We start from the raw sequence: 57,671 nt of genomic DNA on the forward strand, positions 1-57,671 counted from the left end.
CTCCCGGATTGAACCGGCAGCCTGCTATTGTCGCACTTGCGCACTATCTTCGCCGCTGTGATGCTTAACTTCTGTGTTCGGTATGGGTACAGGTGTCTCCATCACCCTATCGCCACCGGATCTCTTTCCTTCTCCTGAATGCACGAGCACTCAAAACTGAACAGCTCTCTAGCTTCTTTCTCCTTGAACCCTTCTTCTAGGCTAAGCCCTCGACCGATTAGTATCATTCAGCTCAGCATATCGCTATGCTTGCACCTATGACCTATCTACCTCTTCGTCTTAGAGGGGTCTTACTTCGCTTTGAATGGGAAGTCTCATCTTGGAGGGGGCTTCACACTTAGATGCCTTCAGCGTTTATCCCTTCCAGACTTAGCTACCCAGCTGTGCCACTGGCGTGACAACTGGTGCACCATTGGTCTGTCCACCCCGGTCCTCTCGTACTGAGGGCAGCTCTCCTCAAACTTCCTACGCCCACGACAGATAGGGACCGAACTGTCTCACGACGTTCTGAACCCAGCTCGCGTACCGCTTTAATGGGCGAACAGCCCAACCCTTGGAACCGACTTCAGCTCCAGGATGCGATGAGCCGACATCGAGGTGCCAAACCTCCCCGTCGATGTGAACTCTTGGGGGAGATCAGCCTGTTATCCCCAGGGTAGCTTTTATCCGTTGAGCGACGGCCCTTCCATTCGGCACCGCCGGATCACTAAGCCCGACTTTCGTCCCTGCTCGACTTGTTGGTCTCGCAGTCAAACACCCTTTTGCCTTTGCACTCTGCGCATGGTTTCCATCCATGCTGAGGGTATCTTTGGGCGCCTCCGTTACTCTTTGGGAGGCGACCGCCCCAGTCAAACTGCCCACCTGACACTGTCCCGTCATCGGCTTCACGATGTCCGGTTAGAACCTCAATGCATCAAGGGTAGTATCCCAACGGCGACTCCTCGAATACTGGCGTATCCGTCTCTCAGTCTCCTACCTATCCTGTACATCATGCATCAAGATCCAATATCAAGCTACAGTAAAGCTCCATGGGGTCTTTCCGTCTAGTCGCGGGTAACCTGCATCTTCACAGGTACTAAGACTTCACCGAGTCTACAGCTGAGACAGCGCCCAAATCGTTACGCCTTTCGTGCGGGTCAGAACTTACCTGACAAGGAATTTCGCTACCTTAGGACCGTTATAGTTACGGCCGCCGTTTACTGGGGCTTCAATTCATTGCTTCTCCTTGCGGATGACAACTCCTCTTAACCTTCCAGCACCGGGCAGGCGTCACCCCCTATACTTCGACTTGCGTCTTGGCAGAGAGCTGTGTTTTTGGTAAACAGTCGCTTGGGCCGTTTTACTGCGGCTCAGCTTTCACTGAGCACTCCTTATCCCGAAGTTACGGAGTCATTTTGCAGAGTTCCTTAGCTATAGTTCTCTCGCTCACCTTAGGATTCTCTCCTCACCCATGTGTGTCCATTTTCGGTACGGGCTGACAAAGAGTTTATTGCTAGAAGCTTTTCTTGGAAGCTTGCTTTGGCGACTTCTGTACTTATCGTAATGTTCCATACGCTTCACGCCTTCGGGTTTCAACATCCGGATTTGCCTGGATGTCCCCTACCTCGCTTGCACCAGCTATTCCAGCAGCTGGATCGCCTAGCCTTCTCCGTCACTCCATTGCCTCTTCGCCAGGTACGGGAATCTCCACCCGTTATCCATCGACTACGCCTCTCGGCCTCGCCTTAGGCCCCGACTTACCCAGAGCGGACGAACCTTCCTCTGGAAACCTTGGGTTTTCGGTGCGTGGGATTCTCACCCACGTTCCGCTACTCACACCGGCATTCTCTCTTCCTGACGCTCCACATGTCCTTGCGATCATGCTTCCTCGCTGTCAGGAACGCTCCCCTACCACTTATACTTCGTATAAATCCATAGCTTCGGTATTATGCTTAGCCCCGGTAAATTTTCGGCGCAGAGTCATTCGACTAGTGAGCTGTTACGCACTCTTTAAAGGATGGCTGCTTCTGAGCCAACCTCCTAGTTGTCTGGACATCTCCACATCCTTTTCCACTTAGCATATATTTTGGGACCTTAGCTGATGGTCTGGGCTGTTTCCCTCTTGACTACGGACCTTATCACCCGCAGTCTGACTGCCGCATATGTCTTCATGACATTCGGAGTTTGATTATGCTCAGTACCTCGGGATGAGGCCATCACATATTCAGTGCTCTACCTTCATGACACTTCCTGCGACGCTAGCCCTAAAGCTATTTCGGGGAGAACCAGCTATCTCCGAGTTCGTTTGGAATTTCACCCCTAGCCACAATTCATCCGCCAACGTTTCAACGGGGGTCGGTTCGGTCCTCCATCGGGTTTTACCCCAACTTCAACCTGATCATGGCTAGATCACTCGGTTTCGGGTCTATGACATGCAACTTCCGCCCTTTTCAGACTCGCTTTCGCTTCGGCTCCGCATCTCCTGCTTAACCTCGCTCCATATCATAACTCGCCGGCTCATTCTACAAAAGGCACGCCATCACCCTTTAACGGGCTCTGACTTCTTGTAAGCATATGGTTTCAGGTTCTCTTTCACTCCCCTCCCGGGGTTCTTTTCACCTTTCCCTCACGGTACTGGTTCACTATCGGTCACTAGGGAGTATTTAGCCTTTCGAGATGGTCCTCGATAATTCCGTCAGGATTCCACGTGCCCCGACGTACTCAGGGTCTGTCTCGTCTCACTCCCACAATTTCGGATACGGGAGTTTCACCCTCTTCGCTGCGCCTTCCCCTGCGCTTCTCCTATCATGCTCGCTCAACTTTGCTGACACCCCTATAACCCCATCGCTATGATGGTTTGGGCTCCTCCGCTTTCGCTCGCCGCTACTTACGGAATCGTTCTTACTTTCTTCTCCTGCAGGTACTGAGATGTTTCAGTTCCCTGCGTCTTGCCTCATGCATCTATATATTCAATGCATGATGACACACCTCTCGATGTGCCGGGTTCCCCCATTCGGACATCAGCGGGTCTTAGCCTGCTTACTGCTCGCCGCCGCGTTTCGCCGTTTGCTGCGTCCTTCTTCGCCTCCTAGTGCCTAGGCATCCGCCATACGCTCTTTCTTGCTTAACCTAAAGTGTTCAAGTTCTTTTTCTTGTTTTCTCTTTTGTTTATCTTAGTTTTTTGCAACTAGATGAATCGACCTTCAATCTCTTTCCTGATCTCGTTTCTTCTTCATCTATCTTCTTTTCTGTTGTAAAAAGTTTTTGCTAGTTTGCTATTCAGTTTTCAATGTTCCTGCCTTGAATGCACGCAACGCACATTCAAAACTAAACAGATCTCCACGTCTTCTCTTCTCCCTAGAAAGGAGGTGATCCATCCCCACGTTCCCGTAGGGATACCTTGTTACGACTTCACCCCAATCATCAGTCCCACCTTAGACAGCTCCTTCCTTGCGGTTAGGCCACCGGCTTCGGGTGTTACCAACTCTCATGGTGTGACGGGCGGTGTGTACAAGGCCCGAGAACGTATTCACCGCGACATTCTGATTCGCGATTACTAGCGATTCCAGCTTCGTGCAGTCGAGTTGCAGACTGCAGTCCGAACTGAGAACGGGTTTATGGGTTTCGCTCCACCTCGCGGTCTCGCTTCCCTCTGATCCGTCCATTGTAGCACGTGTGTAGCCCAGGTCATAAGGGGCATGATGATTTGACGTCATCCCCGCCTTCCTCCTCCTTGCAGAGGCAGTCTCGCCAGAGTCCCCAACTTAATGATGGTAACTGGCAACAGGGGTTGCGCTCGTTGCGGGACTTAACCCAACATCTCACGACACGAGCTGACGACAACCATGCACCACCTGTATCCGATATAGCTATTTCCTCATCTCTGAGGCTTTTATCGGTATGTCAAGACCTGGTAAGGTTCTTCGCGTTGCTTCGAATTAAACCACATGCTCCACCGCTTGTGCGGGCCCCCGTCAATTCCTTTGAGTTTCATTCTTGCGAACGTACTACTCAGGCGGAGTACTTATTGCGTTAACTGCAGCACTGAGGTCTGACCCCCAACACTTAGTACTCATCGTTTACGGCGTGGACTACTAGGGTATCTAATCCTATTTGCTCCCCACGCTTTCGGGACTGAGCGTCAGTTGCAGCCCAGATCGTCGCCTTCGCCACTGGTGTTCCTCCATATATCTACGCATTTCACCGCTACACATGGAATTCCACGATCCTCTGCTGCTCTCTAGCTATTTGGTTTCCACGGCTTACCGAAGTTTAGCTTCGGGCTTTCACCGCAGACCTCTATTGCCGCCTGCTCCCTCTTTACGCCCAATGATTCCGGATAACGCTCGCCACCTACGTATTACCGCGGCTGCTGGCACGTAGTTAGCCGTGGCTTCCTCATAAAGTACCGTCACTCATATGTCATTCCCTACATATGCCGTTCTTCCTTTATAACAGAGGTTTACATACCGAAGTACTTCCTCCCTCACGCGGCGTTGCTCGGTCAGGCTTTCGCCCATTGCCGAAAATTCCCTACTGCTGCCTCCCGTAGGAGTCTGGGCCGTGTCTCAGTCCCAGTGTGGCCGTCCACCCTCTCAGGTCGGCTACGCATCGTCGCCTTGGTGAGCCTCTACCTCACCAACTAGCTAATGCGCCATAAGTCCATCCTTCTGCTATCCCGTGGGATATTTAACAGTGAGGTCATGCGACCCCTCTGCCTATGCGGTCTTAGCTGCCGTTTCCAGCAGTTATCCCCCTCACAAGGCCAGGTTACTTATGTATTACTCACCCGTTCGCCACTCACTGATTAATCAGTGCGTTCGACTTGCATGTATTAGGCACGCCGCCAGCGTTCATCCTGAGCCAGGATCAAACTCTCCATTGTCTATCTCCTAAACAATTTCTTGTTCTCTTGACTCTCTTTGTTTCTTCTTTCTCTTTTTGACGTGTTTCTGTTTAGTTTTCAATGTCCCTTGCCCTCTCTCTCGAGTGCTCATCTATAATATCATCTCCTTTACCCTTTTGCAAGTCTTTTTTTCATCTTTTTTTATTTTTTATTTTAACCTTTCTTTTCGATTTTTTTCGCAGTCGTTTTTTGTCTGTATTTATCAATAAAAAATGAAAAAGCTCATTCACTACGAATAAGCTTATCCAACAAATAATCAATAAATAATATCATAATAACCAACCATATCGTCCATGAAAAGACACCGATCATATCAAATTGTATCCTTGCAAAATTAATTGCTCTCCCTACACCATATGGAAGTCCTGCCAATATTTCTGCCATTACAGCAACTTTTACCCCTAAGCTCAACGAGCTTTTTATCCCCGATAAAAAATTCGGCATAATAAGTGGTAAGTAGACATGAATCATTTTATCAAAAAATGGTGGATGATATAAAAGAATAACATCTTCTAAATCACTTCCAATATTTTCAAACCCTGAGATGAAATGATTATATAATAATGGAAAGACAACCAGAAACAAAACAACATATACTGTTTGTAAAGATGATGCCCACAATAACACCAATATAATAAACGATATATTAGGTACTGCTTGTAAAATAGATAAAACAGGCGAAACATATATCTCTATAATAGAGAAACGATAAGCCACATATGCCAATCCAAATGCCATTATCACACTCACTAATACAACAATAATAACATGCGACAATGTCATAAGAAGCGTTTGATAAAAATCTGGCATCAATAACATTTCAAACATTCTTTTTAAAGTGACTAAAGGATAAGGAATAATAATATCATTATGAATAGCAACTGCTAATAATTGCCAAATCAACAATAAATAAATCGTTAAATGAATCTTATGTTTCATTAGTTTGCTAACATATCATCACTATAATCAATTTGAAAAGCCTTTAAAATTGATTGCACATCTTCTTTTACTGAACTTGCATCTTGATAATGGATATTTTGATTATTCCATGTTTTTGACGCAATTGCTGCACTTGGCACTCCAAATGTTTCAGCTCCGATTTTCTCAACCAGTTCTTCAATTTGATTATTTTCTTTAACAGCATCCGTATTTGTAAATGTATCAATTTGAGATAACAACTCTTTTACATCTGCTTTATTCTTAACAAACAAAGCTGCTTGTGGATAACCCGTTTGTTTTGATCCTGATTGTTTTTGATACAAATCCTGTAAAGATGCAACAATCTTTAATGTCTTTCCATTCTGTTTTGCTTTCGCAATTGTAGCCGTTGCTGCTGGTTCAGCCATGAGAGCATATTCACATTTACCTGCCAGCACTTGCGCCTGAACATCGCTAACCGCATTATAATAAGTTGTTTTTGCATTTTTCATGATATCATTTGAATCTTTTACAAGATTGAAAATCTTCCCAGGTACAGCTTGTTCTCCAAACGCTGCCAATTCATTATTATTAACTGCTTCGTTTTGAATCAAATAAAGATTTCCCCAAGTTAAAACACCAGCCAATTTATACTCCGTTTTTCCCTTTGCCAGCAATTGGCAGCCTAAATTAATAGGTGCAACAATAACATCATACTCACTATCACTTTTTATCAATTCGCTACTTAACAAATCACTGCCTTCAACAATACGAATCGAACCTTTTTTCATTACTTCTTCATAAACCCCCAAAAGAGACAAAGCCGGAGCCCCATTAGGGGTTAGTATTTTTACCTCTTCTGTTTTCTTTGATGATGTTGAACATCCTACCAAAAACATACTCATCATCACTATTATTGATAATATTTTCTTCATAACTTTCCTCCTCATGCATGTTATTATTATAATCCATTTTGATTAACATTGCCACGAATATACAAACTTTAAATAACATAGGAGATATTTTATCTATAATTGAAAAAACTTTACGATTTAAAAAACGTAAAGTTTATTGATTTTTCTTTTCTAATGGATAAAGACTTGGGCCTTCTAACAATTGTCCATAAGCATCATAAATAGATTGATGACACGGGCATCTCCAAGTTTGATCCTTTTTTTGAAATTCCACAATACATTTTAAATGCGGACAATAAGGAGACAAATAGTGTAATTGTCCTTTCTTATCCTTGTACACTGCAGTTAAATGTCCATTTATCCTTGTAACCATTCCATCTTGACAATCCAAAACAGCAATTGATTTGTTTTGAAAACGATTTGTAATCATTCCCCGTTTTGATTCCTGCCACATTTTATACTGATATTTTTTTGAAAACGACATTGAAAAATAATGACAAGAAAAGAGTTCTTCATAAGGATTGTCTCTTTCTAAAATTAAATCACAAATTAATTTTGCAGCTACCTGCGATAATGTCATGCCCCACTTTTGAAAACCATAAATAACAAATTCATTTGTATACTTATTCAAACGCCCTATATAAGGAATACCTCTTAATGGAATGCTATCTTGAGCATACCAATCCTTAGAATCACGATGAATAACTAAGCTATCATTATGAGGCAAAGGTCGATAACTCTTTGTTTCATCCACACATAAATAACTCTCATTTCCCTTTTGCTCATCCACATAATCCACATATTCTTTTTCTTGAAACAATTTAAGAAAATAAAAACCTTTTTTTATAAACGGATATCTCGTCGCATGAATAAGATATCGACATTGAATACGATGGTTATTAACATCCAACAAAAAAGAATCATCTTTTCTTTCAATTCGTGTCACTTCACTATGTTCATAAAAGGAGACACCCTTTTTTTCACAAATTTGAATAAGACTATATAGATACTTAAGCGGATGAAAAATTGCTTGATGTTCTAGGCCAATTGAAGCGAGGTGTTTTTCATCTTTCACTGTTTTCACACGTAATGAACGAAATATTTTATCCATATCATCAATAAGTGATACATACCCAGGATCATCTGTATAAATAAATGATGTATTTTCCTTAAAATCACATGCAATTTTTTCTTTCTGAATAATACTTTTTATTTCATTTAGAGCGTTTTGATTGGCTTGATAATATAAATAAGCCTGATGGATATCATAATGCTTTACAATATCACGATATAAAGTATCATGCAAAGTCGTTATTTTGGCTGTTGTATGACCACTTGTATGACTTCCCATTTCATCCTTATCTAATACAATGACTTGAAATGGGCTATCTTTTAATTGATATGCCAAAGCAACACCACTTAATCCACCACCAATAATAACAATATCAGTTGATATATCTGTTTGAATTGTTTGACTTATTCTTTTTTTCGATGTTTTTTGCCAATATGACTGATTCATGTTTATCACCACTTACATTCTTAACAGAAAAAGGAAGTTTTAAACTTTATTTGTTTAATACCTGTTGTGGTAAAATAATTTCTATCGTTGTACCATGTTCTAGCTCACTGCTTAAATGAATCGTCCCTTTATAATGAGAAACGATGTGCTTGACAATAGCCAACCCTAGTCCAGTTCCTCCTCTTTGCTTACTTCTTCCTTTATCAACGCGATAAAATCTTTCAAAAACACGTGCTTGATCAGCCAAAGGAATACCAATTCCTGTATCTTTCACAACAATCTTCATCGCTTCATCTAATGGTTCAATAACCACCTCTACATATCCGTGATCCTTATTATATTTAATAGCATTTCCTATCAGATTATTTAAAAGTGTATAAATTTGCTGATGATTTCCAATATAAGTCATATCTGCAAAATCAGTACAAACTGTAATATCATGCTTTGAAATTTCTACATCATAACTTTCTAAAACTTCATCAACTACACTTTTCATTTTCATCGGCATCATTTCAACTTCAATATCCATATTTTCAATTCTTGATAACATCAATATATCATTAATTAAAGTGGACATATTCGTTACCTCATTTTGAATCTTTTCAAGCATCATCTGTTTTTGATGTTCATCCACAACTAAACCTTGAGTTAATAAATCACTATATCCTCGAATAGATGTCATTGGCGTTTTTAATTCATGTGAAACATTAGAGAAAAACTCACTACGCATCTTTTCCGCTTTTTTAGCAACTGTAATATCAACAAAAAGAAGTGTCGTCCCTAAATCAATTCTTGAAATATAACAAGCATAAATACTATGATTGATTTTGATTTGAATTTCTTGTTTAGGTACATTATTTTCTAAAGCATTTATGATATCAGGATAATAAAGATAATCCATAAATTGATCATATGGTTTCATATTTCCTAATATAGAAATAGCTTTTGCATTAATACTTAAAACTTTATAATTTTCATCTAATAAAACAAAGCCCTCATTCATCTGTTTTAAAATTTCATCCATTTTAATACGTTCAAGTTTCACTTCACGCATAGATTTACGTAAACGATGAGAAAGATTATGAATTGTATCAACAATAATATTAAATTCTTGATAATCATACTGTTTTAAATCAAAACGAAAATCATCACTCATTTGATCTAAACTTTCACTAATTTCAATGATTGGTTTAGATATAGTAAAAGCAAGTTTTCTTGATAGAACATAAGCAATTCCAAAAGAAACAACCGCACTCATTGACAAAGCAGGAATCAATGCTGGAATATGATCAATTAATCCATTATAGGGTATTGACAAACGAACAATATAGTCCTGATGAGAAATAGCAGCATAAAGCATATTTTCATTCGTTGTTTCAGAACGCCTTTGGGCATAACCTTCCTTATATTTGATAGCTTCTTGAACTTCCTGTCTTGCCAAATGATTTTCTGAAATAGATTCTGAGACTGTATCAGCAACAACATTTCCTTGAATATCAATCACACTTATACGTGTTTGATCAGAATAAGCCAAAGGATTTAATTTTTCAATTTGTTCTTCTAATGGTTTTTGATAATCTATAGCATAATCAATTAACTTTAATGAATACAACATATCTTGCTTTGTTGTTGCAAGAAGACTATTTGATATTAAGGTTGCTGAAATAAAACAACTGCTCAACAATGCCACAATAACAATGACAATAAAATAATGGAGGATAGACTTAGTCATATTTATCCTCCTTTTCTATAAAGCGATATCCAACTGAACGAATTGTTTTTATATATTTTTCACCATCGTCATTAAACTTTTTACGAAGTGAACGTATATGCACATCAAGTGCTCTTGATTCCCCAATAAAATCATAACCCCAAATATTATTTAATAATTCATCTCTTTCAACAACACGTTCCTTATTTTCTATTAAATACAATAGCAACTGATACTCTTTATGTGTCAAATCAATAACCACATCATTTTGTTTAACTGTATGTGTTGATTTATCAATTGTTAATGTTGGTGTTTTCATAATCTTTGACTTAGGTTGAGCTCTTCTCAACAATGTACGAACACGAGCACATAATTCAAGCACTCCAAATGGCTTTGTCATATAATCATCACTGCCACTATCTAATCCATGAATTTTATCGATTTCACTATCTTTTGCACTCAATATTAAAATTGGCATATAATGATTTGTTTCCCTGATTTTCTTAACTGCTGTTATACCATCCATTTGTGGCAACATCACATCAAAAATAGCCAAATCTGGTGTTTCATCATGGATTGCAACAATAGCATCAATGGCATTATCAAACAAAGTGACTTGATAGCCATTTGATTCTAATGACAATTTCACAATTTCCTGAATATTTTCATCATCCTCTATAACAAATATGCGCTCGTTCATTTCCATCCTCCTAAATCAGTCTTTGATCATTGACTGCCCCTGTTTGATTAAATTCTAACCATTCACATATATTCACAGCATGATCCCCAACTCTTTCCAAATATTTGGCAATCATCAAAAAATCTATACAATAATCGATTCTTTCACTATTTTCTTTAAGAATGTCTGTGACTTCCTGTTTCACTTCTTGAAATAAAGCATCAATTTCATCATCCATTTTCATAACCATCTGAGCTGTTGATAAATCTTTTTTAATAAAAGCATCAATCGCTTCATGAACCATTAGTTTGGCTTTTTTAGCCATCATTGGAATATGTTCTACAGTTCGATAAGCATGTTCACCTTCAAAATTCAATAAAATCTCAGCTATATCTGCCGCCTGATCACCAATTCTCTCTAAATCAGTCACAATCTTTAATGCTGATGTAACATTTCTTAAATCACTAGCAATTGGTTGTTGTCTTAAAATCAGATTAAATGCTCTGGATTCAATTGATCTTTCCATATCATTAATTAAGCGATCATTATTCATAATCTCTTTTGCCAAAACTTTATCCTGATGTTTAAAAGCATCAATCATATTTTCAATAGACACTTCAACCAAATGTCCCATCTTTGTTAAATCCACATTTAATTTACTTAGTTCTGAATCAAATAAAGTTCTCATCATCTTTCTATACCTCCATTATATTTGTTTTTACACCAAAACACAATATTAACCAAAACGTCCAGTAATATAATCTTCGGTACGTTTATCTTGTGGTAATGAGAAAATATCCTTTGTTTTCCCATATTCAACCATTTCCCCAACGAGGAAGAAAGCTGTGTAATCGGCAATACGTGATGCTTGTTGCATATTGTGTGTTACAATCGCAATTGTGTATTTATTTTTTAATTCCATTAATAACTCTTCAATCTTTAATGTTGAAATTGGGTCTAATGCACTTGTTGGTTCATCTAATAAGATAACTTCTGGTTCTACCGCTAAACATCTAGCAATACATAAACGTTGTTGTTGCCCTCCTGATAACCCTAAAGCTGATGAATGCAAACGGTCTGACACTTCTTCATATAATGCTGCTGCTTTTAAACTTTTTTCGACAATTTCATCTAATTGTTTTTTATTTTTAATGCCATGAATTCTTGGTCCATAAGCGACATTATCATAAATACTCATTGGAAATGGATTGGGCTGCTGAAAAACCATTCCTACTTTTTTTCTTAATACAGTTGTATCGACACGTGCATCATAAATATTTTCATCATCCAAAGTCACTTCACCAGTAATCTTAACATTCTTAACATAATCATTCATTCTATTCAGTGTCTTTAAGAAAGTTGACTTCCCACATCCTGACGGTCCAATAAAAGCTGTTATCTTATTTTTTTCAATATTTAAATTCACATCTTTTAAAGCATGCTTCTCACCATAGAAAAGATTTAAATTCTTAGCTTCAATTTTTGTATTCATCTTTTAATCCACCTTATTTACATCAAATTTTTTAGAAATCCATTTTGCTGTCATATTCAATATCAACACAATAACAATTAAAATCAATGCAATTACAAATGCTGATTCATAATTTGCTTTTGCCATTTCCAAATACAACTGAATTGTTAATGTTCCCCCACTAGAAAACAAATGAGAAAAAACATTTGTTGGTAACTGACTAAAACTTCCAGCTGTAAACAATAATGCTGCTGATTCAGCAACAATTCTTCCCATCGCAAGAATAATTCCAGTTAAAATACCAGGTATTGCACTTGGTAATAAGACTGTACGAATCATATACCATTTTGTAGCCCCAATTCCTAACGCTGCTTCACGATAACTTTTAGGAACTGCCTGTAAAGCAATTTGAGTATTACGGGCAATAATTGGTAAAATCATAATTGCTAGTGTGAGAGCACCCGTTAGTATTGAATAACCTAATTTTAGAAAACCACCAAAGAATAACATACCAAATAAGCCATAAATAATTGATGGTATTCCTGCTAAAACTTCAGTTGTAAATGAGACTAATTCAACAAATTTTTTATTTGTTGCATATTCATTTAGATAAATTGCACCACCGATACTAATTGGACCAGCAATCAGTAATGTCACAACAATCATATAAATTGTATTGATAATATTAGGTAAAATACCTACCGTATTTTCCAGAACACTCGTTTTATTAATTAAATAATCAAATGAGAAATGAGGAATTCCCTGAAAACAGATATATCCAATAATAACCACTAATAATAATACTGATAAAAAAGTGCACAGTTGAATAAGTATATAAAGAATGTTATCACTTAAACGACTCTTTTTATTATAAATACTATTCTCCATCTTGTTTTCCACCTTTCAGGACAAATGTTAAAATCAGGTTAATCCCAATAATAAATATAAAGAGGACGAGTCCAATTGTGAACAATACCTCACGATGTACTCCTGCTGCATATCCCATTTCAGAAACAATCCCTGTCGTTAAAAATCGGACTGAATTAAATGGTAATGGAAAATTTACAGAATTTCCTGCAACCAGCAAGATTGCCATCGCTTCACCGATTGCACGACCAACACCTAAAACAATGGCTGACATAATTCCATTCTTAGCCGCTGGTAATACAACTTTAAAAATTGTTTGCATTTGACTTGCACCTAGGGCTAATGAACTTTTACGATAATCATCTGGAACACTTCTTAAAGATGTTTCTGTGATATTAATTAGCGTAGGTAAAATCATAATGGCTAAAACAAGAATTGCTGAAATTAAGTTCGATCCACCTGTAAACTGATGTGTTGAAGATGATGCAAAGATAAATAATTCTAATTTATACATTAATGGTGTAATAATGAGAATACCTATCAGTCCATAAACAACTGAAGGAATACCAGCCAAAAGTTCAACTGCTGATTTGACAATATTTCTCACTCTTGGATTAGCAATTTCAGAAAGATTCACTGCTGTTAAAATACCAATTGGCACACCTATACAAATAGCCAGGAAAACACCGACTATAGATGTTAAGATAATATTAAGAATCCCATATTGAGGTATCTGGGCTGTTGGTGTCCAAACATTGCTAAATAATATTTCTGTTAATCCAACTTTAAATATAGCTGGAGTCCCTGATATAAACATATAGATTGTAATAGATGCCACAGCAACAATTGAAACAATTGCACAAACTGTAAAAATATAACTTGCTATTTTTTCAACCATTGATTTTGTTTTTCTATTACTTAAGATAGATACAATCCCTTTTTCCATAGTAAACTCCTTTTGAATGTTTCATTCCTTAAATTCTCTCTCAGTTTATATCTTTTCATTCCATCTAAATATCAACATTTTGTATAAAGTATGTTAAGATTACGTTAAAAATATACATAATACAAAAATTAAAAAGCTGAACAAATAACCTTTTAAAGAATTATTTCATTACAGCTTCTTTTTGTTTTATTCTTTTTTTCTTTTAAAACAAGTCATTACAGCTAATCCTGCTAATATCATTCCACTATACAATATTATAGAGCTATTATCTCCTGTTTTAACATCCGTTGTTTCTTGTGGTTTTATTTCCGGTATTGTTGGTTTAGAATTATTTGGTGTTGTTTTGTCTGGTTTTATTATTGGATCACTAGGTTTCTCTTTAATTGTAAACTCTAATGTTAAACCTTTTGCTCCTAAATATATGTTTCCTTCAGCCACATCAAATGTCATTTTATATGTACCTGCATCTTTAACTTTACTCACTTCAACACCATTCTTTTCTATTTTTTTGACTTGTGGTGTACCAACGCCTTCAAGTAAAGATGTTATTGTATAGGTGATTTCATTTCCTGTATAAGTTTCACTTGATAACTTCACATTAAAGTTATTTGCTTGTAATTCTGCTTTCTTAATCCATTTGGCATAAACAGTTTTATCTTCTAATGTATATTTCTCTATCTTCGTCATTTTCTTATCAAAAGCTTCACTGTCATACCATCCATCAAAGATATATCCATTTTTAGTAGGTACAGGTAATTCATACCCTTCTAGGATTTCAAATTTATCTTGTTTACTTTCTAAAGTTCCACCATCTAATTCATACGTAATATTATGAGTAATAGCAGGTGTTAATGTATAAGTCTTATATTCATCCGATACCGGAATAATTGCATTATTACCATCAAGTGTTAATGGATTCCCATTTTCATCAATCCATAAATGATCGGCATCAACAGGAACATCCAATTCTTTTGCTGTCTTGACTTGAATTTGAGATAAGTTAGGGGTATTACCAAAAATATAAGGAGTCGCAGAATTAACATTTGAAAAGACTAACCCTTTTATTCTAACAAGTGATTGGCAATCCTCAAACATGGCTGAAAATTCTTTATTTTTACTTTTATCAAAACTGAATAAATCAATTTCTTTTAATAAATAGCACGATTCAAACATACCACTCATATTTTCAACTTTCTCTACATTAAAAGATGATACATCTAATTCAATTATTTTTTTACAAAAAGCAAACATAGCCTTCATATCAGTCACTTGACTTGTATCAAATTGAGATATATCTAATCTGGTTAATGATTGACAATTAGAAAACATACTATTCATATTAGTGACTTTGCTTGTATCAAAATGTGATACATCTAATTCCTCTAAAGTCTGACAATTATCAAACATACTACTCATATTAGTGACTTGTCCTGTATTAAATGTAGAAACATCTAATTCTTCTAAAGTTTGACAACTATTAAACATACGACTCATATCAGTCACTTGACTTGTGTCAAATGTGGATACATTTAATTCTTTTAAAGCTAGACAATTATCGAACATATAACTCACATCAGTGACTTTACTTGTATCAAAACAAGATAGATCTAATGCAGTTAATAACTGACAATCATAAAACATCATACTCATATTAGTCACTTGACTTGTATCAAATGTGGATACATCCAATTCTTTTAAAGCCCGACAACTATCAAACATACTACTCATATCAGTCACTCGACTTGTATCAAATGTGGATACATCTAATGCTTCTAAAGCCTGACACCCTTTAAACATACTATTCATATCAGTCACTTGACTTGTGCTTAACTTATCTAATCCTTTGATTGCTGTGAGTTTTGTTAAATTAAAGAACATTCTATGTAAACTCGTTGCTGTTACATTGTCTTTTATTTCAACCCTTGTTATAGAGTTGTAATGTTTATACCACGGTACTTTCCCATTACTATAAATTTCTTTCATCGTTCCTGTTCCACTAATTGTTAGTGTTGTCGTAGCATAATCATAATCAGCAACAACAGAATCCTCTTCACCTGTTACTCCTATTTTCCAATGTGTTTCATCTACAGCATAAGCATTCTTAAGCATATATGATGAACCAGTAATGACTAACAATACACTACACCATATCTTAAACTGCATAACTATAAATGAATTGGCTTTTAATCTGTACTTCCTTTTTAAATGATATTTCATTTATTCCTTCCTCTCTTTCTGTTCGTAAAGGTACACATTAAATAACGAACTGATAATTAGAATAATCATAAGGAAATAGACTATATATTTAGATATTTCCTTTTTTTATGTTCTTATATATACGTCTATTAATGTGTACATTGTTGTACTATTTTAAGTATAAAACATTTTCAATGATTTTTGTGGCTTGAATTAAAAAAGGAATTTCAGCGGATATTTTTACACTTTCTAACAACCGCAAAATAATAAATGTTTTTTTGTTCACATGCCTCCTATGCACAACTGACCAAAGTTTATTTATTCAGGTAAATAGAAAAAGGAAGCCATCAATTGACTTCCTTAACATTCAACTATTTTTGTGGAACAACAAGTCCAACTTTTTTAATAACAGCTTGCCCTTTATCACTTGCAATGAAATCAAATACTGCTTTTACTTCTGCTTTTTGAGCACTGATTTCACCTTTTGTAGCCATCACAAATGGTCTTTGTAATGCATAAGTTTTATCTAAGATAGTTGCTTCACTTGGTGCAACACCTTCTAAAGAAAGAACTTTTACTGTATCTTTACCTTCTACAGTATCTAAAGATGCATATCCAATAGCTCCAGCAGTTTCTTGAACTTTTGCCACAACTGCTCCTGTTTCATTTAAAGTATTGGCATATTTACATTTCCCTTTGATCTCTAAGATATCTTCAAAACCATCTCTTGTTCCTGAACCGTCTTCACGACCAACAACTACGATTTTTTGATCAGCTCCACCAACTTCTTTCCAGTTTGTCACTTCACCAGTATAGATTTTTGCTAATTGTTCTTTTGTTAAATTTGTGACTGTATTGTTTTTATCAACAATCACAGCAATACCATCAATCGCAACAATATTTTCTACTAAACCATCTGATTTTTCTTCATCTTTCAAAGCTCTTGATGAATTTCCAATATCAGCTGTTCCAGCGATAGCTGACTTAATTCCTGTTCCTGACCCTGTAAATTGTGCTTCTAATGTTAAATTTGGATAATCTTCTTTAATTGCTTCAGACAAAGCAGTTACCAATTTTTCCATTGATGTTGAACCATCTAAACTGACTTTTCCACTAATGTTTGTGTTAGCATTGTCTCCCCCAGTTGTGTCTGCATCATTATTTCCACAACCAACTAAGCTCATACTTAACACACATGCTAATAATAAAGCTCCTAATTTTTTCATTTTTTTATATCCTTCTTTCATATATCATCTGTCCTTTGAGACATCTACAGTTTATCTCTTTTTAATCTTATGAAATAGCAAAGTTTTGTATAAAACTTGTTAAGATTATGTAAAACCATCTTTTCTCTATAAGTATTGTTCATATCAAAAAAAATATACGGTTATAAAATGATAAATCATTTTTTAACCATTATTGATAATAAAAGCGTATAATAATATTAAGAAAGAAGGAATGATTATGTCATTATTTATAAAGTTATTTTCATTTTTTATTCCTGGTATTATGATTATTTTTGGTTTGTTAATGTGGTTTGCTCCACCTCAAACAATAAACAATGTATATGGTTATCGCAGTAAAAGAAGTATGGCTAATCAAGATGCATGGACTTATGCACAAGTCTGCTTAGGAAAAACATGGTTACTTGTTGGTATTGTATTGGTTTTAGTTACAATCTTTTTACTTCCTCGTATCACAATTGATGAAGGCAGTTTGTTGATTACTATTTTAAGCATTCAAGTTGTATTTTTGTTTATTCCTATTGGTTGGGTAGAATTTTGCTTAAAAAGATTAGATCATTAATATCCTTTAAATAACTATATTATCTTTCACTCATGATAGAAGCTATCATGAGTTTTATTTTGTCTAAAAGAAAAGAAACTGAATTTTCTTCAGTTTCTTATAATGTTTGTTCAGTTCTTTCAATAATATCATCCTGTGTGGCTTTTGAGAGTACATTGAAGAATGCTGAATAACCTGCTACACGGACAATCAGGTCTCTATGCTTTTCTGGATTCTTCTGTGCATCTATCAGTGTATCTCTAGATACTACGTTGTATTGAACATGATATCCATGCAATCTATTGAAGAATGTCCTGATCATCATTTCTAGTTTTTGCTTGTTCTCTTCTGTTGATAGCATTTGTGGTGTCACTTTCTGATTCAATAAGACGCCACCTGTAATTTCATGAGTCGGTAATTTCGATACTGTCTTGAAGACTGCTGTTGGCCCGCTTTTATCCATCGCATGGGCTGGTGAGCATCCTTCAGCAAGTGGTGTCTTCGCCTTACGTCCATCTGGTGTTGCCATGGTTCCTAATCCCTGTCCTACATTTGCTGAGATTGAAGATGTTCCAGCATAACGGATTCCTCCAATAGGTCCTCTGTTATAACGTGTACTTGGATATTTCTTGATCTCATCAATATATGAATCATATGCATCAACAACCAGCTGATCAACATAGTCATCATCATTGCCATACTTAGGAGATTCATTGATTAACATTCTTTGAATTCTCTGATTCTCTTCGCTTGTAAAGTCATCCTGCAAGGCATTCCATAACTGCTCTGGTGTGATTTTTTTCTCTTCAAAGACAAGTTTCTTAATGGCTGCAAGACTATCTGCCATATTTGCTATTCCAATCTGTAAACCTGAGATAAAGTCATAGACCGCTCCACCTTCTTTGATTGTCTTTCCTCTGCCGATACAATCCTGAGTTAAAGCTGAACATAATATATCCGGTACATCTCTTTCTGATGCCAGGTCTATGGCATTTTCGGTAATGACAGATAGACGTGTGATTTCACGAATTGATTTATCCCATGCCTCCTGCAGTTCCTCAAATGACTTCATATCCTTAAAGTATCCGTATCCCTTGACAAAGCGTTTTCCCGAAGTCAAGTCGACACCATCATTCATAACTGCCAGCAGTATTCTTGGGAAGTTCTGATATGACATTCCTGTACATCTGTATCCCCATTTTCCTGGTACCGCTGTTTCAACACAGCCAATTGCTGAATAGTTGTATGCATCTTCCTCTTTGACACCTAAATCAATAAAAGATGGAATGATGATTTCATCATTATTGAACGCTGGCATTCCTGTTCCTAGTTTCATAACCTCAATACATTCATCAAAGAATGCCTTATCCAATCCATCATAATATCTGACAGTCAAGTTAGGCTGTGGCAGTCTTGTCTGAGCAACTGATCTTAATACTAAGAATGAAAGCTGATTAACAGCAGACTGCTTATCAGGTGTCTGTCCTCCGATTGTAACATTCTGATACATTGGGCTTCCTGCACTGCTGTAGGTATGAGCCTGACTTCTGACCTTATTGATAGTGAGTGTCTTAATCCATAAGTTTGTAAGGAGTTCAACTGCTTCATCTTCAGTTATCTGTTGATTATCTAAATCTGCCTTTAAATAAGGATACATATACTGGTCAAAGCGTCCATATGATAATGAATGTCCATTAGATTCAATCTGTAATATTAATTGAATAAACCATACTGACTGAATTGCTTCTTTAAAACTATGTGCTGGTTCATAAGGAACCTTGGCACAAATTTGACTGATTTCTAATAATTCATCTTTTCTTTTTCCAGTAGCACTCTCTGATAATTCCTTGGCCAAATCACTAAATCTCTCTGCATAGGTCTTGACTGCTTCAATGACAATCAATACTGCTTTATAGAAAACATACTTATCGATATTTTCAGCAACACATAAATCCAGTTCTTCTTTTAACCTGCGTGTTCTTTCTTCATATCCTCGTAAGCCTATTTCCAGTAATGTCTGATAGTCAACTGCCAGATGAGCATCACCAGAATTGAGTTTCCCTTCCATTCCAAAGAAACCAGTTTCCATGAACACGCTCACTTCATCAGGCAATAGTGCTTCACCTTTGGCTCTTAGATTATTATTTTCCCAAAATGGAGCAATAGAACGTAAGTCTTCCTTTGTTTTTTCAGTAATATAGAAAACATCGCCATCTCTTTTTTCAAACAGATCCAATTCATTCATAACAAACTCTAATGTATACTCTGGAAAGATCGGTGCATCTTTATTAGACTCAGCCTGATTTCCAACAATTAAGGTTTCATCTTCAATATAGATAGACATTTTCTCTAAAATATTTTTCAGCATCAATGCACGTTTCATAACGGCTGGCTGATTCTGATGAAGCTGGTATGCTTCTGTTGCAAGCAAAGCCCTTTGAGCACTGATATAAGGTTTCTTTTCTAAAACTGCTTCTCTAAATTCATTCATTCTTGGTGTTAATTTTCCAAAGTGTTCACTATTTTCCATATTTCTATCCTCCGTTATTTCATTTGAAAGTTTTATTTCTTTCATTTTCATATATATGATAACATATTATTTGTTCGTGTCAATAAATAATACATACAAAATATTAAAAAGTTTCATTTGAAACATTTTGTTTACTTTCTAAGATGAACATGCTATGATAAATATATATTGAAAAGGAGCGATAATTATGTCACAAGGAATGATTTTTAATATTCAGAAATTCAGTATTCATGACGGACCTGGTATTCGTACAACAGTTTTCTTAAAAGGTTGTCCCCTTCGCTGTCTTTGGTGTTCTAATCCCGAATCACAGTTAGATTATATTCAGATACTTTATGACCAAGACAAATGCTGTCACTGCCAGCATTGTGTACAAATTTGTCCTCAGCATGCCATTCAACATCTTGACAATAAAATTATCATTAATCACGAAAAATGTGTTGGCTGTCTACAATGTATCCATGAATGTCCTAATATTGCATTAAGTCATGAAGGTGAGTATCAGGATATTGATAATGTTGTTAAAATATGTTTACAGGACATAGATTTTTATGAAGAATCTCATGGTGGTGTAACCATTTCTGGTGGTGAGGGAATGAGTCAACCTCGATTTGTTAAGGAACTGCTTCATAAATTAAAAAAAGAAAACATTCATGTTGCTATTGAAACAACTGGATATATTGAACCTACCTTATTTCAAGAATTAGCCCCTTTGTTTGATCTCCTCTTATTTGATGTTAAACATTATAATTCATCTCAGCATTTTCAAGGAACCGCAGTTCATAATGAACTGATTATTCAAAATCTAAAATGGGCTATTGATCAAGGTATTGAAGTTTTACCAAGAATACCTGTTATTCCTGATTTTAATGATTCAATTGATGATGCGAAAGGCCTAGCTGAATTATTAGTATCTGTTGGTGCAAAACAAGTTCAGTTATTACCTTTTCATCAATTTGGTGAAAAAAAATACGAAATGTTAAACCGAGAATATACACTTAAAAATAAAAAAGCCCTCCATCCAGAGGACCTAAAAGATTATCAACAAATTTTTATTGATCACCATATTCATTGTTTTTTCTAGGAGCCTTGCTCCTTTTTAATAATGCATTTTTTCTGGTATAACACCTCTAACACCACCTTTAGGATCATCACAATCATGCAAATAGCGAGGAATCAAATGAATATGTAAATGCATAATAGATTGTCCTGCAACTTCACCACAATTCATACCTATGTTATATCCATTTGGATGATACATATTATCTAAATAAGCTTTCGCTTCATCAAGCAATGATAATAGTAAAATACGGGTTTGTTCATCAGCAACAAAGAAATGTTCAATATGCTTTTTAGGAATAATCAACATATGTCCCTGACTAACAGGATTATCATCAAAAATCGCATATCCAACTTCATTTTCTAATATGTATTCTTTTTTCTCACAAAACAGACATTCCATTAATTCACCTTCTTTACAATCACATTTTGATTAAAAAGATATTCTTCACAATCTTTAGGAATGCCATCATCCGTTATGACACTATGAATATTTTGAATCGGCAATAGACTAACTGTTCCTACTTGATTAAATTTAGATGATTCCGTTAAGACAACCACTTTATTTGCTTGTCTCGTTAAATCTCGTACTGTTTCACTTCTCATATAATCATTTCCTGTAAAGCCAGATATTTCAGAAAAACCATCTGTTCCAATAAAAAATTTATCAACAAAAAATGTTTCAGCACATTTTCTAACCATTGGTCCAACCATAACTTGTGATTCTTTCTGATATTCTCCACCTAAAAGTACAATTCGAATTTTCCCAACTTTACGCACATAATCAGCAATAAATGCTGAATTCGTTATCAATGTAACATCTTGTTTTGTTTGTGCCAATTCCAAGGCTAACAAAGCACAACAAGATCCTGATTCAATCATGACAGTTTCACCATCTGCCACTTCAAGAGAAGCTAACTTAGCTATTTTTTGTTTAATATCATAATGAAAAGCCAAACGATTATTTATATCATCACTAGAGTTTAAGGTTGCAAAGCCATGTGCTCTAACAATTAATCCTTTATTTTCTAATTGATCTAAATCTTTACGAATCGTCACTTGTGATACATTGAGAAGACTTGATAAATCTGTAACTGCAACTTTTTTTGTTTCTGTTAATAATTCTAAAATTTTTGTATGCCTTTCTGACATTTTTACCATTTCTATCACCCATTTCTTGTTTTAGATTAACATATCAATGTTTCAAATGCAACTTTTTATTATTTCATTTTATAATCTTTTAAATAAAGAAAAAAAGCAATCCGAAGATTACTCTCTTTTAACCTATAATAGATAATCTCTATAATCATAATGTATGTCTTTATTTTATTTGGCTATAAAATTTTAACGACGATGAATAGGAGTATGAGGATAATTATAGTGATTGACTATTATAATCTTATAAGTTGCAAACGGAAGTTAGTCAATGCTAACTTACATATTTATAATACTCTTATATTCTAGAATTGTCAATGTTTTTTATACTTATTATACACAGAAATTCTATATTTGAATGATGATTAGCTTTTCATATCATCATTATTTTTTTAAAAAAAATAAGAGCTAACGATGTAGCTCTTTCTTATATTCTTCAAATATCGATTGAGAGTGGTGACATAATGATTGACTGCCACAACCACCACAATCTCCACCACATGATTTTCCACTTTTCTTATCCTTTCTTATTATTCTTATGCACTGAATAACTATGAGAATAAGAATACATAGGACTATAAATGTTGATAAATTCATCACATTCACCTTCTTTTATGAATTGACAGAATATTGAACTTCTAGTTTTTCTGATGTTTTAACTTTTCTTAGCAATAAGTAAATAACTGCTATGATGACAATCAACGCAACAACTGTCCAGATTCCAAAAACACCATAAAGAATAAAGTTTCCAATTTGATAAATAATCAAAGCAACTGCATATGCAAAGACACATTGATAGATAATCGCAAAAGCTGTCCATTTTCCATTATTCATTTCTCTTTTTATCGCTCCCATAGCTGCAAAACATGGAGCACACAACAAGTTAAATGCTAAGAATGAATATGCAGATAAGGCCGTAAAACTCATGGCTAGTGTTCCCCAAATCTCTGTACCATCTTCTGCAACTTCCGCAAAACCATACAACTGTCCAAAAGTTGCAACTACATTTTCTTTAGCAACAAGACCAGTTATAGTTGCTACTGCACCTTTCCATTCACCCCAGCCAAGAGGTGTAAATATCCATGCAAAAGTCTGTCCGATCATCGCTAACAAACTATGATTAATATCTTCAACCATAGCAAAGCCACCATTTTCAAATCCAAATGATTGTAAAAACCAAATGACTATAGTCGATAACAAGATAACTGTTCCTGCTTTTTTGATGAAAGACCAGCCTCTTTCCCACATACTTCTTAAAACATTCATTACTCTTGGTGCATGATAAGCAGGCATTTCCATAACAAATGGTGCTGGATCACCTACAAACATTTTTGTTTTCTTGAGGATAATACCTGAAATAATAATCGCTCCGACACCTAAGAAATAAGCACTTGGTGAAACCCATGATGCACCATTAAATAATGCACCAGCAATCAATGCAATAATAGGCAGTTTTGCTCCACAAGGGATAAATGTTGTTGTCATGATTGTCATCTTACGATCACGGTCACTTTCAATTGTACGACTTGCCATGATTCCTGGGACCCCACAACCACTACCAATTAACATAGGAATAAATGACTTCCCAGACAATCCAAATTTTCTAAAGAGACGATCCATAATAAATGCAACACGTGCCATATAGCCACAATCTTCTAAAATAGCTAAGAAAATAAATAACACAAGCATCTGTGGAACAAATCCTAATACTGCTCCAACTCCACCAACAATTCCATCAATAATCAAACTCTGTAACCAGGTCGCACAATTGATTGCAGTTAAAAAGCCTTCAATAGCTGGTGGAATGATTTCTCCAAAAAGAACATCATTTGTCCAATCTGTTATAAATGTTCCAACTGTTGTGACTGATACATAATAAACAATAAACATAACCAATGCAAAGATAGGTAAAGCTAAAATACGATTTGTCACAATTCTATCAATTTTATCAGATGTTGTTAATTGTTCACGATTAGCTTTTACATAACAGTCTTTCATAATATCCGTAATATAAGTATATCTAGCATCTGTAATAATACTTTCACTATCATCATCCAATTTCTTTTCAATCTTTTGAATTAAACTTTCATCATCTATATTTATCTTTAATGATGTGATGATTTTATCATCACGTTCAAACAGTTTTACACTATAAAAGAACTTTTTGTCTTGATCAATGGTTTTAGGTAATAAATATCCAATTTGTTTTAAGACTTCATTAATATCCTTATTATAAATATTTTTAACTTCAAAAGAACAATGAACACTCTCTCTTACCTTTTCCATCACTTTCTCAATCCCTTTATTCTTAAGGGCAGAAATAGGAACAATAGGACATCCTAATCTCTTTGAAAGCTTTTCATAATCAATTTTATCACCACGTTTTTCAATAACATCCAACATATTAATAGCAACAACAACGGGTATTCCCAGTTCAAGTAATTGTGTCGTTAAATAAAGATTACGCTCCAAATTAGAACCATCAATGATATTTAATATAACATCAACCTTTTCATTTAATAAAAACTCACGAGAAACAACTTCTTCTAATGTATAAGGTGATAAGGAATAAATCCCAGGCAAATCAGTAATTTTAATATCTTTATCACCTTTATATTTTCCTTCTTTTTTCTCAACTGTAACCCCTGGCCAGTTTCCAACAAATTGATTTGCTCCTGTTAAAGCATTAAATAATGTTGTTTTCCCACTATTGGGATTTCCTGCCAATGCAACTTGTATAACCATACTTTTTCCTCCTATAGTTACCCTAAACTAACTCGTTAATATTTTTTAATGCTGCTAAAGAACATCAATCATAGCAGCATCTGCTTTTCTTAAAGATAATTCATATCCTCTTACTGTCACTTCTATAGGATCACCTAATGGTGCAACTTTTCTAACATAAACCTCAACACCTTTTGTAATTCCCATATCCATGATTCTACGTTTTATAGCTCCTTGACCATTTAATTTCTTAACAGTCACGCGACTACCAACTTCAACTTCTTTTAATGTCATATTTATCCCCCCTTTTAAATCATAATTTTTTTTGCAAGTTCTTCACTAATAGCGACTCTAGAATCTTTAATATTGACTATTATACTTCCTTTATTTTTAGTAATGATAGAAACTAAACTCCCTGGAACAAACCCCAGATTTTCAAGATGACGTTTTGTTTCATTTCCACCACCTACTTTTTTGATAATATTTTCTTTATTTACATCAGCGAATGTCAATGGCATCATGACTACCTCTCTTTCTTATCACTCTATAATACGACCGCTCATCAAGTTAGTTTCATCTAACTCAGTGTTTTAAATATAAGTTAGCATTATCTAACTTCATGTTTAGAATACTCCTCTTTTCCCAATTTGTCAATATATAGAAGCAAAAAAATAGATTTATTTTTACAGATATATTATAATAAGTAATTTAAAAGATACAGTCATCAAACTGTATCTAAATCTGAATTTCAAAAGTATTTCCTTCAACAAACAAATGTATCATTCCTTTTTGTTTGAGAAGATTATTTTTAACTGGCATAGCCAAATACAATGTACGTGTTTCTAATGACTTAATATGATCTGTTTGTGAAAGTGATTTATGATTCTCACTTTCAATAATAATCTTTGATTTAATTTGTTGATTATCTACTAAATATTCACAATAAAGATATTCATTAGGATCTAATGATATATCAGAAGTATTTTTTATATCCACCTGTAAAATAACAAATGTCTCATCATCATGATCTGTTGGTATATAACTATAAAAGAAACCTTTATTTGATGGTTCTACTTTATCAGTTTTTAAAATATTGTTTAAAGCAATTTGAGATTGTTGAAGTGTTAAAATATCACCTAAGGATTTTGTATCATTATTCATAACATGTTGTTCAGTTAAAAATGTATATTGAAAATCATACTGATTTAAAACTTTAAAAATAATCGTTGCCTCTTCTTTAATTTGATCATTAGGGACTTCACAATAAAGATGAATATATCTTGTTTCATTTGTTTTAATGGTATCAGTTGTACTCATTTGATTATAATTGATTGTTTCTACAACCTGTTTCATCTCATATGATTCTTTATTCACTTCAAAATGACCAGCAAATATATCTTCTAATCTTTTTTCTTTTTTTGATAGATTAATTGTTTTAACCACCATATCAATAAAAACATAATTATCTTGACTTGGTTCTATATACTTATATGTCTTATTTTTATTAGATGGTGCAATTTGCTGTGTAACCTCTGTTTTAATCAATTCAAACTCTAATTCATCTTGATAAGTATATGCTTTAGATTCCTCAAAATCTGTTATCTCTGTTTGACTCTGGCAACCAAACAAACAGCAAACAAGAGCTATCAATATTCCTATTTTTTTCACAATTATCAATCCCCTTTTTCTTTATTCTAGCATAATTTACATATAATTCCTATGAAACAATGAATGTCTTTAATACTTTCATTCTATATAAAAGAACCTCTTCAATTCTGTGTTTATTGTTTTACACTTATCTTGAGAGGTTCTTATCTTCTATTTATTTAATTTTCTATTTTCTTTTAAATCCTTAACTGTCAATATTTCTTTGAGTTCAAAAATGGCAACTTTACATTCTTCATATCTACTTTGATCAATAAATTTTCCTATTTGCCTATACATCATTGTTTCTTGTCTTTTATTTTGATATTGTGTTTCATCTTGATTTAAAATTAAATATACAGTATTACTGGACTTCATCTTTATTCTCCTTATTTTTAAGAAATACCAAGAGATAACTCTCTTGGTATAATTTTAAATGGTCTGCTTTCTTTTTATATAAATATAGCCACCAAGTACTAATGAAGATGATAAAAGCATATAAAGAGGCATCATATCTGTATCATCATCTGTTTTGACTGATTTTTTGATCTCATTTGCTTGTTTCAATAATTCCTCATATGTCTTACCGCCTGAATGAATTAATAACTCATTGATAGCATTCTTTTCTGATTCACTTAATTGATTCCAAACTTCTTGACCAGAAAGAATCTGTGCATAATTAGATTGATTTGCAGTCTTATAGATATTCCTACTTCTATCACTTACATATTTATCAATAAAATCATTAGCATTTTGTTGAACCATTTTCTTTGCAGTTGCCAACATTTCTTCATATGTTTGTGTTGCTCCTGCAGCTTTTAACTCGGCATTCACTTTATTTTTTTGTGCTGCTGTTAATGCATTGAAATCCATTTCTCCATTTATAATTTTATCCAAGTTTTCTCTTGTTACAACTGTAATCAACTCATTTCTTGAATCTGTCATATGTATTTTAAGGAAGCCATCTGCTGTACCTTCTAACATTGCTTTTGCCTTTGCAAGCATTTCCTCATATGTCTGAGTTGATCCTGATGCTTTTAATTTAGCATTGACTTCATCTTTTTCAGATTGAGTTAAAGTACTATATTCACTTTCTGCTGATAAAATCGCATCCAATGTCTTTTGATTGACTTCTGTCACGACTTGATTATCAACTGTTAAATAATCCTTAACAAAAGTTGAAGCATTTTCCTTTGCTAACATATGTGCATCAGCTAACATTTCTTCATATGTTTGAGTCGCTCCTGCAGTTTTTAACTTTGCATTGATTTCTGCTTTCTGAGCATATGTCAAGGCATTAAAATCATCTTCTCCTCCTATAATATTATCTAGTGTTGAAATCTTGACTTTCGTGATAATCTCATTATTTTGTGTCATATGATTTTCAATAAAGTGATTCGTTGTTTCAGTAAGCATGACTTTCGCTTCAGCAAGCATTTCCTCATATGTCTGAGTTGATCCTGATGCTTTTAATTTGGCATTGACTTCATCTTTTTCAGATTGAGTTAAAGTACTATATTCACTTTCTGCTGATAAAATCGCATCCAACGTCTTTTGATTGACTTCTGTCACGACTTGATTATCAACTGTTAAATAATCCTTAACAAAAGTTGAAGCATTTTCCTTCGCTAACATATGTGCATCAGTCAACATTTCCTCATATGTTTGAGTCGCTCCTGCAGTTTTTAATTTCTTATTAATAGCATTCTTTTCAGATTGACTTAACTCACCAAACTCTTTTTCTCCACCTAAGATATTATCTAATGTTGATAATTTGACTTCCGTGATAATATCATTGTCTTGTGTCATGTGATTCTTAATAAATTTTGTAGAATATTGATCAAGATACTTATCTGCATTATCTAAATAATCCTGATAAGTTGTAAAATTAGATCCATCTTTAATAATCTGATCAACAATAGCTTGTTGTTGAACTGTTAAATCCTTCCATGGTTCTTTTCCATTTAAAATCTGATCTACATTTTGACTTGTTGTTTCTTTATAAATAGGACCATCTTTTTCTTTTCTAATATATTTATTAGCAAACTCTTCACCTATTGCCTGATTTTTTTCATTATCAATAGATGTTTTAGCATTCTTTTCTAATGTTTCAACATCACTAATACTGTTTGATTGAGTGATAGCATCTTTAGCTTTACCTACTACTTGATCAATTTCTTTATTTAATTTTGTCTTTTGTGTATCTGATAAATCCAGTTTAGCAATTTCATCTTTTTTTGTTTTAGCATACTGTAAGATATTTTCATTTGCCTTATTCTTTGCGTTTTGTAATTGGGCAGCTTCTTTTGTTTTTTGACTGCTGCTATCATATGCATTTTTAGCTGTCACTATAGCAGCAGATGACGACGCATCTTCTACTGCTTGTTTTGCTGTTGTGGATGCAGCATTAATTTGATTTATAAATGATTTCTTTTCACTAGCACTGAGGTTATTAAGTGCATTGATTTCCTCAGTTTTCTTTTTGACATCTAAATCAATTTCACTTATCACTTTATTTTTTTCATTCTGTAAAATTGCTGTTTCTTTAGTTTTATTTATACTGTTTGTTAGGTTTGTTTTTATTGAATCAACATCACTAGTATTGTCAGCATTACTTATCTGATTCTTAGCAGTTGCTATTGCTTGATCAATATCAGCTATGTATTTATCCTTTTCTGCTTTTGTTAAATATGACAAAGCATTGATTGCTGCTTTTTGTGTATTTGCATTTGTATCAATGTTATTGAGAGCATCTTGCTTAACTTTCATAAGTTTAGCTTCTGCTAATAACTCAGGATAAGTTGTATCTGTTAATCTGTCATTAATTAATTTCTTTTGTCCATCAGTCATTGTATTATACGTTGATTCACCATTAATGATCTGTTGATAATTAGTAGTCGTTACTTTAGTATATGGAGCAGATTCGCCTCCTAAATAATTATTCATGAAAGCAACTGTTGTATCTATAATGCTATATGTCACTTCCTTTGTTCCACTATAATTACCTTGCAATGTCACTTTTGCTTTATATCCACTACCAATCTTTGTTAATTCACCATATGTTATTGTATAATCTTTATCTTTTGTTAATGTTTTTCCTTCAACAATAACTGTAGGAATAGGAGATACTGCACTACCCGTATATCCATATGCCGTTTTATCCAAAGTTGCATTTATAGCAGCTTCACTTATTGATTTAGCAACAATTCTAAATTGAGATTCTACAGTTCCACTGTATGGTTTATTAAATGAAATCTGCATTTTTCCTAACCCTACATTAACATTATTTGAATAACTTATTGTATAATTTGTATTTTCACCAAGAAGAATATTGTTTCCTGTAGAATTGAAAATACTATCACTTCTTAATGAAATCGATGGTTTAGGTACAATAGCGCTACCTGTATATGAATATGAAGAACTGATATTACCAATATTTAAATCTTTTAATTGAATAATATTAGGCAAGAAATGGCTTGCCAGATATCCAATAGTAATTTCAGTACCACCAGTAGCCATATCAGGTGGATAATGTTGTGTACCTCCACCACAATTCCATTTACTTCCATCCCATTTTGGAGCAAATCCAGCAAAATATTGAATATTATTTGTATCAGTTGCAATAACAATAATATATGGAACCTGTGTTGCTATTGTTGTATTAAGTGTCAAAGTTTTGCCACTCACATTCGCTGTTAATTTTTGATAACTAGCAACAGGGTTACTAGAGTCAAATGCTATATTTGGATTGTCATTGTAATAAACAACTGCACTTCTTAAATTCGCACTATTTATTGTATTTAACGTTATATTGGCTTTAAGAGTATAAGCAGTATTTGCTTTAACAATATTCATATTCTGTAAGCCAACAGTACCCATTACAAGTACCATTATCAAAAACATGACTTTTACAAATTTACAAACTTGTTTTTTCTTTTTCATTTTCTTTTTCCTTTCTTGTTATTTTTATAGAATTTAAACAAAATTAACTGATTATTTTTTATTCTTCTCATTGATCCCTCCCATATAACCAAATGCGACATAAACATACCAGTTTTCATATATTTATGTACGTAATATCATACTTAAACGGACTTTGTTCAAAGTTAATTTATAAAGGAAATTGACATAAAAAAACTGATTATTATGCAATAATCAGCTAGTACTAAATGGTATAGGTTGACAAATTCTTTATTTTTAAAACAAGTAACACCCCAATGGTATGTGAATATTATAACAAAAATTGGAAATTGATACAATTAAATATTGTGATTTTATTGTGATATTCAAGATAACGAATTATTAAAACAATGCCATATGACTTATAGCCAGACATCAGATTGTTTCTTTTCTCCTGTTTAAAACTATATCTCATATTCTCCCTTCTATCAGATAGCATATTATCTGTAAGTATGAGAAGAATCTGTTTTATAGTTATTTTTCAATAACCAGTCCGTTTCTTTCATTATAACCATCTACCCTTTCTCTGATTCATATCATAACCATAATGATGTCCTAACTATCTTTTGTTAGATACTGTTATTAATGATATACTAGCATTTAGTGACAAGCAAACTGTAGTTTCTCCATCTTATCAGCTGTGACTTGTTGATTTGCTGACGCATCCAAATTTTTGATGGACAAAAAAAGATATAACAATATTATAAAATACTGCTATATCTCTTTACATTTAATCTATAACTCTTACTTTAACAACATTTTCTAATGCATTAAAATCATCAATTCCAACAACATCATTTGTTTCAATAATAGTATAGGCATAATCACCCTTGGCTTTATTAACCATGTTTTCAATATTAATTTCTTGATTAGCTAAAAGAGTGGCAAATTGCGCTAACATGTTTGGTACATTTTTATGAATCAAACAAATACGATATTTTGTGGTACGTGGTTCGTTAATAGTTGGGAAGTTAACTGAATTCACAATATTACCACTTTCTAGATAATCTTTTATCTCTTTTACTGCCATACGCGCACAATTGTCTTCAGATTCTGGAGTCGAAGCACCTAAATGCGGTATAACAATCACATTGTCTTGATCAATAATATCTGGTGTTGCAAAATCTGTAATATATTTTGCAATCTTTCCATCTTGAACACCTTTGAGAACATCTTGAGAATTTACAAGATCTGCTCTAGCAAAGTTTAAGATACGGACACCATCTTTCATTAATGCAATATTTTCTGCATTGATAATCCCCTTTGTTTCTTTAGTACTTGGTGCATGTAATGTAATATAATCACATTCACTAAAAATAGTTTCCATCGTTCGAGCATTTTTTACCCACTTGCTCATACCCCATGCCGCATTCACTGAAATATATGGATCATATCCATAAACTTCCATTCCTAATTTAATGGCTGCATTTGCAACATTGACACCAATAGCACCTAATCCTATAACCCCTAATTTTTTACCTTCAATTTCAGGTCCTACAAATTGGCTTTTCCCCTTTTCAACCAATTTTGCAGCATCTTCATTCCCCTTTAAAGATTTAACCCAATCAATTCCTTCAACAACCTTACGTGATGATAAGAAAAGCCCACATAATACTAATTCCTTAACAGCATTTGCATTCGCTCCTGGTGTATTAAAGACAACGATCCCCTCTTCGCTGCATTTATCTAATGGTATATTATTAACACCAGCACCTGCTCTGGCAATTGCTTTTAAATTCGGATTTAATGGATATTCATGTAAAGATGCAGAACGTACTAAAATACCATCTTCTTCATCCATTTCTTCTCCCACTTGATATTTTCCCTCAAATAAATCAAGTCCTACTGGAGAAATCTTATTTAATAATTTAATTTTATTCATAATAATCTCCTATTTATTCTCTTTTTCAAATTTTTTCATAAATTCAAGTAACGCTTCTACACCTTCTAATGACATAGCATTATAAATAGATGCACGAATACCACCTACTGAACGATGTCCTTTTAAATTAGACATTCCAGCAGCAATTGACTCTTTAACAAACTGAGCATCTAAATCCTTAGTAGGACAAGTAAACGTAACATTCATTAATGAACGATTATCTTTATCACTATGTGTCTGATAGAAATCAGTTGTATCTAAATAATCATATAATAAATTTGCTTTTTCTTCATTTTTCTTTTGCATTGCTTCTAATCCACCTAATGAATCAATCCATTCAAGCATTAATCCTAATACATAGATTGAAAAAGTTGGTGGTGTGTTATACATTGAATCATTATCAGCAATCGTATCATATTCCATTAAAACAGGAATATTTTCTTTATGATCTGCAATTAAATCTTCTCTCACAATAACAACGCCTAGTCCAGCAATACCCATATTCTTTTGCGCACCTGCATAAATCATTCCATAATCAGCAACATTGATTGGTTTAGACAAAATGTTAGATGACATATCAGCAACAATCGGAACTCCTTTTGTATCTGGTACATATTTCCACTCTGTTCCAAAAATTGTGTTATTTGCACAAAGATGAACATAAGATGCATCTTCTCTTAAATCTAATTCTTCTTGTGTTGGAATATGTTTAAATCCATTGTCAGCCCCATTGTAAGCAATATGAATATCTCCAAACTTTTTCGCTTCTTGTGCTGCCTTTTTAGAGAAAGCACCTGTAATAATATAATCAGCTTTTCCATTTTTCATTAAGTTTAATGGAATTGTTGAGAATTGTTGTGTTGCTCCACCTTGGATAAATAAGATTTTATAGTTATCAGGTATATTTAATACCTTTTTTAATAATGCTTTTGTTTCATTAAAGATTTCAAGATAGGACGATGATCGATGACTCATTTCCATAACGCTCATACCACTATCTTTATAATTCAACATTTGAGCAGCTACTTTTTCTAATACTGGTACAGGTAATGTTGATGGACCTGCAGAAAAATTGTAAACTCTTTTTTGTGTCATATTTGACGTCCTCCTTTATAATGTTGTTGCTATTATATTTGATAAAAACAAATTTGTCCAGTAATTTTATTAAAAAATACAAATTTTATTATTTTTTTATTAGAATTGTATACAATTAAACACAATTCTTTATATTCTATGCTATTTTATGAAGAAAAGAACTTTTTTATATAAATAAAATCACAATACAAAACATATTGTGATTTTTCTTTAATCTTCCTTTGTTATCTGATAGTAATTATAATTTCTTTGTTGGTCATGCTTAACATCATACATAGCCTGATCTGCTTTATCATAAAGTTCAATATAACTCTCTCCATCCTCTGGATATCTAGAAATACCAATACTTATTGAAAGCTGTTTAAACTCTAAATGTTCGTCCTTTAATTCATGAATTAAATTCTCAATCTTCAAAGTAAAAGAATGATAATGTTCTATATCTTTTACAAATACAATAAACTCATCACCACCTACTCTTCCTAAAATATCTCCATAAAAAACATCTTGTAATCTTTTTGTCAACCACTGCAAAACTTTATCTCCATATAAATGCCCATAATGATCATTAATATCTTTAAATCCATCAATATCCATCATCAATAACATACCACTATAGCATATCTTAAGTTGTTCACTTATTTTTTGTTCAACTGTCATTTTATTAAATAACCCTGTAAAACTATCTCTTTCTGATTTTTCTACAAAATATTTCATTTGTCTAAACAAACGATCAACATTCGTTATTTTCCCAACAATATATGTCTTTTCTTCATAAATATATTGATATTGTAATGTACACCATAATTCTTGTTTGTACTGACTTAAGACTCTTAAATAGAATTGACCATCCTGATATAACGATTGTTCTTTAAATAGTGATCTTAATTGATCTTGTTCATAAGGATGTATGGTCTTAGGAATTTGCTCTTCATTCAGATAGAAAAATAATGATGAAGGATAATAAATGATCTGATTGGTATGACAGTCATATTGAAATAAAACTGTATCTTTAAAGCTTTCTAGCAATTGTTCCCACATCATATATTTCATTATACCACCCTCCTTTTGTTACAGGTTGTAGACAATTTGTAACAAGAGAGGTATACTAATTTTAATAGATAGAATAGAGTAAAACATATTCAATACAATAGGATTATTGTTTTTTATATTTTGTGACTAATATTCTACAATTTGTGACATATGATTAAAAAATTAAATATGTTGCATTTCTTTAACTCTCCTTAAAAAAGTTTGATAAGAAATGCCAAGATGTTTAGCAGCCTGTCTTGAAGATATATCACCCTTATGCCATAACTTAGCATAAAAATAAAATTCTTCAGGCAGTTTTTTTCTTTGCGGTCCAAATTGTACACCTTTCGCCTTGGCTGCTGCAATGCCTTCAGCTTGTCTTTGGTGAATCATTTCTCTTTCGGTTTGAGCAACATAGCTCAATAGCTGTAAAACAATATCTGAAATAAGTACACCCATTAAATCACGTTCTTTTCGTGTATCTAATAATGGCATATCTAAAACAACAATGCTTGCTTGTTTTACTTTGGTTATCATCCGCCATTGTTCAATAATTTCATCATAATTCCTACCTAATCTATCAATGCTTTTAATGACAATAATATCATCTGGTTGTAACTTTTTAATAAGTCTTTGATATAATGGACGATTAAAATCTTTTCCTGATTGTTTTTCAATAATCATATGTGATGGTAAAACACCAAATGACTTCATAGCAATCACCTGTCGATCTTCATTTTGATCTTTACTTGATACACGAATATATCCATAAACTGTTTTTTTCATTCTGACCTCCTTTATTTATATTCATTGTAGTCAAAATGGAAATCCCCTATAACAAAATTATGAATTGATTTTGTTGTTTTTATATATGTTAAAAAGCAATGCATATGAGATTGCATTGCTTTCATTTCTTATTATTCATTTATACTTATGAAATAAGGGAGATAATTTCATAAGTATTGTGTTTCATTAAAGTTCTTCCCCATTTGTTGCAATCACTGTTTGATACCAATAATAAGAATCTTTCTTTATTCTTTTTTGCGTCCCATTTCCTTCATCATCTCTATCCACATAAATAAATCCATATCGTTTCGACATCTGTCCTGTACTTGCACTGACAAGATCTATACAGCCCCACATTGTATATCCAATTAAATCAACCCCATGTTCAATTGCTATTTTACATTCATGTAGATGATCTTGTAAATATCGAATACGATAATCATCATGAATAGAACCATCTTCTTCCAGTTTATCAATTGCTCCTAAACCGTTTTCGGTAATCATCATTGGTAGATGATAACGATCATATATGACCTCTAAATAATAGCGTAATCCTTTTGGATCATATGACCAGCCCCACTCAGAATATTCTAAGTATGGATTTCTTGCTCCATTAGCAAAATTCCCCTGAACAATATCATTAACCTCATGAGTTGTTACAATATTTGTCATATAGTAAGAAAATGTGTAGAAATCAACAGTTCCATTTTTAAAGTCTACAAAATCCTGTGGTTTTGTATTTAAACAAATTTCATATTCATTCCACAATCTTTTTGAAAATGGTGAATACTCTCCAAAACATTGTACATCACCTGTATAATAAATCCCTTTTTCCCAGCGATATCTTGTTTCTAAAATATCTACCGGATCACAGCTTCCAGGATAATTGGGAATACCACAAATCATTGAGCCTACTTTATTTTCTGAATCAATCTGATGAGCCAACTTCACTGTTCTTGCATTGGCAACTAACATATTATGAATCATCTGAAAACTGTGTTTGTGACTCTCTTTTGTAGAAACATTTCCAAACATATCTAACATCAGTAAATAGTCATTCATTTCATTAAATGGTAACCAATATTTAACCAAACCTTTGAATTCTGTTAAACATGTTTTGGCTAATTTCATATAGAAATCAATCAGTTCACGATTAACCCATCCTTGATAATGTTCCTCAAGATATAAAGGTAAATCTCCATGGAAAATTGTCACTAATGGTTCAATATCATATTTATGTAATTCTTTAAAAACATCCTTATAAAATGCAATTCCTTTTTGATTGGGTTCTTCTTCAATACCTGTTGGATAAATTCTTGACCAAGAAATAGACATTCTCAGCATTTTAAATCCCATTTCTGCCAACAGAGCAATATCTTCCTTATAATGATGATAAAAGTCAATTGCCTCATGACTTGGATAAAAATATCCATCAAGAATTGCTTGATGTGCTCCTTTAGGAAGTGATTTGCCAAGACTTGATGGCATAGACCCAAAATGTCCATCTTTATCTATAAATGTTATTTCTCTTCTTTTTGAAAACGATCCTGCTGTTTTACAATCACCTGTTTCTAAACCTTTGCCATCTTCATTATAAGCCCCTTCTATTTGAGCTGCTGAAGTTGCTCCGCCCCAAAAAAATCCTTTTGGAAATTTATTCATATTCTCACCTTCTATTCATTAAATTTTATATGTAGTCCATTTTTACAATATAATTGAATAACATTTTCAGAAATAAATAATTCTGAATTGATTGTCATAAGAGTATCCTGAGCATGAATAAATAACATCGTCATCTCCTGCTTCTCATTTAAAATCGTATTCTGTATAACATCCGTTTGTAATTTATGGGCTTTTGTAATTTTTAATCTTGCCTGATTAAACAACTCTTTAATTTCTTCGTAATCTTTGCCATCTCCAGTTGCTTTAAAAGCTTCATTAACTAAATTTCTGCAATCCCCTGCATATAAAATAATCTCCATTGCTAATTTGTTTAAATCACTTGCATTATATTCTTTTATCATCATATCCATCTGTTTCATATCCATTTCTATTATTAAGAAGCTATTTTTTTATTTTCATCTTGCTCACAGCACTGTTTATCATAAACTTTAAAGAAAGGATAATAAATAACTGCTGTTGCTATAAAACATATCAGATGCAGTATTAAACCACTTACTGATTTTAATGCTAATGGGGCATAAAAAAGAGAAGGCATTGTCATACGGAACGGTTCTATTGGAACGGTGCAAAGACCCGAAGAGAAAGCAATCCAAACGATTATAGAATTGGCTAAGCCAGCAAACCAAAATGGAATCATTAATGTTGGATTAAAAGCAACAGGCGCACCATAAACAATCGGTTCGTTAATATTAAAGATAGATGGTATGAGTGCCGCACGTCCAACTGTCTTAACACGTTTTGATTTGGCTAAAAAAGACATAAACAAACATAATGCTAAAGTCGCGCCTTGTCCCCCAATAAAACACATTTGGAAAACTTCATATGTGTGAATATTTGTTGGTGCTAATCCCTGAGCAACTAAAGCTAAATTTGCATTTTGTCCTTCCATCCATATTAATGATAATAAAGGATAGATAATCCAAGCTGAAATCCCAAAGGAATACATAAATAAAATCAATGCAATAACCAATATAAATCCACCAAATGATTGCGAGAAGGCTGAAATTGGAAGTAATAGTGCTCTAATTGCTTCAATTAAATCAAACTCTAATGTAAATGTTAATAATATTCCAAATAACAAACATAATGTCCATGGAATAATTGAATCAAACCATGTCACTATAAAAGAAGGTAAAGCTGAATCTTCTTTAAAAAATGAATGATTTGCAAAAATATTGAAAACCATGGCAGTAATATATCCTGAAACCAATGCATTTAACATACCTCCAGCCCCAAGATTCGCTGTTGTTAAAACAAGATTTCCCTGTTCATTAAAACTTGGATATACCAGCAATAAAAACAAACCTAATCCAGCCAAACCAGCTTGTCTTGCTACTTTTCTATGTCTCTTTTTCTCCATAATAATGCAAGGAAGCTGATATGCTAGAAATAATCCAAATAAACCAAAAGAAAAATTACTTAACATTGATAAATCTGGTAAAAATGAAAGTCCAAAACCTCTAAAAACACTAATTAATGTGGCAACTGATCCCACTAACGTCGCTGGAACAGCAGCAAGAATAGCTTCTTGTGTTGCACCAATCCATATATTTTGTCCAATTTTTCTAATTAATGGTGCAACATGCTCTTCCACATAATTCATAAACTTATTCATATACTCTTTGTATGATCATTATATTCGAAAATATAATTACATTTTCCCCTTTCCCAAAATTCTAAATAACTATTGTAAAACCTCAATAATCTGATCAATAAGACCATCACCATTTAAAGCACCATAAACAATTCCATCAATAAGTACAACTGGCACATCATATTCGCTTGCTATTTCTTTTATAGCCTCTAATCTGTGTTTAAAATGTGGTCCAACCATAACCAAATCAATATCATCTAAATAATCTTCAACTTCTGATTCACTTCTTGCTTTAATATGAAAATCAAGCTGTCTTACTTTTGCAGCAGTATTGGCATTCTTTGCCATAAAGCCACTCGAAGCACCAGAACCACAACATAAAAGTATTTTTTTCATGGTTTTTCCTCCTTTCCCTATTGTCATCATATCAATCTGGTATAAATGTCTCAAATATAAAAGAGTTCCTACTACTGGAACTCTTTTATATTTGTTCACAAATGGGGAATATTATACAATGAAGTAAAATAAGCATAGTCATATTTTTCAGACAATTTTGGAGGTATCATAATGAAGAACTCTCATAAAATTCTACACTATCTTTTACAAAAGAATGATTGGGTTAAGGGTAGTGAATTATCTCGCTATCTTGCCATATCACAAAGACAAGTTAGAAAATATATTTCTACAATTAATAGTAAAGAACAAATAATTATTTCAAGTTCTCAAGGATATAAAATTGATAAGAAAAAATATGATAACTTTCTTTATAATCAAAAACATATACCTACAGAACAAGAAAAAAGACATGAATATATTATCCAAAAACTCATCACTCATCCCCATGGATATAATATTTTTGATTTTGCTGATGAACTTTATGTGAGTGAAACAACAATTAAGAAAGATATTCAAATCATTAAATCTTTTATTGATAAATATAGACTTTCAATTGTTAGAAATAAAGATATTGTGAAATTATTAGGTCATGAAGAATATATGCGTAAATTAATATACTCTTTTATCTCTGATTATTCTTTTCATACTCAATTTTTTCAGGAAGGTTTTCATTTATTTGAAATTCAATATGATTATAATGAAATCCAATTAAAATTAAAGGATGCTATGAATCATTATCATCTTGTTTGTAATGATTTTTCTCTTAATAATCTAACAACACACCTTATCATTATTTTAAATCGAGTAGAGAGCGGATATCAGTTATTAGAAGAAATTGAAGATAATCAGATAACTGAATCTAATAGTTATCGTGTTGCTTTAATGATGAAAGATTATTTTATGGAAGAGTATGGTATTTTATTTAATGAGCCTGAATTAATGAATATTGCTCTTATTATTGCAAATAATATTAGTCAATCAAATATGATTAATTATGATGATCTCAATCTTCGTAATATTCATAAGTATGTAGATCATAAATATATTGAAATTACTAGAAATATCATTCAAATGGTGGAAGAGAATTACTATTTAATTCCATTTAAAGAAAGTTTTATTTCTAAATTCATTTTGCATATTCAAAATCTTTTTTTCAGAGCTCATAATAATTTTCATGTTAAAAATCCATTAGCTGATACAATTAAAATGTCTTATCCTCTTATCTATGATATTGCTGTCTTTATTGCTCAACAAATTAAACAAAATTATGATATTGATCTTAATGAAGATGAGATTGCATTTATTTCATTTCATATAGGTTCATATTTTGAAGATAATTCCTTTACGAAAATGACCAGAGTTAATTGTGCTTATATTTACATAGAATATTATGACTTTTATAAAACAACACTAAAAAAGCTTTGTCAAAGATTTCATGATAAGATCTCTATTGAAAAAGTAACACCCATAAGTAATTATATTGATGAAATAGATCCAAACATTGATTTACTTATACTTGATACTGGTATTAATACACATTTTCAAACAAAATCTGTTTATATTAAACCATTTTTAGATTTAGATGATTATCATAAGATAGAAGAAATTATTGAAGAAATTTCTTTTATAAAGCAACGTAACGAACTTAAAGATTATATTCTTAGTTTTTTCAATGAACAATTATTTTACAAGAATCCTCCATTTATTGACAAAGATAACACGCTTCTTCAAATGACTAAAGATTTATCTCGTTTACATTATACAGGAAAAGATTTTTATCATGATGTTCTCAATAGAGAAGCCCTTTCTTCAACCGCTTTTCATGATATTGCTGTTCCTCATGCCTTAACAGCAAAAAGTGCTCATAAAAGCTTTATTTCCATTGCTTTATTTAATGATGGCATTCTTTGGTCAGAAAATAAATATGTTCATGTTGTGGCAATTATTGGAATCAATGACAATTCAAGAAAAATATTCTCTAAGTTTTTTGATCAATTAATTCATATATTTGATAATCCTGCCAATATTCAAAAACTTCTTGATACCCATAATTTTGATGAATTTTTTAATGTTATTAATCTACTTTTCTCATCTGATCAATAAAGGATTATCATCTATAATATATTATTGATAGTAAATAAATAATTGCAAGCATAGAAGATTGAAATGCATTGAATATATCAATGAATTAAAATCTTCTTTTTTATATTTTTCAAAAAAAAGAAGAAAAATGAAATTTTTTTGCGTATATATTAAGTAGGAGGGTTCTTTTTTTTACACTAAATAACATTATATTTACTATAAGCAATTTATATGTTATATTATTTTTAGAGATTACCCTCCGTTATCTAAAGAAAGCGAGGTGATCTATTTGACATCTGATGTTTCTCTGTTTCGTCCCGATTATCTTGAAGCTCTTATGGATTTTCGACTCATAGATGATGATTTTATGACCATTGCCTTAGAAGATAAAGATTGTCTTGAACTCATCTTAAGTCTTATTCTCCATCGGCATATTTCCATTAAAAAATTTTTCAATCAACGTGTTCTTAAAAATCTATATGGTCGTGATGTGAAAATGGATATACTGGCTATAACAGATGATAACCGTTACATAAATATTGAAGTCCAAAGAAGCAATTTTGGTGCTCATTTTAAAAGAGCGAGATATCATCAAAGCCTTATTGATGCAAGTATCACAGTTACTAATGAACAGTGGCAGGATATACCTTCTGTTTGTGTTATCTTTTTTACAGAGCATGATTATCTCAGAAAAGGACTCTCACTCTACCATATCAATCGTACCCTTGAAGAAACAGGTGAGCACATTCAAGATGAAACGCAATTGATCTATGTGAATGCAAGCATTCAGGATGATACCCCAATTGGTAGGCTAGCACATGATTTCATGTGTAGGGATTATCATGATATGTACTACGAAGTCTTAAAGAATCGTGTGCGTTATTTCAAAGACAGTGAAGGAGGCAAGTTAAAAATGTGTAAAATTATGGATGATATTAGAAGAAAGGGCGAAGAAGAAGGATGGAAAAAAGGTGTTCATGATGGTGAGATAAAAACCAAAATAAATATTGCATTAAAGTTAATGGCTAAACAAAACATAACTTTTGAAGAAGCAATGAATTTATTAGATGTTTGTGAAGATGAACAACAAATTTATAGAAAAATGATTTTTTCTTCATAATTGTCAAAAAAGTGATAATCGCATCTTTTGTGATTATCACTTTACTAATCTCTATATTATTCTTTGCATTGCTTCCTTGATATAACTACCAACATCGCTTGGTTTATGTGCATCAGATGCGGTTATCAATTCAACATGATTTTTTTTCAATATCTCTAATAATTCATCAGATAATCCCATATCTGGATGATTATATCTATAATAACAACCTACATTGTTTTCTGCTTTCATTTGATGTTTATTTAATAATTGAGCAAGCTTCTCATATGTTGGTTTCAAGTCATATGTTGGATAAATTTCAAACAATTTAATCGTATCTGGATGGGCAAGTTGTGTAAACAAATCAGATTCAATTAACTGAAAAACCAGTTCATAGTATCTCTTATAAATATGATTAACATCATATTTATCCCATAATAATTCTTTAGAAAATCCCATATCATATAATATACCATCAATAGAATGAATAGCCCCTACCACAAAATCAAAATGATACTGTGATAAAACATTTCTAATATACTCTTCATGTTGTGGAACATAACAGACTTCTAGTCCATATGTGACTTTAACAGGTAGATCCATTGCTTTGACTTCTTCCATTAATTCAATAAAATCACTAAGATGATCTTTGAATTTCATCTTTTTATTTTCTAACCATGTTTTTTGAACTTCATATTGCTTTAATTCTTCATAAATAGGTTCAAATTCAATAAAACGATGTGTATGGTCTAATATTTGAATTTCATCCAATCCTTTTTGATGTGCTGATTCTACAAACTCTAATACATATTCTTTTGTTAGTGGTCCATTTTCTAAATGCATATGTCCATCTATCATAAAATCTCCCCCTCTTTTTGCTTATTATATTTTTAAATACTTTATTTGTAAATAAAAATGATAAAAGTCATAATCTATTTATCCAAAACAGATTATGACTAACTCTTTAATCTAATTCAAATTGTCCAGTATACAATTGATAATAACGTCCTTTTTGAGCAATTAACTCATCATGACTACCACGTTCAATAATTTGTCCATGATCCAATACCATAATAGCATTTGAATTTCTAACTGTTGATAAACGATGCGCAATCACAAAAACCGTACGATTTTCCATTAATCGATCCATACCTTTTTCAATCAGTTTTTCAGTACGTGTATCGATAGAACTTGTGGCTTCATCGAGAATCAATACTGGTGGATTCGCAATTGCTGCTCTGGCAATCGCAATCAATTGACGTTGTCCTTGTGATAAGTTTGCACCATCACCCGTCAGCATTGTCTGATAACCATCAGGCAAACGCTTAATAAAGCTATGGGCATTGGCAAGTTTTGCTGCATCAATGACTTCATCCATTGCCGCATTTAATTTTCCATAACGAATATTATCTGCAATTGTTCCAGTAAATAAATGGGTATCTTGTAAAACAATAGATATTGATCTGCGTAGATCATCTTTTTTAATGAGTTTAATATCAATTCCATCATAAGTAATACTTCCACTTTGGATATCATAAAAACGATTGATTAAATTAGTAATTGTTGTCTTTCCTGCGCCTGTACTTCCTACAAAAGCAATCTTTTGACCCGGTTTTGCAAACAGATTAATATCTTTTAAAATCGTAACATTTTCATCATAACCAAAAACAACATCATGGAAACGGACATCGCCAGTTAATGGAACCAATTCAACCTCTCCATTCTCACGAGGATGACGCCATGCCCAATGACCAGTATGATGTGAACATTCTTGTAATGTCCCATTCTCATCTTGAGTGACACAAGTCAATGTCACAAGACCATCATCTATTTCTTCTTTTTCTTCCATCATTTCAAATATTCTTTCTGCTCCAGCCATGGCTGCCAAAATAAAATTCAATTGTTGGGTAAATTGATTGACTGGTTGAGCTGTTTGTCTTACAAAAATCAGATATGAAGATAAACTTCCTAAATCCATCATTCCAGCAATCGTCATAAAGCCACCGACACAAGCAACAATCGCATAATTGAAATAAGAAATACTAACAACTGTTGGAATTGTTCTTCCTGAATATGTTAAAGCTTCTGTAGAAGCATGTTGTAAAGCTGCATTTCGACGATTAAACTCTTCTATATTTTGTGATTCATGATTAAAAACTTTAACAACTTTAACACCATCAACCATTTCTTCAATAAACCCATTGAGATTTCCTAAAGACATTTGCTGTTGTTTAAAGTAATATTTACTACGTTGACTTAAATATTGAATCAAAAAGTACATTGCAATCATACAAACCAAAACAATTAATGAAAGCTGCCAATTTAAGACAAAAATTAAGATAAGTGTTCCGGTAATCATTATGAAACTTTGAATTAAATTATCAAAACAGTTATTAAAAGCATCTTGAACTGTATCTAAATCATTTGTAAAACGACTCATAATATTTCCATGCGTATGACTATCAAAATAACGTAATGGCAGTTTTTGCATTTTATGAAATAAATCTTGTCTTATATCTTTGACTATCTTTTGAGATGTATGCACCATGACTTGTTTGTAAATCGCTGTAGAAGTTGCACCTACCGCATAAACCATTGCCATAATGAGTACGAATGAAATTAAACCTTGATAATCTTGAGGTAAAATATAGCGATTAACGACAGTACGAATTTGAAATGTTCCCCATAGGTTTACTCCAGTACTCACCATAACTAATAAAGCAACGAATCCTAATGAATATTTATAATGTCCCATATACTTTTGAAAAGAGCCTAATGTTTTCCTTAAATCTTTAGGCTTTGCAGTTGTGATTTGTCTAGCCATCAATCCCAGCTCCTTCCTCTTGAGAATAATAAATATCCTGATAAATAGCATTATTCTTTAATAGTTCATCATGTGTCCCAATTGCGTGAATTTTTCCATCATCCATAATAACAATCTGGTCAGCATGTTTGATAGAAGAAACACGCTGGGCAATGATAATCTTTGTTGTTTCATTTAATTTTGCAAGTCCTTCACGGATATTGGCTTCCGTTGCTGTATCAACAGCACTTGTAGAATCATCAAGAATCAAGACTTTAGGATGTTTTAATAATGCTCTTGCAATACATAAACGCTGTTTCTGTCCACCAGATACATTCACTCCACCTTGTCCTAAATCTGTCTCATAACGTTTAGGAAAATTATCAATAAATTCATCTACACATGCTACATGGCATGCCCATTCAATATCTTCATCACTTGCATGTTCATTTCCCCACATTAAGTTTTCTTTAATCGTTCCACTAAACAATGTATTCTTTTGTAAAACCATACCAACACTATCACGCAAATGTTCAATTGAATATTCTTTGACATTACGTCCATCAACTAGGACTTCGCCACTGCTGACATCATATAATCTTGGAATTAATTGAACCAAACTTGTTTTTGCCGAACCTGTTCCACCAAGAATACCAATTGTTGAACCAGCTGGAATATGCAAATTGATATCACTTAATGCATACTCTTGAGCTTCTTCTTTATATTTAAAATTGACTTGATGAAAATCAATATCACCACGACGAACAATCAATTCTGTATTTTGTGGATCACTGATATCAGGAATTTCATCAAGAACTTCAATAATACGTTCGCAACTTGCAATAGACCTTGTCAACATCAAGAAAACTGCTGAAATCATCATTAATGAATTTAAAATCTGCATAACATAACTTAAAAATCCAGTCAGTTCTCCAACTTTCATTGTTCCTGCAAAAATCATTTGTCCCCCAAAGAAAATAATACAAACAATTGTTGTATACATCATATATTGAAATAAAGGCATATTCCAAACAGATGTACGAAAAGCATGTTCACTATTTGCTTTTAAATTTTCATTAATAGTTTCAAATTTTTCTTCTTCATAACCTTCACGAACATACGATTTCACCACTCTAATCGCATTTAAGTTTTCTTGAACAACTGTATTCACTTTATCAATACTTGCTTGCATTAGTCGATAGAGTGGACCCACTTTTCTCACAATAATAAAGAGTCCAATTCCTAAAATAGGTGTCACTATAATAAAAATCAAAGATAATTCAGCATTAATTGTAAATGTGAAAAACAATGCCATCAATAACATAACTGGCGAACGCACTAATGGACGGATACCATTACTAATTGCGGTTTGAAGAATTGTGACATCACTTGTTAATCTGGTAATCAAAGATGAGGTTGAAAAATGATCAGTATTCTTGAATGAAAAATTCTGAACTCTTTGAAACTCATCTTTTCTAAGTTCTGCACCAAACCCCTGCCCTGCAGTTGCAGCATATCGTGCATACATAATCCCTAACACCAATGCCAACAAAGCACAGATAATCATCTGCAATCCTTTCCATAAAATATAATTCTGATCACTATTAGCCACACCCACATCTATAATATCTGCCATTAATGTTGGAATGACCAATTCAAATGCTGTTTCTGCAATGACACAAAAACAAGCCATCAAAAAGGTCTTTCGATATGGTTTCATATATGGATATAAACGCTTAATCATCATTTATTCCCCCTTCTTTTTATCTTATTTCTTTACCACTTAAATTAAAATACATTCTTTCTAAATAATTTCTAAACTGTTCTTTTTCATCATCACTAAAACCCTGTAAAGAAATCTCTTCAACTTCTAAACAATGAACATTCCATTTTTCTAATGCACTTGCGCCTAGATCTGTTAAACGTAATTGATATGCCCGTTTATTACGAGGATTAATTTGACGAATTAACATTCCCTTTTCTTCTAAACTATTCAATATTTTACTGACTGTTGCAGGCTCAACATCGCATTCAGTTGCTATATCTTTCAGTTTACATTCATTATGTGAAGAAATATAGCGAAGAACTTTGGGTTGTCCTGGAGACAAATTGAATTCATCCATATGCATACGATTTTTATTTCGTTGTGCATGAAATGTTTTAAATAAGAGAATATATAATGGCACTTTCATGACTTCACCTCTTTTGTTAGTATACTAATTGTTAGCATACTAACTATAATACTATATGCTCATCTTGTCAAGAAGTTGACATTAAGAAAACCTTATTCCAGAATTAAAATGTTAAGTTCCACTCTAAAGTATTGAAACTAAATTTAAGTTTTTTTATTCAACAAAAATTTCTTATTATTATCCGGACTTTTTAATTTTATAACTTTCAAACAGTATAAAGCAAAATAATTATGAAGGATATTGCTTTATAGTCGTTTTTATTGAAACAAACATGAAAAACGGGAACACAAATTGTGTTCCCAGATTGGAACTTCCTCATTGGAAAGTCATAGTCCACATTATTTTACTAGCCCGTGGGTCAGGCTTAGGAGCCAATCACCTTCCTGTGGTTCATTTATTAAACTCAGGTTCTTGTGTCACTGTTTTAATAAATAGTAGAATCGCTCAGACTCAGCTATCTACCACACCCTCTTATTATTGTCTTTATTTTACTATTGGTATTTCTACCTATTCATATACTATGCTTGTGAGCTAAACTAATGCTTCTCTTACAGTATTTATTATATCAGAAGATCTTCACAAATCAATTAATTATATTAAAATTTTTATAAACCAAACTGCTAATTAAACTGCAATAAAGTAACCTTAAGGAAGCATTTTATTTAATGATTGATGATAGATATTTGAAAGACTTTGAATTATCAAAGAAAATACATATTATAATAGTTTGATTTCAAAAAATTGGGAACACAAATTGTATTCCCAAACTACCTAATGTATCATTCATAATTCTTTTCTAGATACTCATATACTGATAACTCATTCTGTAAAAATGCTCTTTTCAAGTTATTTTTATCAACAATCTTAACATCATGATATTCTAGAATCTCATAAACTGATTTTCTATCTTGATCAGCTTCATGATATAAAGAACTGTTCATTTCAAAACAATGACCATCTCGCATATAAAATTGATATCTAATATTATAATAAGTTACAGGTCCAAAACCAAGACCACCCAACTTTTTTTCAGTAATCACATTAACATATTCAATATCTTTATAAAGATATTTTCTTGCTAAAGTATGAGTTGTATTATTTAAAATAGCTTTTATACTTTTTAACTTCATTTTATAGCTATCAAAGACATAAAAATGAACATCTCCAAATTCATAATATTTTTCATTGAAAACAATAAGTATAAAGCCTAGCCAAACCAATAGACATCCTACTATCCATATTCCCCATTGAATATGATTGATAAAATGTGCATTTTTTAAATATACAATCATCGCAATAAATAGAAATGCAATCATTAAAAATGATAATACTCCTGATTTGATAAGTTGATAAGGTGTTGTTTTAACACCTATTGTTATTACTGGATATGGTTGCATAAAACTAGCCACTTTTTGAAACAATGATTTCATATGCTTGTCTTCATTAGCTGACATCTCATAAAATTCCCCATCAACGACTGCATCTAATAAAGGAATGTTTTTTTGATTTAGTTCAATACATTTTTGCTGTATCTCTTCTAAATTATCTACCTGAACTTGTAAAGTTTTAATATGTTGATTTAAAACTTTTTGAAATTCATTTTGATTCTGAAGTATTCTTTCAATCATTTCTAATGAGATATCTAATTCTCTTAAAAAACGAATCTTTTTTAAAACTTTTAAATCCTCTACAGTATAATTTCTATATCCATTTTCGTCTCATTGAGGGTTCAAGAAACCAAGTTTATCATAATATCTAATTGTCTGAGAATTCATTTGTAACATATTTTCTACTTCTTTAATTTTCATAATAACTATTCTCCTCCTTGACTTGACATAGAAATAACATCATATCCATCTTGTTTTAATAATTCAATAATACCATTTTCACCATATAAATGCCTACACCCAATACCAAAAAAATGAATACATTCCTCTTCAATAGAACTCTTAATTTCATTTGTCATAAATATATTCCTATCCTCCCCTAACATTTTTTGATATAGTTCAGCTTCTTTTTTAAATTCTGTTACTGGCAATTTATTATTTCTTTTAAAATATTGTCTATTACCTGAATAATAAGCATCCAAGAATTCTTTACTATCTCGAATATAGCCTTCTCTATCTAATAATGATTCCATAATATAATTTGAACATTGTAAAGATATATCAGAAAATAATGAAAATTGTTTTTCTAAACTTTCAATTTCTTTAAAGTTATTTTTCTTATTTGCATAATCAAATATATATAAATCTATTGAATTCATTTCATTGCCATTGATATCTTTTAATATATCATTCAAAGCATAAGATGATAAAGCCATAGCGTTAAGTGTTTCAATATTTGAATATCTTTTCAAAGAAAAGTACTCCTCTTTCACTTTATCCAACTCCTCAGTTAGTTTCATATCATCAATACTATTATCACTTAAATAGTGTGCATATGAATTATATTGACTTTGATCCAGCGTCACTTCTAACCAAATATTTTCACTTTCATTTAAAGAATCTTCTGTTACTTTATCTAAAGTTTTTATTTCATTTCTGCCAGGATGACACGTTCCTAATAAATAAGAGTAATTTCCTTTTGAATTCACTATCTTATATAAAAATACACTCACATCAATAACTTCACCTTTCTCGTTGCCAAGAGAACATCCTGTCAAATTCATTACCACCACAAAACTCAATATAATCATTAAAACTGAGTTCATTATTTTTTTGATATACATATATATCCCTTCCTTTCAATCAAACCATACACCTTTCAACGACTATAAGGTCAATATCTTTTTTAATATATTTAGATTTTTTTAGTCATATTTATTTGATTTACTGAAATACAATCAATCTTTATAACCGATTCTATCCTATTCAAACTCAGTTAAAATATTGTTACTTTTTTATTGATATTTCTGAGTGTTCATATGCCATGTTTTATCAGTTAAATTAATATCCTCTTTAGTCCTTTTTTCTACTATCATTAAAGATAAGAAATCAAAATTTATTTAAAGAAAAAAGTTTATATTATGATAGAGTTGGCATAATATGAAAATATAAATGAAACTATAAACAATAAGTATATCATTCAATATGTAATACATATTATTGACAATGTATATACTATGTATTCTAATTTTAATAGAAGGAGTGGTGAATATGGCACAGACGACAATTAGTATAAGAGTGGATGAAAATCTCAAACATCAATTAGAAAAATTCTGTGATGAGACAGGTTTTACAATATCTTCATTATTTAATATATTTTCAAAAACAGTGGTAAGAGAACAAAGAATTCCTTTTGCAATTGAATTAGATCCTTTTTACTCACAAAAGAACATTCAGTATTTAACAAATATAGTTGATGATATAAAGACAGGTAAAGCACATCTTGAGGAACATGAACTTATAGATGATTAATTATGAAATTACTTTGGGAAGATAGGGCATGGAGCGATTACCTATATTGGCAATCACAAGATAAAAAACATTAAAACGTATCAATTCTCTAATAAAAGAAATACAAAGAGATCATTTTAATGGAAAAAGGAACCTTGCAGGATATTGAAGCAGAAGAATTGATAGCGAAAATAGAATTGTTTATACTATTGATGATCCTTATATTCTCATAATTGCATGTAAAGGACATTATGAGTAATAAATAAGGTGGGAGTATTTTCACCTTTTTATATTCTCAATAACGCTATTACAAAGTTATCATGTTAAATCACAAAGATGTTTCATTTGCCTGTTAAAAATACGAGTGTTATAATACAAAAAGAAAGAAGGGTATAAAGATGAGTAAAGTAGATATTATATCAGGCTTTTTAGGAGCTGGAAAAACAACATTAATTAAAAAATTAATTAAAGAAAGTTTAAGCAATGAGAAAGTTGTTTTAATTGAAAATGAATTTGGAGAAATTGGAATTGATGGAAGTTTCTTAAAGGATGCTGGAATTGAGATTACAGAAATGAATTCTGGATGTATATGTTGTTCTCTTGTTGGTGATTTTAGTGAAGCATTAGAAAAAGTTGTTAAAGATTATCATCCTGATCGTATTATTATTGAACCATCAGGTGTTGGAAAATTATCTGATGTTATTCAAGCGGTTATTAATGTTCATGATGAAGAACTTGTTTTGAATAGTTTTATCACTGTCATTGATGCTAAAAAATGTAAGACTTATTCATTGAACTTCGGAGAATTCTTTAACAATCAGATTGAATATGCTTCCTCAATCATATTAAGCAGAACACAGGATGTCGATCATGATAAAATTCATACAGCTATTGATATTATTAAAGAACTTAATCAAAAAGCTAACATTATCACAACACCTTGGGAAGAATTAACTGGTGAAACAATTTTAAATGCTTTAGAAAATAAAGATTCATTAAAAGATGTCTTGTTAAAAGAAGCAGAAATTTGTCCAGTTTGTGGTCATCACCATGAACATGATGAACATCATCACGAACATCACCATGATCATGATTGTGAATGTAAACATGAACATCATGAACACCATCACGACCATGATTGTAAATGTGGACATGACCATCATGAACATCATCACCACGCTGATGAAGTTTTTACAAGTATGGGTAAAGAAACAATCAATACATATACACATGAACAGTTAGAAAATATTCTTAAAGATTTATCAACCCAACCTCAATTTGGACATATCTTACGTGCCAAAGGAATCTTACCTACACCAGATAAAAAATGGTTACATTTTGATCTTGTTCCTGGTGAATATGAAATTCGCTATGGTCCAGCCGATTATACTGGAAGATTATGTGTTATTGGAAAAGATTTAGTTGAAGATAAAATTGATGAATTGTTTGGTATTGCATAATGAAAACACGAATTTATTTATTTACAGGTTTTTTGGATAGTGGAAAAACTTCATTTATTAATGATACATTAACAACAACTGATTTTTGTGAGGGTGAGAAGTCTTTACTGATTGTTAGTGAACAAGGTGAAATTGAATATAATCAAGAAGAAATTGAAGCTGTGAATTGTGATATCATCTATGTGAAAAGCGAAGATGAATGGACATATGAATTTTTTGAATCATTAAAGGAAAAATATAATCCAACTCAGGTTTTAGTTGAATTAAATGGTATGTTTAATGTGAATCGTTTCTTAGCTTGTAGTCTTCCTGATGAATGGCAGGTTGTTCAAGTTTTAACAACAATTAATGCGCAAACATTTGGTTTATATATTCAAAACATGAGATCTTTATTATTCCAGCATGTTGTTCATAGTGATTTGTTGATTTTTAATCGTATTGATGATTCTATCAAGAAATCATTTTTAAGAAATAATATCAAAGCCATCAATTCTACTTGTCAGATTATTTATGAAAAAGAAGATGGTACTGTCAATACATTAGACGATGATGATTTACCATTTGATATTACTCAAGATGAATTAGAAATCAAAGATATTGATTTTGGAATATTTTGTATGGATGCTTTAGATCATCCTGATAAATATGCTGGAAAGACAGTCACACTAAAAGGAAAATTTATTGGTAGAGATAAGCAATTAGAAGATGGTTTTGTGATTGGCAGATTAGCAATGGTATGTTGTGAAGAAGATACATCACTGATTGGTATGGTATGTGAACATCCAGCTGCTAAACAACTGATTCCAGATGAATGGATTCAAGTGAAAGGAAAAATAAATCTTGAATTTGATTCTGATATTGGAGGGGAAGTGTGTATTTTAAAAGTGGAAGACTTGAAAGTCGTTCCACCTTTGGAAAATGAATATGTGACTTTTGATTAGAGGATTCTTATCCTCTTTTTTTATATAAATTATCTCATTCATTATGTTTTTCAAGTGAACAATCAATATATTGTTTTCTAATAACATATTGGTAGATAAGATAAATGATACATACAATAACAAATAAAGTAATATAAGCTATTTTTAAACCAAATAATTCACCTATAAACCCAACTAATGGAAAATATATAATCATGGCAAGACTAAAGCCTAAAGATAAGACCGATAAAAGTGTAGCCCTTAAATGACTTTCTACTTTTTCATTAAGAAATGTTGTCATTGCAATATAGAGAATCGATTCAAAGAAAGCCATTGTACATATAGCTAAAATAGATATTGGATAAAAAGGTATCCCAATAACTGATATAATAATTCCGATTGGTAAAACAATTAATAATGTTTTTTGAGAATACTTTTTTAATATACGATAAGTTAATATTCCTGCAATCATACCAGCTATATTTTCTAATGCTAAAAAGATAGAAATCGAAGAGATCGATATACCCAATTCACTCCAATAATTTGTCAGATAATAATAACATGTTGTTAATGTTGCTGAAAACAGTGATGTGCTTAAAATAAGATAAAAGATTTGATGATCTTTTTGAATCATTTGATAACTCATAACAACTTGTTGTTTCATATCATTTAAAATATTGGTTTTCACATAATCCTGATTCTTAATTTCTTTCATCTGCATTAATACACAAATAGATATCATCACAATAAGAATTGATAAGCCATAAGTCAACTGATAACTTAATCCAGCAATCATTCCACCTATTGTTGTAGCAAGTAAAGTGGCTATTTGAATAACAACTTCCCTTCTACCTTGTATTTTAGCAAAGGTATCCTGCTCACTTGTTTCCATCAACAAGTCATAAACATAAGCACTATCTGTTCCAGATTCCATCGTATAAGATAAAGCCGATAGAATAAAAGAGAGGTAAATCAACCATTCAGATTGAGCCATCATCAACAACAAGATTGAAACTATATCAGTTATTCTCCCTAATAAACGACTCAATCGCCTTCCATATAAATCACTAATAATACCTGTTGGCATTTCACCCAATACCGATGTAATATGAAATAAACTTTCACATATACCTACATCAATTAAAGAAAATCCTTTCACAATCAAAAACGTAGGCCAAAGCAATGATGTTAATCTAAAATTGAGTAAAAACTCAAATAGATAATTTAAATATAAATTCTTTTTCATTATAAATCCCCTTTTCTTTTTGGGGAACAAAAAAAGATTCCATAATAATATGGAACCTCTATCTATAATTTCTGTTTATGGTTCCCCTTATTTTGGGCGCACTCGTCCCTTGTTAGAAAAACCAAAATTTGAAGTTTCTGTGCGACGCCATGCATCATGAAATTGAACAATATGATATTGTAAATCTGTATACATGCATCTCACCTCCTCAATTATTTATATTTTAACACTTTTATCAATTATTGTCTATTGGCTCTATTGTCATATCACTTAAATGCTTTTCTTATCAATATGAATAGGATTCCACTCAAAAACATAGCAATCAATAGTGGTAAATACATATATATGATACCAAAATGACTATTCATCATTGAAGAAAATTTCATATAAAACAAATTAAATGTTTGTGTATATGTTACAAAGTACTTAACTGGCAATAACGTAACAAGCCATATACATATACTCCAAAATTTCCAGTGTATTTGATCATTATGAAGTGTAATCACAAAATACTCAAATATACCTATCCCTACAATCTGAATAAACATACCTACTAATAACGAGAAAGAATTTTGATATTGATTCCATAATATATGTGCACTTATCACTCCAAATAAAACCATTAATAACGATATAACAAATACCTTTTGACATGTTTCATTCTCTTTTTGATCATTCACAATAATATCCTTTAATAAATAATCCGTTGATACATGATAAAGTTCACTAATCATAACAATATTATTTAACTCTGGTTGACTTTCCCCTAATTCCCATTTACTGATAGATTGCCTTGAAACATTCAATTCATTTGCTAATTCCTGTTGTGACATACCTTTTTCTTTTCTTAATTTTAATAATTTATCTTTAAGTTCCATTTCATACTCCTTTCTATGCATCTCTATCATAACAAATTCTTTGAAAGCATGCGACATAATCAACTAGGCATTTACGCACGTAACAGTTGCATATTGAAAAAAGCTGATGAACAGTTATAATATAATTATTAAGGAGGCACTTTATGAGTATTAAAAATAAAATGAATACACGTTTTAAAGATTTACAAGGGGGATTATTTTCAAAAGTTACAAAAGCAGATGTTGGTGAAGGGGCTGGCCAACTTATCCAAAATGGCTATACAGTGATGGCTTGGGCTGATCCTTTCTTTCCAGATCCTTCAATACCTGAATCTGTCAAAAAAACTATGATTAGTGAAATTCAAAATGGCTTTCCTTCACATTATACAATGCCTATGGGAGATCGAAAATTACGTGAAGTGATTGCCAAAAGGATTCAAAACACATATCACATGACATTAGACCCTAGCCGTAATATTCTTATTACGCCTGGTTCAGATTCCGGATTATTATATGCCATGTTACCATTTTTAAATGAAGGTGATGAAGTGCTGATTCCTGATCCAAGTTATCCATCAAATTTTGTTAATGCAAAATTATGTGGAGGAAAAGCTGTTCATGTTCCTTTAAAACCTGAAAATGGATATCAATTTGATATTGATGAATTTGAAAAAAGAGTGACTGATCATACAAAAATGGTTCTGATTACCCATCCTAATAATCCAACAGGAACTGTTTTTAATAAACAATCTATTATGAGTTTATGTGATTTTGTAAAAAAACATGACCTTGTCTTAGTTTGCGATCAAGCTTTTGAAGATCATATTTATGATGATCGTGAAATGATTGCTCCTATGAGTGTTGAAGGAATGTTTGAAAGAACAATTACGACTTTTTCTATTTCTAAAGGATTAGGATTATCTGGGTTTAGAGTCGGATATATTGTTGCCAATGATGAATTAATGGATGTTTATTATGGAGGAGCTGTTAATGTTTTAGGAGCAACAAATACATTAGCTCAAAAAGCGGCTATTACTGCGTTAGAAGATGAAAGCATTATTCATGATTATCATGAAAGATTATTAAGAAGACGTGATATTGCTTATCGTATTTTAAATAGTATTCCTCATGTTAAAGCTATTTTACCTGAAAGTGGGATTTTATCATGGATTGATATTTCTGAACTTGGAACAAGTCAGGAGGTTGCTGCTTATCTTCTTGATAAAGCTCATATTTCAGTCAACGAAGGAACTCCTTATGGATTACAGGGCGAAGGATATCTTCGTATTGTTCATGCTTGTTTTTGGGATGATGAAGACGCTATCAAAGCATTGAATAAAATCAAAGAATGTCTAATTCAATTAGCTGTTGAAAAGAAATTAGATTAATTTTCAAAAGAAGATATTATAAATCTTCTTTTTTGTTTATAGAGTCTATTTTATCAACTTATAACAAGTATATATTCATAATATAATTTGAACTTACAGTATCTTTCATGTATAATGAATGGTGCTAAAAAGAGGTGAAATAATGGAAGGTTTTTGGTATGAATTAAAACATGTGTGCAAACAAAGTGGTGCTAGATATGGGATATTACATACTCCTCATGGAGATGTTGAAACACCGATGTTTATGCCCGTTGGTACACTTGCAACAGTAAAGGGAATTTCTCCTGAACAATTAAAAGAAATGAATTCACAAGTGATTCTTTCCAATACATATCATTTGTGGTTAAGACCTGGTGAAGATGTTGTCAAACAAGCTGGTGGTTTACATAAGTTTATGAATTATGATGGGCCTATTTTAACAGACAGTGGTGGTTTTCAAGTCTTTTCATTAGGAAAAACAAGAAAGATAGAAGAAGAAGGCGTCACTTTTAAAAGTATTGTAGATGGAAAGAAGTTATTTCTATCACCAGAAAAAGCAATCCAGATTCAAAATGATCTTGGCGCTGATATTATTATGAGCTTTGATGAATGTGCTCCTTATCCTTGTACCCATGATTATATGAAAAAAAGCGTAGAAAGAACACTGCGCTGGGCAAAAAGAGGAAAAGTGGCACATGCGAGAAGTGATCAGGCTTTATTTGGAATTGTTCAAGGTGGAGAATTTGAAGATTTAAGAGAACTCAGTGCTAAAGAATTAGTGAAAATGGATTTTCCTGGTTATTCAATTGGTGGAACAAG

Annotated in this window: 46 protein-coding genes, 3 rRNA genes and 1 pseudogene (1 of these 50 running past the window's edge); 10 read left to right on the forward strand and 40 right to left on the reverse strand. The window is 32.3% G+C overall.

Annotated elements, in window-relative coordinates:
* Nucleotides 1–11: 11 nt before the first annotated feature.
* From rrf to BN1865_RS08190, 14 genes are all read right to left on the reverse strand, one after another.
* Nucleotides 12–120 (reverse strand): 5S ribosomal RNA (gene rrf / locus BN1865_RS08125).
* A gap of 77 nt (nt 121–197) precedes the next feature.
* Nucleotides 198–3,109 (reverse strand): 23S ribosomal RNA (locus BN1865_RS08130).
* A 231-nt stretch (nt 3,110–3,340) separates the two neighbouring features.
* Nucleotides 3,341–4,864, reverse strand: a 16S ribosomal RNA gene (locus BN1865_RS08135).
* Together the 16S, 23S and 5S rRNA genes form the textbook arrangement of a ribosomal RNA operon.
* Nucleotides 4,865–5,107: 243 nt before the next feature.
* Entirely contained in the window at nt 5,108–5,824 is a 717-nt protein-coding gene (locus BN1865_RS08140) for an ABC transporter permease (protein WP_050636771.1), read from the reverse strand.
* A complete protein-coding gene (locus tag BN1865_RS08145) occupies nt 5,824–6,738 on the reverse strand; it encodes a hypothetical protein (RefSeq protein WP_050636772.1) in 915 nt (304 codons plus the stop codon). Before BN1865_RS08145 ends, BN1865_RS08140 begins: the two co-directional genes overlap by 1 nt.
* 133 nt (nt 6,739–6,871) lie before the next feature.
* Complete coding sequence (locus tag BN1865_RS08150) at nt 6,872–8,236, reverse strand: FAD-dependent oxidoreductase (protein WP_050636773.1); 1,365 nt, start codon at nt 8,234–8,236, stop codon at nt 6,872–6,874.
* Nucleotides 8,237–8,282: 46 nt separating this feature from the next.
* Nucleotides 8,283–9,968, reverse strand: coding sequence for a sensor histidine kinase (locus tag BN1865_RS08155; protein WP_050636774.1), 1,686 nt, complete (start codon nt 9,966–9,968; stop codon nt 8,283–8,285).
* The gene (locus tag BN1865_RS08160) at nt 9,961–10,647 is read right to left on the reverse strand and encodes a response regulator transcription factor (RefSeq protein WP_050636775.1); all 687 of its coding nucleotides are present in this window, start codon (nt 10,645–10,647) and stop codon (nt 9,961–9,963) included. The genes BN1865_RS08155 and BN1865_RS08160 overlap by 8 nt, the downstream gene beginning before the upstream one ends.
* Before the next feature lie 10 nt (nt 10,648–10,657).
* Nucleotides 10,658–11,317: a phosphate signaling complex protein PhoU gene (gene phoU, locus BN1865_RS08165; RefSeq protein ID WP_050636776.1), complete on the reverse strand. Its 660-nt coding sequence runs from the start codon at nt 11,315–11,317 to the stop codon at nt 10,658–10,660.
* Between the two features lie 45 nt (nt 11,318–11,362).
* Nucleotides 11,363–12,118, reverse strand: a complete 756-nt coding sequence (pstB, locus tag BN1865_RS08170; protein WP_050636777.1) for a phosphate ABC transporter ATP-binding protein PstB — start codon at nt 12,116–12,118, stop codon at nt 11,363–11,365.
* A gap of 3 nt (nt 12,119–12,121) precedes the next feature.
* A complete protein-coding gene (pstA, locus tag BN1865_RS08175) occupies nt 12,122–12,985 on the reverse strand; it encodes a phosphate ABC transporter permease PstA (protein ID WP_050636778.1) in 864 nt (287 codons plus the stop codon).
* Complete coding sequence (gene pstC, locus BN1865_RS08180; protein ID WP_050636779.1) at nt 12,975–13,910, reverse strand: phosphate ABC transporter permease subunit PstC; 936 nt, start codon at nt 13,908–13,910, stop codon at nt 12,975–12,977. Before pstC ends, pstA begins: the two co-directional genes overlap by 11 nt.
* A 186-nt stretch (nt 13,911–14,096) precedes the next feature.
* Nucleotides 14,097–16,127 (reverse strand): BspA family leucine-rich repeat surface protein, encoded by a 2,031-nt coding sequence (locus tag BN1865_RS08185; protein ID WP_050636780.1) that lies wholly within the window; start codon nt 16,125–16,127, stop codon nt 14,097–14,099.
* Between the two features lie 350 nt (nt 16,128–16,477).
* Nucleotides 16,478–17,332 carry a phosphate ABC transporter substrate-binding protein gene (locus BN1865_RS08190; protein WP_198527265.1) on the reverse strand — a complete coding sequence of 285 codons (855 nt, stop codon included), beginning with the start codon at nt 17,330–17,332 and terminating at the stop codon, nt 16,478–16,480.
* A 238-nt stretch (nt 17,333–17,570) separates the two neighbouring features.
* Between BN1865_RS08190 and BN1865_RS08195 the strand changes: the two genes are divergently transcribed.
* Complete coding sequence (locus tag BN1865_RS08195) at nt 17,571–17,912, forward strand: SdpI family protein (RefSeq protein ID WP_050636782.1); 342 nt, start codon at nt 17,571–17,573, stop codon at nt 17,910–17,912.
* A gap of 97 nt (nt 17,913–18,009) precedes the next feature.
* Here BN1865_RS08195 and BN1865_RS08200 read toward each other — a convergent pair whose 3' ends face one another.
* Complete coding sequence (locus BN1865_RS08200; protein ID WP_050636783.1) at nt 18,010–20,421, reverse strand: glycyl radical protein; 2,412 nt, start codon at nt 20,419–20,421, stop codon at nt 18,010–18,012.
* A 187-nt stretch (nt 20,422–20,608) separates the two neighbouring features.
* On the opposite strand from BN1865_RS08200, the gene BN1865_RS08205 reads away from it, so the two are divergent.
* Complete coding sequence (locus BN1865_RS08205) at nt 20,609–21,505, forward strand: glycyl-radical enzyme activating protein (RefSeq protein WP_050636784.1); 897 nt, start codon at nt 20,609–20,611, stop codon at nt 21,503–21,505.
* Between the two features lie 15 nt (nt 21,506–21,520).
* Here the strand turns inward: BN1865_RS08205 and BN1865_RS08210 are convergent, their stop codons facing one another.
* The 17 genes from BN1865_RS08210 to BN1865_RS08290 form a co-directional block, all read right to left on the reverse strand.
* Nucleotides 21,521–21,883, reverse strand: coding sequence for an HIT family protein (locus BN1865_RS08210; RefSeq protein WP_050636785.1), 363 nt, complete (start codon nt 21,881–21,883; stop codon nt 21,521–21,523).
* Nucleotides 21,883–22,632, reverse strand: a complete 750-nt coding sequence (locus tag BN1865_RS08215; protein WP_050637554.1) for a DeoR/GlpR family DNA-binding transcription regulator — start codon at nt 22,630–22,632, stop codon at nt 21,883–21,885. Before BN1865_RS08215 ends, BN1865_RS08210 begins: the two co-directional genes overlap by 1 nt.
* A gap of 411 nt (nt 22,633–23,043) precedes the next feature.
* On the reverse strand, nt 23,044–23,232 hold the full coding sequence (locus tag BN1865_RS08220) for a FeoB-associated Cys-rich membrane protein (RefSeq protein WP_050636786.1): 189 nt from the start codon (nt 23,230–23,232) through the stop codon (nt 23,044–23,046).
* A 15-nt stretch (nt 23,233–23,247) separates the two neighbouring features.
* Entirely contained in the window at nt 23,248–25,380 is a 2,133-nt protein-coding gene (gene feoB / locus BN1865_RS08225) for a ferrous iron transport protein B (RefSeq protein ID WP_050636787.1), read from the reverse strand.
* 54 nt (nt 25,381–25,434) lie between these two features.
* Nucleotides 25,435–25,653 (reverse strand): FeoA family protein, encoded by a 219-nt coding sequence (locus BN1865_RS08230; RefSeq protein ID WP_050636788.1) that lies wholly within the window; start codon nt 25,651–25,653, stop codon nt 25,435–25,437.
* 14 nt (nt 25,654–25,667) lie between these two features.
* On the reverse strand, nt 25,668–25,880 hold the full coding sequence (locus tag BN1865_RS08235; RefSeq protein WP_050636789.1) for a FeoA family protein: 213 nt from the start codon (nt 25,878–25,880) through the stop codon (nt 25,668–25,670).
* A gap of 214 nt (nt 25,881–26,094) precedes the next feature.
* On the reverse strand, nt 26,095–27,027 hold the full coding sequence (locus BN1865_RS08240; RefSeq protein ID WP_232780358.1) for a hypothetical protein: 933 nt from the start codon (nt 27,025–27,027) through the stop codon (nt 26,095–26,097).
* A 150-nt stretch (nt 27,028–27,177) separates the two neighbouring features.
* On the reverse strand, nt 27,178–27,381 hold the full coding sequence (locus BN1865_RS08245; RefSeq protein WP_050636791.1) for a hypothetical protein: 204 nt from the start codon (nt 27,379–27,381) through the stop codon (nt 27,178–27,180).
* Between the two features lie 54 nt (nt 27,382–27,435).
* Nucleotides 27,436–30,945, reverse strand: coding sequence for a DUF1542 domain-containing protein (locus BN1865_RS08250; protein ID WP_050636792.1), 3,510 nt, complete (start codon nt 30,943–30,945; stop codon nt 27,436–27,438).
* 748 nt (nt 30,946–31,693) lie between these two features.
* A complete protein-coding gene (locus BN1865_RS08255) occupies nt 31,694–32,845 on the reverse strand; it encodes a phosphoglycerate dehydrogenase (RefSeq protein ID WP_050636793.1) in 1,152 nt (383 codons plus the stop codon).
* A 9-nt stretch (nt 32,846–32,854) separates the two neighbouring features.
* Entirely contained in the window at nt 32,855–33,940 is a 1,086-nt protein-coding gene (gene serC, locus BN1865_RS08260; protein ID WP_050636794.1) for a 3-phosphoserine/phosphohydroxythreonine transaminase, read from the reverse strand.
* A gap of 210 nt (nt 33,941–34,150) precedes the next feature.
* A complete protein-coding gene (locus BN1865_RS08265; RefSeq protein ID WP_050636795.1) occupies nt 34,151–34,990 on the reverse strand; it encodes a GGDEF domain-containing protein in 840 nt (279 codons plus the stop codon).
* A 162-nt stretch (nt 34,991–35,152) separates the two neighbouring features.
* Nucleotides 35,153–35,755: a recombinase family protein gene (locus BN1865_RS08270; RefSeq protein ID WP_050636796.1), complete on the reverse strand. Its 603-nt coding sequence runs from the start codon at nt 35,753–35,755 to the stop codon at nt 35,153–35,155.
* A gap of 186 nt (nt 35,756–35,941) precedes the next feature.
* On the reverse strand, nt 35,942–37,417 hold the full coding sequence (locus tag BN1865_RS08275; RefSeq protein WP_050636797.1) for a glycoside hydrolase family 1 protein: 1,476 nt from the start codon (nt 37,415–37,417) through the stop codon (nt 35,942–35,944).
* An 11-nt stretch (nt 37,418–37,428) separates the two neighbouring features.
* Complete coding sequence (locus tag BN1865_RS08280; RefSeq protein ID WP_232780359.1) at nt 37,429–37,797, reverse strand: PTS lactose/cellobiose transporter subunit IIA; 369 nt, start codon at nt 37,795–37,797, stop codon at nt 37,429–37,431.
* Nucleotides 37,798–37,811: 14 nt separating this feature from the next.
* On the reverse strand, nt 37,812–39,041 hold the full coding sequence (locus BN1865_RS08285) for a PTS sugar transporter subunit IIC (protein WP_050636798.1): 1,230 nt from the start codon (nt 39,039–39,041) through the stop codon (nt 37,812–37,814).
* An 81-nt stretch (nt 39,042–39,122) separates the two neighbouring features.
* A complete protein-coding gene (locus tag BN1865_RS08290) occupies nt 39,123–39,428 on the reverse strand; it encodes a PTS sugar transporter subunit IIB (protein WP_050636799.1) in 306 nt (101 codons plus the stop codon).
* A gap of 171 nt (nt 39,429–39,599) precedes the next feature.
* On the opposite strand from BN1865_RS08290, the gene BN1865_RS08295 reads away from it, so the two are divergent.
* Nucleotides 39,600–41,531, forward strand: coding sequence for a BglG family transcription antiterminator (locus tag BN1865_RS08295; RefSeq protein WP_050636800.1), 1,932 nt, complete (start codon nt 39,600–39,602; stop codon nt 41,529–41,531).
* Between the two features lie 259 nt (nt 41,532–41,790).
* Nucleotides 41,791–42,630, forward strand: a complete 840-nt coding sequence (locus BN1865_RS08300; RefSeq protein WP_157844108.1) for a PD-(D/E)XK nuclease family transposase — start codon at nt 41,791–41,793, stop codon at nt 42,628–42,630.
* Between the two features lie 51 nt (nt 42,631–42,681).
* Here BN1865_RS08300 and BN1865_RS08305 read toward each other — a convergent pair whose 3' ends face one another.
* The 6 genes and pseudogenes from BN1865_RS08305 to BN1865_RS08330 form a co-directional block, all read right to left on the reverse strand.
* Entirely contained in the window at nt 42,682–43,467 is a 786-nt protein-coding gene (locus tag BN1865_RS08305) for a PHP domain-containing protein (protein ID WP_050636802.1), read from the reverse strand.
* Nucleotides 43,468–43,573: 106 nt separating this feature from the next.
* On the reverse strand, nt 43,574–45,433 hold the full coding sequence (locus BN1865_RS08310; protein WP_050636803.1) for an ABC transporter ATP-binding protein: 1,860 nt from the start codon (nt 45,431–45,433) through the stop codon (nt 43,574–43,576).
* Nucleotides 45,426–47,156 carry an ABC transporter ATP-binding protein gene (locus BN1865_RS08315; RefSeq protein ID WP_050637556.1) on the reverse strand — a complete coding sequence of 577 codons (1,731 nt, stop codon included), beginning with the start codon at nt 47,154–47,156 and terminating at the stop codon, nt 45,426–45,428. The genes BN1865_RS08310 and BN1865_RS08315 overlap by 8 nt, the downstream gene beginning before the upstream one ends.
* A 19-nt stretch (nt 47,157–47,175) precedes the next feature.
* Entirely contained in the window at nt 47,176–47,604 is a 429-nt protein-coding gene (locus tag BN1865_RS08320) for a MarR family winged helix-turn-helix transcriptional regulator (protein WP_050636804.1), read from the reverse strand.
* A 779-nt stretch (nt 47,605–48,383) separates the two neighbouring features.
* Nucleotides 48,384–49,412, reverse strand: a pseudogene (locus BN1865_RS08325) (MerR family transcriptional regulator).
* Between the two features lie 5 nt (nt 49,413–49,417).
* The gene (locus BN1865_RS08330; protein WP_198527266.1) at nt 49,418–50,317 is read right to left on the reverse strand and encodes a TraB/GumN family protein; all 900 of its coding nucleotides are present in this window, start codon (nt 50,315–50,317) and stop codon (nt 49,418–49,420) included.
* A gap of 445 nt (nt 50,318–50,762) precedes the next feature.
* On the opposite strand from BN1865_RS08330, the gene BN1865_RS08335 reads away from it, so the two are divergent.
* The 4 genes from BN1865_RS08335 to BN1865_RS08345 all read left to right on the forward strand — a co-directional run bounded on the left by BN1865_RS08335 (nt 50,763) and on the right by BN1865_RS08345 (nt 53,403).
* On the forward strand, nt 50,763–51,023 hold the full coding sequence (locus BN1865_RS08335; RefSeq protein ID WP_050636807.1) for a type II toxin-antitoxin system RelB/DinJ family antitoxin: 261 nt from the start codon (nt 50,763–50,765) through the stop codon (nt 51,021–51,023).
* Between the two features lie 157 nt (nt 51,024–51,180).
* A complete protein-coding gene (locus BN1865_RS19100; protein WP_445082209.1) occupies nt 51,181–51,261 on the forward strand; it encodes a hypothetical protein in 81 nt (26 codons plus the stop codon).
* Nucleotides 51,262–51,400: 139 nt separating this feature from the next.
* A complete protein-coding gene (locus BN1865_RS08340) occupies nt 51,401–52,462 on the forward strand; it encodes a CobW family GTP-binding protein (RefSeq protein ID WP_050636808.1) in 1,062 nt (353 codons plus the stop codon).
* A complete protein-coding gene (locus BN1865_RS08345; protein ID WP_050636809.1) occupies nt 52,462–53,403 on the forward strand; it encodes a TIGR03943 family putative permease subunit in 942 nt (313 codons plus the stop codon). The genes BN1865_RS08340 and BN1865_RS08345 overlap by 1 nt, the downstream gene beginning before the upstream one ends.
* 34 nt (nt 53,404–53,437) lie before the next feature.
* On the opposite strand, the gene BN1865_RS08350 is transcribed toward BN1865_RS08345, so the two are convergent.
* Both BN1865_RS08350 and BN1865_RS17995 read right to left on the reverse strand, forming a co-directional pair.
* The gene (locus BN1865_RS08350; RefSeq protein WP_050636810.1) at nt 53,438–54,628 is read right to left on the reverse strand and encodes an MFS transporter; all 1,191 of its coding nucleotides are present in this window, start codon (nt 54,626–54,628) and stop codon (nt 53,438–53,440) included.
* A 266-nt stretch (nt 54,629–54,894) separates the two neighbouring features.
* Nucleotides 54,895–55,506 (reverse strand): helix-turn-helix domain-containing protein, encoded by a 612-nt coding sequence (locus BN1865_RS17995; protein ID WP_082189940.1) that lies wholly within the window; start codon nt 55,504–55,506, stop codon nt 54,895–54,897.
* A 143-nt stretch (nt 55,507–55,649) separates the two neighbouring features.
* Between BN1865_RS17995 and BN1865_RS08360 the strand changes: the two genes are divergently transcribed.
* Entirely contained in the window at nt 55,650–56,873 is a 1,224-nt protein-coding gene (locus BN1865_RS08360; protein WP_050636811.1) for a pyridoxal phosphate-dependent aminotransferase, read from the forward strand.
* Between the two features lie 142 nt (nt 56,874–57,015).
* Nucleotides 57,016–57,671, forward strand: partial view of a tRNA guanosine(34) transglycosylase Tgt gene (tgt, locus tag BN1865_RS08365; RefSeq protein WP_050636812.1) — the 5' portion only. 478 nt of this gene lie beyond the right edge of the window; 656 of the gene's 1,134 nt are visible here — the first part of the coding sequence; the start codon lies at nt 57,016–57,018; its stop codon lies off the right edge, out of view.

The organism is Candidatus Stoquefichus sp. SB1, assembly GCF_001244545.1.
In the GTDB taxonomy this organism is placed as follows: domain Bacteria; phylum Bacillota_I; class Bacilli_A; order Erysipelotrichales; family Coprobacillaceae; genus Stoquefichus.

Coding starts and splice junctions, on each gene's coding strand:
- phoU (WP_050636776.1), bottom strand. CDS start 11,317: ATGATGAGAACTTTATTTGATTCAGAACTAAGTAAATTAAATGTGGAT.
- BN1865_RS08315 (WP_050637556.1), bottom strand. CDS start 47,156: ATGATTAAGCGTTTATATCCATATATGAAACCATATCGAAAGACCTTT.
- BN1865_RS08190 (WP_198527265.1), bottom strand. CDS start 17,332: ATGAAAAAATTAGGAGCTTTATTATTAGCATGTGTGTTAAGTATGAGC.
- BN1865_RS08360 (WP_050636811.1), top strand. CDS start 55,650: ATGAGTATTAAAAATAAAATGAATACACGTTTTAAAGATTTACAAGGG.
- BN1865_RS08155 (WP_050636774.1), bottom strand. CDS start 9,968: ATGACTAAGTCTATCCTCCATTATTTTATTGTCATTGTTATTGTGGCA.
- BN1865_RS08230 (WP_050636788.1), bottom strand. CDS start 25,653: ATGACATTAAAAGAAGTTGAAGTTGGTAGTCGCGTGACTGTTAAGAAA.
- BN1865_RS08250 (WP_050636792.1), bottom strand. CDS start 30,945: ATGAAAAAGAAAAAACAAGTTTGTAAATTTGTAAAAGTCATGTTTTTG.
- feoB (WP_050636787.1), bottom strand. CDS start 25,380: ATGGTTATACAAGTTGCATTGGCAGGAAATCCCAATAGTGGGAAAACA.
- pstB (WP_050636777.1), bottom strand. CDS start 12,118: ATGAATACAAAAATTGAAGCTAAGAATTTAAATCTTTTCTATGGTGAG.
- BN1865_RS08290 (WP_050636799.1), bottom strand. CDS start 39,428: ATGAAAAAAATACTTTTATGTTGTGGTTCTGGTGCTTCGAGTGGCTTT.
- BN1865_RS08195 (WP_050636782.1), top strand. CDS start 17,571: ATGTCATTATTTATAAAGTTATTTTCATTTTTTATTCCTGGTATTATG.
- BN1865_RS08145 (WP_050636772.1), bottom strand. CDS start 6,738: ATGAAGAAAATATTATCAATAATAGTGATGATGAGTATGTTTTTGGTA.
- BN1865_RS08235 (WP_050636789.1), bottom strand. CDS start 25,880: ATGATGCCATTGACATTCGCTGATGTAAATAAAGAAAATATTATCAAA.
- BN1865_RS08160 (WP_050636775.1), bottom strand. CDS start 10,647: ATGAACGAGCGCATATTTGTTATAGAGGATGATGAAAATATTCAGGAA.
- BN1865_RS08310 (WP_050636803.1), bottom strand. CDS start 45,433: ATGGCTAGACAAATCACAACTGCAAAGCCTAAAGATTTAAGGAAAACA.
- BN1865_RS08320 (WP_050636804.1), bottom strand. CDS start 47,604: ATGAAAGTGCCATTATATATTCTCTTATTTAAAACATTTCATGCACAA.
- serC (WP_050636794.1), bottom strand. CDS start 33,940: ATGACACAAAAAAGAGTTTACAATTTTTCTGCAGGTCCATCAACATTA.
- BN1865_RS08295 (WP_050636800.1), top strand. CDS start 39,600: ATGAAGAACTCTCATAAAATTCTACACTATCTTTTACAAAAGAATGAT.
- BN1865_RS08245 (WP_050636791.1), bottom strand. CDS start 27,381: ATGAAGTCCAGTAATACTGTATATTTAATTTTAAATCAAGATGAAACA.
- BN1865_RS08285 (WP_050636798.1), bottom strand. CDS start 39,041: ATGAATTATGTGGAAGAGCATGTTGCACCATTAATTAGAAAAATTGGA.
- BN1865_RS08280 (WP_232780359.1), bottom strand. CDS start 37,797: ATGAAACAGATGGATATGATGATAAAAGAATATAATGCAAGTGATTTA.
- BN1865_RS08305 (WP_050636802.1), bottom strand. CDS start 43,467: ATGATAGATGGACATATGCATTTAGAAAATGGACCACTAACAAAAGAA.
- BN1865_RS08220 (WP_050636786.1), bottom strand. CDS start 23,232: ATGAATTTATCAACATTTATAGTCCTATGTATTCTTATTCTCATAGTT.
- pstC (WP_050636779.1), bottom strand. CDS start 13,910: ATGGAAAAAGGGATTGTATCTATCTTAAGTAATAGAAAAACAAAATCA.
- BN1865_RS08270 (WP_050636796.1), bottom strand. CDS start 35,755: ATGAAAAAAACAGTTTATGGATATATTCGTGTATCAAGTAAAGATCAA.
- BN1865_RS08210 (WP_050636785.1), bottom strand. CDS start 21,883: ATGGAATGTCTGTTTTGTGAGAAAAAAGAATACATATTAGAAAATGAA.
- BN1865_RS08265 (WP_050636795.1), bottom strand. CDS start 34,990: ATGAAATATATGATGTGGGAACAATTGCTAGAAAGCTTTAAAGATACA.
- BN1865_RS08215 (WP_050637554.1), bottom strand. CDS start 22,632: ATGTCAGAAAGGCATACAAAAATTTTAGAATTATTAACAGAAACAAAA.
- BN1865_RS08200 (WP_050636783.1), bottom strand. CDS start 20,421: ATGGAAAATAGTGAACACTTTGGAAAATTAACACCAAGAATGAATGAA.
- pstA (WP_050636778.1), bottom strand. CDS start 12,985: ATGGAGAATAGTATTTATAATAAAAAGAGTCGTTTAAGTGATAACATT.
- BN1865_RS08150 (WP_050636773.1), bottom strand. CDS start 8,236: ATGAATCAGTCATATTGGCAAAAAACATCGAAAAAAAGAATAAGTCAA.
- BN1865_RS08185 (WP_050636780.1), bottom strand. CDS start 16,127: ATGAAATATCATTTAAAAAGGAAGTACAGATTAAAAGCCAATTCATTT.
- BN1865_RS08255 (WP_050636793.1), bottom strand. CDS start 32,845: ATGAATAAAATTAAATTATTAAATAAGATTTCTCCAGTAGGACTTGAT.
- BN1865_RS08140 (WP_050636771.1), bottom strand. CDS start 5,824: ATGAAACATAAGATTCATTTAACGATTTATTTATTGTTGATTTGGCAA.
- BN1865_RS17995 (WP_082189940.1), bottom strand. CDS start 55,506: ATGGAACTTAAAGATAAATTATTAAAATTAAGAAAAGAAAAAGGTATG.
- BN1865_RS08275 (WP_050636797.1), bottom strand. CDS start 37,417: ATGAATAAATTTCCAAAAGGATTTTTTTGGGGCGGAGCAACTTCAGCA.
- BN1865_RS08205 (WP_050636784.1), top strand. CDS start 20,609: ATGTCACAAGGAATGATTTTTAATATTCAGAAATTCAGTATTCATGAC.
- BN1865_RS08345 (WP_050636809.1), top strand. CDS start 52,462: ATGAAAACACGAATTTATTTATTTACAGGTTTTTTGGATAGTGGAAAA.
- BN1865_RS08350 (WP_050636810.1), bottom strand. CDS start 54,628: ATGAAAAAGAATTTATATTTAAATTATCTATTTGAGTTTTTACTCAAT.
- BN1865_RS08340 (WP_050636808.1), top strand. CDS start 51,401: ATGAGTAAAGTAGATATTATATCAGGCTTTTTAGGAGCTGGAAAAACA.
- BN1865_RS08335 (WP_050636807.1), top strand. CDS start 50,763: ATGGCACAGACGACAATTAGTATAAGAGTGGATGAAAATCTCAAACAT.
- BN1865_RS08330 (WP_198527266.1), bottom strand. CDS start 50,317: ATGAACTCAGTTTTAATGATTATATTGAGTTTTGTGGTGGTAATGAAT.